This is a genomic window from Rhizobium sp. ZW T2_16, assembly GCF_044987325.1.
Taxonomy (GTDB): Bacteria; Pseudomonadota; Alphaproteobacteria; order Rhizobiales; family Rhizobiaceae; genus Neorhizobium; species Neorhizobium cellulosilyticum.
Genome location: NZ_JBJDRG010000024.1, coordinates 1 through 56455, shown reverse-complemented (window position 1 = coordinate 56455; position 56455 = coordinate 1). Strand labels below are relative to the sequence as shown.

Sequence of the window (56455 nt, the reverse complement as noted above, 5' to 3'; positions counted from 1 at the left end):
TTCTTTCCCCAGCGGCGGATCGTTTCATAGGAGACGGCGATGCCGCGCTCCAGCAGCAATTCCTCGACAAGGCGCAGGCTTAGCGGAAACCGAAAGTAGAGCCAGACCGCGTGGGCGATGACCTGGGGTGGGAAGCGATGGCGCTTGTAACTGACTGGCGAGATGGTCATGCACGTGCGTCTATCGCAACCGCTCCTCACAAGGCGTTACCGTGACTCGCCCCACAGGCGGCTATGTCGGCGGCGGGAAAACCGAAGGAGGACATGGACACCATGTCGAGCTTTTCTTCCAATGCGCCGACCAGTGCATAGATGGACTTTACAGGCTCCACCATCGTGCATTGCCAGGAGATGGGGATGAGATAATCGATCTGTCGGTAGGCCTTGGCGAAACGCTCTCCTCAACCTGTCAAGAAGTTCGGCCGCTCTTCGCCCCGTCACGGCCATATCGATATGCGGATAGGTCCGATAGCCGACAAGCATGTCGGCATCGGTCATCGACTGCTCGGTTATGTTTCCGTGCAGATCGAGGCATACGGAAATGGGAACATCGTAACCGATCGCCCGGCGAATACGGGAAAGCAGCTCCCTTCACCGTCATCGACATGCTCAGCCACCATGGCCCCATGCAGATCGAGAAAGATGCCGTCGAGCGGCAGGCTTGCAACGAGACAACACTGGGCCGGACTCTTGCGCCTTGCGGCCTCCATCACCACGCGTACCGTCGGACCGTCGGCTAGGATCTCAAGACCAAGTAGCATCCTAGATGCACCGGGTCCTCAAGTTGTTGCCTGCGGCTTGCTGCCTCTCGTCTTATGCGCACCAGCCGCCCTTCCCAGAAGCCAACCGCCAGCATGACGAGCGTGGTGAGCCAACCCATGGTCAGCAGATCGACGAATGGCGCGACGGGAATGAACGCCAGAAGCGCCACTACACCGGTTGTCCGTCATCAAATGATTTGAGACTTTTGGGGCTCTGGAAGAATGGAGTTTCCGGCTCGGTCTGCATGGGCGTGGCAAGCGTCGCGGCAACGTTTTTGGAGAGATCCTCTACTCAAAACGATCCGGGTTCAATTTCTGTGAGAGACAATTTGGCGGGCTCAACGAACTACCGTGCCCTCGAGCGGATACAGGCCTGCCACCCTACAATTCGCCTGATTTTTGGTCCGTCCGCCATGACCGTTCAGCGCCGACGTATGGCGGCCTGCGCTCCAAGGGCGTGGCCGCCACCACTTTACTTGTTGAGCGTATCTTTCAATGCCTTTGCCGGCGAGAAGGTCAATTTCTTTGCGGCCGCGACTTTGATCATTGCTCCTGTGGCTGGATTTCGGGCCTCGCGCTCCGGAGTATCTTTAACCTTGAACTTTCCAAATCCCGGGATCGACGTCTCGGCACCGGACGTTGCTGCTGATGTGATAGCAGCGAATACTGCCTCGACTACCGCTTTGCCCTGAGCTTTTGTCAGGCTATGCTCAGAAGCAATCTTGTCGGCGATTTCATTTGTTGTCGTCATAACAGTCCTCGTTCAATTGAAAGATCAAAGCTTTCTCCAGTTGGGATCAACTGTCAGCAGGAACTGCGATAGATGAGCCTAGAGGGCGACGATTTCCACAGCTTAGGTGCCAAACCGGCCGAAGACTTCGCCCGTAACCGATCCAAGCAAATAAGTCCAACTGCGTGGTCGGCCGGAACGATTTCCGTGGCTCGAACTTGAGTCGCGTCACATGGAAGGGAGTTCCGTAATGCGTCAGTCCCGGAAGCGTCGCACCAGCCCACTGTTGCAGAGCGACCAGATTGCCCAGTCGCAGCCGCGTCGTCGACGAGACCCCGCCCAACCCAACCTCCCGTTCGACCCGATGCCTAACCGGATCGAGCCCTGTCTGGCGCTCCTCAAATCCTCCCCTCCTACCGGACCCGACTGGATATATGAGGTTAAGTGGGACGGTTACCGGCTCGCAGTCCATGTAGAGCCGGACGGCGTCAGGATCATCACGAGAGGCGGTCACGATTGGACGAGCAGATTTCCGGCAATCGCTGACGCGGCAAAGCGACTTGGCGTTCGCAGCGCGATCCTTGACGGCGAGGCCGTTGTCCTTGATGGAAACGGCCGGTCGGATTTCGGGGCGCTGCAGAAATCGCTCGGAGGACGTGGCGGAAAGAGGGCGTCGACTGAAGCGATCCTATATGCCTTCGATCTGATGTATTTCGATGGGCATGACCTGACAGGAACGGAACTCTCGGTGCGCCGGCACCTGCTCGGTGACCTTCTTGATGGCTTCGATAGCGCCATCCAGTTTTCCGAAGACGTTTCCGGTGATCCGGACGAGGCTCTTGCGAATGCCTGCAGCCTGGGTCTTGAAGGCGTGATCGCCAAGCATCGTGACAGACCCTACCACTCCGGCCGAACTGGGGACTGGCTGAAAATCAAATGCATCCAAAGCGAAAGTTTCATGGTCGTCGGTTACGAACAGTCGAGCGTCGCGCGCGGCGGAATTGGAAGCCTGCTTATCGCCGCTCGGCGCGGCTCAGGCTGGATCTCGGTCGGATCAGTTGGAACCGGGTTCAAGGAACGAGATGCGGTCTATCTCAAGACAACGCTCGACAAGCTGAAGACGAAACAGCCGGTCGTGCCGATGAAGGGAAAGAACCTCGTGTTTGCACAGCCGACCTTGATTGCCGAGATCGAGTTTCGCGGCTGGACCGATGACGGCAACCTTCGCCACGCGTCTTACAAGGGTTTGCGCGAGGTTCAGGACAATGCCGCAGTGTTCGACATCGAGGACAAGCCCTGAAACGAAAAAGCCTGCCGCGGGAGGAGGTGCGGCAGGCTTTTCGAAAGATGTGAACGACGACGATGCATAGCTGACCGTGATGGCTATTGAAGCATCGGAACCAACAATCAAAACGTTTCGGGTTGACTTCCAAAACGTTTTGGACAACTCTTCGGCGGTCTGGGAGGACAATTTGGCCAATCTCAAGCAACTTGCCCAATCGCTGGGGCTTTCGATCACCACCGTCTCGAGGGCGCTCGACGGTTATTCCGACGTATCGGCCGCCACCCGAAAGCGAGTGCAGGAAGCCGCCGACAGGGCCGGTTACCGCCCCAATGCTTCGGCCCGTCGTCTGCGCAAGCAGCGCGCCGAACTCGTGGCAGTAACGCTTCCAAGCGAACCCGGCCACATCGGCCCGCTGCATTTCCTCGACATGCTGTCGGGCTGTGCGGAACATCTGGCCGGTGCCGGCCTCAACCTAGTGATCGCGCCCGTTCCTCACGGAGAGAGCGAACTCGACATGTGCCGCCGTTTCGTCGATGGCCACAGGGTCGATGCCATGCTGCTGGTGCGTACCAAGCGCCATGACGAACGAGTCGAATTTCTGCAGTCACGCGGTTTTCCCTTCGTCACCAACGGGCGGACGGAATCGGCGATCCAGCATCCTTATATCGATGGCGACGGATTTTCCGGCTTTCACGCCGCGACGATGCGTTTCCATCGCGCCGGCCATCGCCGCATTGGACATGTCGGCGGCCCGCAGGACTATTTTTTCGCCCATGTCCGCCGTCAGGGCTGGGAGGCCGCGATGACCGAATGCGGGCTTGCCACCGATCTCTATGTCGAACGGATGCCGACCGAACAGGGCGGTTACGAAGCCGCACTTTCCCTGCTCGGACAGCCGGATCGACCGACGGCAATGGTCTGCGCCACGGATGAAATGGCGATCGGGGTGCTCAGGGCGCTGCGTGAGGTCGATGGTGGACAGTCCATCAGCGTCGTCGGACATGACGACCTGCCGATCGGCGCCTTCACCAGCCCGGCACTTTCCACCATGCGCATGACCGGCGGCAATCTCGGCCGCAGCTTCGCCTCGCTGCTTCTGCGCACAATCGCCGGAGAACCCGCCGAAGCGCTGCAGGAATTGCATGCGATCGAATTTGTCGATCGCGACAGCCACCGCCTGCCGCCGATTGCGGCCTGACATTCATTTAACAGAGAACACCTGGAGGAAAAGTAATGAAAGGACTCTTGTCCATCGCCATCCTGGCATCGACCGCCATCGGCTTCGCCGGCCAGGCCCAATCGCAAACGGTTTTCCTGTCCACCCAGCTCCGCCCGATCGAGGAGGCGACGGCGGTGCGCGAGGAGCTGTTGAGCGGTCTCGACAAGCCGGTCGACTACGTGGTCGAGGAGCCGCCACAGTTTGCCGTCCGCATGGAGGCAGAACGTCAGGCAGGCAAGCACACGATCAGCCTCGTTGGCGCATTGCACGGTGAACTATCGCCGCTTGCCGACAAGCAGATGCTCGAGCCCCTCGACGATCTGGCCAAGAAGCTAGCAGATGCCGGCATGCCGCTGTCGCTGATCGATCTCGGCAAGCTCGGCAAGACCGAACAGCAATATATCCCGTGGATGCAGGCAACCTATGTCATGGCCGCCACCAAGGACGCGCTGCAATACCTGCCTGAAGGCGCCGACATCAACAAGCTCACCTATGATCAGCTGATCGAGTGGGGCAACAAGATGAAGGACGAAACCGGCGCGCCGCAGATCGGCTTCCCGGCAGGACCGAAAGGCCTGATGCCGCGTTTTTTCCAGGGCTATTTCTACCCGTCCTTTACCGGCGGCGTGGTGCGCAGCTTCAGAAACGCCGATGCCGTAGCCGGCTGGGAAAAGCTGAAGGAACTATGGACCGTCGTCAGCCCCAACTCGACCAATTACGATTTCATGCAGGAGCCGCTGGCTTCCGGTGAAGTCATGGTTGCCTGGGATCACGTTGCCCGCCTCAAGAACGCCATATCCGGCTCGCCGGACAATTACGTCGTCTTCCCGGCACCGGCTGGTCCGAAGGGCCGCGGTTACATGCCGGTCGTCGCCGGCCTCGCTATCCCCAAGGGCGCACCGGACGCGGCGAACGCCACCGCCGTTATCGAACACCTCGCCACCCAGGATGTGCAGCTGCAGACGGCCTCGCTCGTCGGCTTTTTCCCGACCCTGAATGTGCAATTGCCGGAAGATCTTGACCCGGGTGTTGCCCTGCTTGCCGGTGCCGTCACCGCCACCCAGAGCGCACCGGATGCCGTGATTTCGCTGCTGCCGGTCGGCCTCGGCGATAAGGGTGGCGAGTTCAACAAGGTCTATATGGACGCCTTCCAGCGGATCATCCTGCAGAACCAGCCGGTTGCCGACGTCCTGAAGATACAGGGTGATACCATGACCAAGCTGATGGCCGACACCAAGGCCCCCTGCTGGGCCCCCGACGCCAAAAGTGACGGCGCCTGCCCGGTCGAGTGATGGTTTCGGCCTGCCTGGGCTTCGGCCCGTCGATAGCATGGCAGCCCCTTATCCGCCTGCCGGCACCTTCTCCCCGCTCGCGGGGAGAGGGCTAAGGTGAGGGCCTTTGGCCGCTCATCGCAAAATTCAAAAAAACAAAGGGTAACCGATGACCCAAAGCCGAAGCTGGATCCCCTACGCGCTGATCCTTCCCTCCGTCGTATTTCTAGGTCTGTTGTTCGTCGTACCGCTAGTGCAGACGCTGTGGCTGGCGGTATCCGACAACGGCACGCCGTCGCTTGCCAACATGACGGCGATGGTGACCGACCTCAATTTCGGTCGTTCTGTGCTGAACACGTTTGTGCTGACGCTCGCCGTTGTGCCGATCCAGATCATCATGGCGCTGACTATGGGCTCGATGGTCGCCAAGATGAACGGCGGCCGCGAGACGATCCTGTGGATCTGGACCATCCCGCTCGGCATTTCCGATCTCGCCGCCGGCATGGTCTGGCTGTCGATCCTGCAGAATACCGGTTATCTCAACTCGATCCTCTTCGGTATGGGCCTGATCGAGCGGCAGACAGCTTGGCTTACCTACCAGACACCAGTCGCCCTCTTTATCGGCATCGCCATTGCCGAGATCTGGCGCGGCACCGCGATCGTCATGATCATTATCGTCGCCGGCCTCAACCAGGTGCCGAAGGAGTTCAAGGAGGCGGCCGAAATCTTCGGCGCCAGCCCCTGGACCCGCTTTACCCGCATCACCCTGCCACTGATCCGCCCTGCCCTGCAGTCGGCACTGATCCTGCGCACCGTCCTTGCCTTCGAAGTTTTTGCCGTCGTCTACGCGCTCGGCGGCCGCAATTTCCCGGTCCTCGTCGGCGAGGCCTATAACTGGCAGAACCAGAACCAGAATTATGGTGTTGCCGCCGCCTATGCGGTGCTGATCATGGTCATCTCGCTCGCCGCTACCCTCGTTTATTTGAAGGCCGTCAAGGTCGATCCGGAGCGTCTGCCATGAGCAACACCATGAACACTTCCAGCACTGCCGGTTTCATCTCGGCCCGACGACTGCTATTCTGGAGCGGCATCGTTGCGCTCTGCGCCTGGGTTCTCGTCCCGATCTATCTGGTGGCGCTCGGCGCGCTGGGCGGCCGCACCGGCGCCTATCAGTGGCCGAAGAATTTTCTGCCCACCGATATTTCGCTACAGCCCTTCCTGCTGTTCCTGAGGACGGAAGGCGTCTTCCAGTCTTTTCTCAATTCGCTGGGAGCTGCCGGCATCACTGTAGCGCTGTCGATCGCGCTCGGCGCACCGGCCGGTTATGCTCTGGCGCGCTACAATTTCCGCGGCAAGGACAGCTACCGGCTTCTGGTTCTGCTCACCCGAGCCTTCCCGCTCGCCATTCTGGCCCTGCCGCTGACGGTTTCCTATATCCGGCTCGGCCTCTACGACACCGTCCTCGGTGTCGGCCTCATCCACACCGTTCTGGCACTACCCTTCGCGGCACTGGTCACGCAAGGGATCTTTCTCGGCGTCCCACGCGAGCTGGAAGAGGCTGCCTGGGTGTTCGGCTGCACCCGCATCCAGGCCTTCTTCAAGGTCGTTGCACCGCTTGCCCTGCCCGGTCTGGTGGCAACAGCTGTCTTTGCCTTCGTCATCTCATGGAATGAGGTTTTTGCAGCCTCGGTACTTACCGTGCGGCATCGCACTTTAACGGCCTATCTGCTCACCGTGCTATCGGAAAGCCCGATGCACTACCGCTTTGCCGGCGGCCTCATGCTCATCCTCCCCTCGGTTGTCTTCATCTTCGCGGTCAGGCGTTACCTGTTTGCGATCTGGGGCGTCTCTTCAAAATAGCAGGTAAACTCATGGCCATCATTGTCATCGAAAACATCAAGAAGAGTTTTGGTGCCTTCCAGGCGCTCAAAGGCGTCTCGCTAACGATCAATGACGGCGAGTTCGTCTCGCTGCTCGGACCGTCCGGATGTGGCAAGACCACGCTTTTGCGCATTATCGCAGGTCTGGAAACATCCACCTCGGGCGACGTCCTTATCGGCGAAAAATCCGTCATCGGCTTGCCACCGAAGGATCGCGGCCTTGCCATGGTGTTTCAGAACTATGCCGTCTTTCCGCACATGACCGTTTACGAAAACGTCGCCTTCGGCCTGCGCATGCAGAAGGCGGATGATGCTCGTGTTAAAAAGCAGGTCGAAAAGGCGGCCGGCCTTTTGCATATCGAACCCTATCTCGACCGTTATCCCAACAAGCTCTCCGGCGGCCAGCGCCAGCGTGTCGCGGTTGCCCGCGCGCTTGCCGTTGAACCCGGCGTGCTTCTGATGGACGAGCCGCTCTCCAATCTCGATGCACTCCTGCGTCTGGAAATGCGCACCGAACTGAAGACCGTGCTGCAGGAGGCCGGTACCACGACCATCTACGTCACCCATGACCAGACGGAGGCAATGGGCCTGTCGGACCGTATCGCCGTCGTCCATGACGGGCGTATCGAACAGGTCGGAACACCGGTCGAGGTCTATAACCACCCCGCCACCCGCTTCGTCGGCGGCTTCATCGGCAATCCGCCAATGAACTTCATCACCATGCCGGTAACCAACGGGCAGGTCGCTGCCGGTTCGCAGCAATTTGCGGTTCCTGCCCAGGGCGGCGAGATCGTGCTTGGCCTGCGTGGCGAAACCGTCGAGCGGGCACAGAGCGGGCAGGGACTGGACATGCAGGTTCGCGTCGCCGAACCAATGGGCTCGCACCTGCTCCTCACCGGCACCATTTTCGGCCAGCCGGCCCGCGTCATCCTGCCCGCCACCGAAACCGTGAAGAACGGCGAGACTGTCGGCCTGACCCTTGACCCCAAACGTCTGACATGGCTGTCGCCCGAGAGCGGCGTCTCTTATCCGGCAGCAGCTTAAAATTCTGGAGTTCCAAAATGACCAAGCACTTTGACGAGGCTTACCGTATCCTCGCGGCCAATGATCGCGGCGGCTACACCGTGCCAACCGATCGTCTGTATCCCTTTCAGTGGAACTGGGATTCCGCTTTCGTTGCAATGGGTTTCGCCACCTATGACATCGACCGCGCCTATCGTGAACTGGAAAGACTGGTTGAGGGCCAGTGGGAAGACGGCATGATCCCGCATATCGTCTTCCACCAGCCGAGCGACACCTATTTCCCCGGCCCCGGCGTCTGGCGCACCGGGCATACGATCCCGACATCCGGCATTACCCAGCCCCCGGTCTTTGGCATCGCGCTGCGGGCCGTCCATGAAGCCGCGGAAAAGGCCGGTACCGCAAACGCCAGGGCACGCACGCTCGCCCTTTTCCATGCCGGCCTTAAATGGCATCGCTGGTGGTATTCCGCGCGCGATCCCGAGGGCACCGGCCTCGTCGCCCTGCTTCATCCGTGGGAAAGCGGCAGCGACAATTCTCCCGCCTGGGATATCGCCCTTGCTCGCGTACCGACCACGACCGACACCGCCGTCGTGCGCAAGGATACCGGCCATGTCGATGCCGCCATGCGCCCGCGTGACGAAGATTACCGCCGTTTCATCCATCTGGTCGATACCTATGCCGCCTGCGGCTGGGAGCCGGCAAAACAGTGGGAAAAGGCCCCGTTCAAGGTTGCCGAAGTCCAGACCACCGCGATCCTGCTCAAGGCTGGAGAGGACTTGGTACATCTTGCCGGCATCCTCGGTTTGGATGAGGCGGCTGAGGAACTGGCCGTCTATAACACGCTTACCCGCGAAGCCCTGTTGGCACAGTGGCGGCCGAAGCTTTCCCGTTTCGTATCGCGCGATCTAATCTCAAACGAGGATATCGAAGCGCCGACCCATGCCGGTTTCATTCCGCTCCTTGCGCTCGATCTGGACAAGGGCATGGCCGATGCGGCGGCAGCCGAAATGAAACTCTGGTCGGATGGCATGAAGGTAGCGTTTCCGACCACCAAGCCATTCGTCGGAAGTTTCGAAGCAAAGCGTTACTGGCGCGGTCCATCCTGGGCGATCATCAACTGGCTGCTGATCGACGGACTGACGCGCAACGGTCTGGCCGACATGGCTGTATCTCTACGCTCAAGCACAGTCAGCGCCATCGAGACCGAGGGTTTTGCCGAATATTTCGATCCAATCACCGGTGAGGGATGTGGCGGTCTCGGCTTCTCCTGGACGGGCGCGGCCTATCTCTGCCTGGCGGCGTAACTTCGGCGTGCCTGCTGTCGCATCAAGCAATGTTGGCGATCTAGTCCGTACAATGAACGGTGGGGCGAAGACCGCCCCACCGTTCAGGCCCAATAGCCACCGATGCTGCAAGTTATAAGGCAGAATTGATTATGTCGTGGAATGATCAAACGGTTCGAACTCTGTGCGCCGGATGTTTGACGCTGCAGTCGAAAGCGCCTCACCGTCTGCGGCGGTGTTGCGTAACCTGCCCCCGAAACCGTCAGGCAGATGCATTGTCATTGGGGCCGGCAAAGCATCGGCTGCAATGGCAGCAGCACTTAATGCAGCCTGGCCGGACGTGGCTAGCAAGCCTACATCCTTCCCTGCCTTTCGCGCCTGGAAATGGATAGGCAGGCGAGTGGATCTCAGACAGTCACGACGGAAGACAGTTTCTCTCATATTTTGGCTTCAATCGGAAAGCGGACACCGGCGTCGCCGCACCTCAAGAGCGAGCTGGCGATCGTTGCCGGCATCGCCAAGGCCACGCTTTCCGATAACCCGAAGTTGAAATGGGATGAATGGACCGCCGATTACGGACTGGTTCGCGACCTGATTGAGGCAAGCTATCCCAAGGACTTCAAAGACTACAATCAACGCATGTTTCAGCCGGGGGGGGCTTTTTTCGGGGTAATGATGCACATGATCGCGTTTGGAATACGGATGAGAAAAAGGCTGTGTTCACTACTCCGGAACGGCTGAATGCTCTGTCCTTCGAAGAACGTGCTGGCCGATACCGCCTCGTCACCATGCGCTCCAACGATCAGTTCAATACAACGATCTACGGCTATTCGGACCGTTTCCGTGGCATTGAAGGGACACGCGACGGGGTCATGATGTGCGAGGAGGACATCGAGGCGGCGGGCCTTTCTGCCGGACAAAGTATCCGACTGGTCAGTGATTTTGACGATGGAAAACGGCGGGAACTCGGGGGACTGATCATTACCCCCCATAATCTGCCCCGTGGTACGATTGGCGCCTATTATCCGGAAAGCAATGTCCTTAACGCGATCGATCATCACGATCGACTTTCCAAAACGCCTGCCTCGAAGGCTATCCCTGTCCGGATCGAGACGTAGCGACCTCGGCTGTCTTTATGTGACATGAACAGAGCGGAGCACTGGGACAAATGGAAACCACACGGACATTCAACGCCGTCGACGGCGATGTAACAGCGCGACGATTATCGAGGTAACTACGATGTCTGATATTGACAAGACACACCAGGGTACAGAGGGCCCATTGGGACGGCCCTTCAGCGTGGAAGCTGGAGAAAGCCTAGATCCGCAAGACGACGGCTCGTTCGTTGGAACCGAGACGAGAAAGGTTTACACCACGTCGTAATCGGTAGTCCTGGGATCCAGAGGTATTGACTGGTTATGATTGCCTAAAACTCTGAAATTAAGACAAGCTCTCGAACGGAATCGAACCACCCGACATCGGCGATATCTGATTGGACGGCCACTAAACCGCTTCGGCGATCAAATTCTGACTATTCTTCGTAACAAACGATCGGCAAGTGCGTTCTCCCGTGGCACTGGAGAACGAACTATGCAATCTGCAAGGTCTACCGATCACTTCAAGACAGCGTCGACAACGGAAGTCGAGCTCGAACGGGCATTCTCGCCGAAAACTCTGATCACACCACCAGTTGCACCTACAGCGCTGTGGACCATCGAACGGGGCATGTCGCCTGTAATCGCAACTGCGGTCCATGAGGGACACTCTACACGACTGAACCTACAGCCTTTATTCGGCTTGGATCATCAGGAGCGGTTACGGGAGGAGGATCCCTACACCGAGTTCACCATTCGCGATGTTCCCAATCGCATCGTCTTTCATCGCTCGCGTTTCGAAGTGGACATCAACCGCAATCGGGAGGGCGCCATATATCTGACGCCGGAACAGGCATGGGGTTTAAATGTGTGGGCAGGAGCACTTGCGGACGACGAGATAGAAGCCTCCCTACAAACCCATGACGCCTATTACGATATGCTGCTGGCTTTCCTGAAGGGTATCGAGCGCCAATTCGGCCGATTTGTCGTTCTCGACATCCACAGCTACAATCATCGCCGTGATGGGCCAGCCGCTCGACCTACGCCGCCGGAGCGGGCACCGGACATCAATATAGGCACATTCTCGATGGACAGCGAGCGCTGGGCGCCGGTAGTCGATGCACTCATCGGCCATCTCCGATCGCATACGATCGATGGCAGCCCTCTGGACGTGCGCGAAAACGTAGCATTCCAGGGCAAGGGAGAACAGACCCGGTTCATCCACGAGCATTTTCCCAAAACGGGCTGCGCAATCGCGGTCGAATTTAAAAAGTTTTTCATGGATGAATGGACGGGTGAACCAAATACTGGTGTCCTCGACCAGCTTCGCCAGGTCGTTGCAACAGCCGTCCCGATACTCGAGAAGACGCTCGCGAGCCAGCCATGACCAACGCCTCGTCGCAAACTCGCAGCAGTGACGACAACTGGCTCGACGAGATCGTATTCTGCCTTGCCCACGGCAAGTCGATCCGGCGCGACCTGCCCGGCGGAGGACGGCTGCATATCGACCGGCCTCTTCCCTTCCTTTGCGTCCATATCGCCGAGGACGGAGCAGAGCCGGCCGCCCGCGACATCGCACAAGCAAACGCGTCCTATCTCATAACTCCGCATGCGGCATCCGCGATCATGGTGATCGAGGCCATAGAGGCTCCGCTGCGCAAACAGTTCGGCGCATTCATCCTGTTCGACATCGGCGAGTTGAAGCAGGATCGGTTCCTGACCGACGATGCGCCTTTCCTGCCTCCATTCGAGATTGCTATATGGGCGAGCGCGGACATGGCGGAGGCGGCTGAAACATTTTCCGCCGCGATAAGCGACAGCGAGACAAGGTTTCGAACGCCGCGAGTCGAACGCGCGGAAGCGCCTCCGGCGCGCGAAGATAAGGCGTTGGGGCATGACCTCGGCTGTTCGACACTTGCCGTCAGGTTTGCCCCCGTCTACCGGCAACCCGGCAGCGACCAGATTTATCCGGAACTTCACGACCAATTGGTGTCGGTCCTGTTCGACGCGGGTCTGCGAGCCATCGCGTGTGTCGTCGAAGCCGGAAAAATCCTCCAGCCGAAGACGCATCGGGCACTCGGACGCAGGGCCTTCGTGGATGCGGTCTGGCGTGTCGACCGAAGCATTGACGAGGTGGCCTCGACATTCGATTTCCTGCTGGCGGTCACGCCGATCAATGCCGAGTCGGCTTTCGAAGCGTTCAAGCAAGAGGGCCATCGACCCGTCTTTCTGTACCGTCCTCTTGCCCTGCAGGTCGAGGCGGCAAAACGGAAGCTCTTTTCGATTTCCTTCGACCATCTCGAAGACCCGGTCCTGTACCAGCTTTATCGCGAAAAACAACAGGAACTCGATCTTCAGCTCTCGCTCCTTTCCTCCCGCCAGAAACCGCAGTTCGTCGAATTCGGTCGCGCGCTATACGGTCCGGTGGAACCCTCGCTGCTGCGCGAGGCGCAGATCATTCTGTCGCAGCTTACCAATACGGAACCGAGCGGTGACGACGACGGGGCGGCACAGGGCCGGATGGCCGACTGCTTTCAGGTGGAACGACGTGCCCGCACGATGATTGCCGCCTATCATCGCCGGCTGAAGGAGTTCGACGTCTCCGTCGAGCTTCGCGACGACCTGCCGTCCGGCCTCATGGTATCTGGCCATCGCTTGTTGATCGCACGCAGCACCGTGATGGACATGGCTCGGGTCGAGCCGCTGCTGTCGCATGAGATCGGTGTCCACCTGCTAACCTATTTCAACGGATCGGCCCAGGGCCTGCGGCTGTTTCGCTCCGGCCTTGCGGGATATGAGGGCATGCAAGAAGGTCTGGCCGTTTTCGCCGAATACCTGTCGGGCGGCATGACGCCGGCGCGCTTGAGGCTGATTGCCGGACGGGTGGTCGGATGTGCGTCGATGCTGGACGGAGCAACCTTTACCGAAACCTACTCTCTTCTTGTCGAGCAGCATAATTTTACGCCGCCGGCCGCGTTCAATATCGTTCTGCGGCTTTATCGCGGCGGCGGCCTGGCCAAGGACGCGATCTATCTGCGCGGTCTGCTTGCCCTGCTCGATCATCTGCGCACCGGTGGCGCACTCGAACCCTTCTGGATGGGTAAGATAGCCGCCTCGCATTTCGGTGTGATGCAGGAGTTGGCAGAGCGCGGCCTGCTGCGCCTGCCGGCGGTTCGTCCCCTCTTTCTCGAAACCGAAGACGGCCGCACCCGACTGGCACGCGCCAGAGACGGCATGCGTCCTCTCGACATGATTCAACGACAGGAGGCGTGATGCGGATTGCATTTTTTGTGAACTCGATTGCCGATGAGGCCGCATTCTATACGACTACGGCGCTAGCGCTTGCCGCAATCGCCCGCGGCCATGAGGTTTGCTACCTGACACCCGGCGATTTCGTGTTGCGCCCCGATGACAGCCTGATGGTGCGCGCGACCACTGTCAAAAAAGGCAAGACCAGGAAGCCAGATACATTCATAGCGGCGTTGCAGGGCGAGCAGGCTGAGATCCATACGATCCCAATCGAGGAGATTGACGTCCTGTTGCTGCGGAATGACCCCTCTCAGGACGCTGATGAGCGGCCTTGGGCAGCCCATGCCGGCATCATTTTCGGTCGTCTAGCGGCCGAACGCGGCGTGCTTACGCTCAACGACCCTGACGGCCTGGCCCGCGCGCAAAATAAGCTTTATTTCCAGGGTTTTCCTGAGGCCGTTCGCCCAACAACCCTTATCTCTAAAAGCATCGAGGAGATCCGCGCCTTTATCGACGAGCAGAAACAGGGCGCCATCCTCAAGCCGCTGCAAGGTTCCGGCGGGAAAAACGTTTTCAAGATCGCCTCCAGCAAGGAAGCCAATCTCAACCAGATATTCGAGGCCGTCAGCGGCGAAGGTTACCTGATCGCGCAAGGCTATCTTCCCGACGCGACGGCCGGCGACATTCGTCTTTTCCTGATGAACGGTCGCCCGTTGCAGCGGGACGGCGCCTACGCCGCGCTGCGTCGTGTTCCGGCGAAGGGCGAGGTGCGCTCCAACATGCATGCTGCTGGTACTGCGGCAAGCGCCGAGATCACATCCGAAATTCTTGCGGTGGCGGAAATGGTTCGCCCTAAACTGATAGAAGACGGCATGTTTCTGGTCGGCCTAGACATCGTCGGCGACAAGATCCTCGAGATCAATGTCTTCACTCCAGGCGGCCTTCCGGATATTACCGGGCTTCACGGAGTGGATCTGTCGGTCGACGTCATCATTGCGTTGGAACAGAAGGTCGAAATCCGGAACAATTACGCAGGTCAGATCAACAACCGTGCTCTCGCCACGCTGTAAAGTGGCTGATATCTTTCATAGATCGAGCACTGCGGTCTAGAAGGGATCAGACGTATGACCCGTCATTCCGACCAAGCGACGCTTCTAAAGCTCAGCAATCGCTTAGCCGCGGTATCAACCGCATTTTGAATTGGCATCACCAATTGTCAAAAGGATCGGCCGTGTCACGGCCAATCCGGCCAAATTACACCACCGGTGTTGTGGCGTCATTGTGGACAAGTCCGTGCGACTTCAGCTCCTGCCAGAATTTGTTCGGGATCTTGGTTTGCATCGCATTCCAGTCCTCACGGATCTGGCGATCGCTACCGGCGCCGATGACAAGCGCAACGGCGACATCTGGAGCCGCGGAAAACTGGATAGCGGCAGTGCGAAGGTCAACGCCATTGCGTTCCGCGACGTCGCGGAGTTTCGCCCGCTTTTCGATGACCTCGGGTGGGATCTTGTAGTTCTCCGCGCCGTAATTGTAGCGCGGGCTACCGCCAAGGAAACCGGCATTCAGGCTGGAGCCGATGACGAGCGAGACGCCTTTTTCGCGCACGGCCGGAAAAAGATGGTCGATGGTCTCAGCGTGGTCGATCAGCGAATACTGTCGTGCGCAGAGGCACACGTCCGGATCGGCATCGTCCATCACCTTGTGGATCGCCATCGGTGTGTTCACGCCGACGCCCCAGCCCTTAATCATCCCTTCGTCGCGCATTTTCGACAGCTCCGGAAACGCTCCCTTGCGGGCGATCTCGTACTGCTCTTCCCAAGGCGTCGGGAAAAACGCGAAATCCGGCGACAGGTCGTGGACGAAAGCAATGTCGAGGCTGTCGACACCAAGCCTCTGAAAACTGTCCTCGATCGAGCGGCGGACGCCATCCGCGGTGTAATCGATGACAAGATCGTTCGGAGAATCCGACAGAGGATACATCTTCTCGTGGCTGTTGGATTTTGACGCCTTGAGAAGCTTGCCGACCTTGAACGACAGAAGATAGTCGGAGCGCTTCTGATTGTGCAGGAAGTGGCCAAACCGACGCTCAGCCAAACCGAGGCCGTACCAGGGAGCGACGTCGAAATACCGGACGCCCACGTTCCATGCCGTTTCAAGCGCGGCTTGCGCCTCCTTGTCGGTGATCTTGTTGAACTCGTTTCCGAGCGAAACGCCGCCCATCCCGAAGCGGAATTCCGGCTTGAAGATATCTTTGGCACGTCCGATCTTTGTCATTGCTGGCTCCGTCGCTGTTTGGATAGGGCACTGGCAACTCTTCGATCATCATCGTGAGGTAGTTGTCTTCACGTCGCTCAACACGAACCTCGAGGCGACGCACCTTTTTGACGTGATAATCCCAATATTCTGCCTGACCGTCGGAAATCGGCCGATCAAGCAACTGATACAATGCGAATTCCGTCATCCCTTTGCGCAGGCTGAAGTTGCTAAACCAGCCCGGGTTCGCTGGGACCATCGCCGATTCCCAAAGCTTTTGAGGCGGCTTTTCCGCGATATACCGATCCGCATTCAGCCGAATGAACGTGGGCGCATCCGGCCATTCATTACGAGCCCAGTTTACAATTTCGGGAGACAAATAGGAGCAGAGCTCTGTGTAACCCTTGCCGGCGCGATAGACTTCCCCGCCGTCTACGGACGCAGTGGCGATCACGTTAATCAGTTCCTGATCTCGCGTCCCGCCCTGCCGCTGACGAATGTTCCTGTAAAGGTCAGGAGCATTTTCAAATAGGAGCTGGCTTTCAGTGTACGGTTCGCAAAGCGCTCGGACGGCAGTCTTTTTTCACTCGCGCTGCGCTTCGAAGGGCAACGCAAATGCCGCAAGGCGCTCGTGACGGGTCCAACCGGCGAAAAAACCGATGGTCAGATACCCATTGAGCCAGCTTTCGTCCTCCGAGGTTAAAACACTCTCACGGAAGGCGAGAAGTGGAACCAGCAATTCCGGATCGCGCTGCTCCACCAGTTCCTGCATGGCAGACCGACACTCTTAGCGTGATGCACCAATGCGACCAGTTTCTCGAAATATTCATCAATATCCATGCGACGCCCCAATATTCGTATCTCAAATGGCTGTACCCACTGCGCGCTAGATCCGCACTGTATCGCAATCAATCAAATTACATTACTCGAACGATCGCGCATGATTATGGTCACAATTCTTCTACACCTCGTATCAGTGGAAGTTCCGGCTTTTCACCTTCAGCGTATCGATATGGAGATCCGGAATGTAAATTTCGCGAGCCTGGGGCATCGGCCGTTCGCGTGGATCTGGACCGGCACCATGCTTGACCTGGTCGCCGCGTCCGTGCGGAACCGGAAAATCATTGTCCCGCTCGCCCAGGCTTGAGAGATCGGCCGAGAAGTCGAACAGCCGCTGAGCCACCAGATGCACCACCTCGCCTTCGCGCTGGATCTTTCCGTGGATCCCCATCATCGATGCGGTCATCAGCACCCGGCGCTGGCGCTCAAACAGTGACGGCCAGACGACGGCGTTGACGATCCCGGTTTCGTCTTCGAGGGTCAGGAACATCACGCCCTTGGCCGATCCCGGCCTTTGCCTCACCAGAACAAGCCCGGCGGTCCAGAGCCAGCGACCGTCGCGCTCAGCCATTGCCTCGGTGCAGGTGACAATACGCTTCTTCCTCAGGTCTTGGCGCAGGAAGCTTACGGGATGCTGGCGAAGCGTCAGACCGGTATGGGAGTAGTCTTCCACAACCTCCCTGCCCTCGGTCATCGATTTCAGCACGACGTCGGGCTCGATCAGTTCGGACGACGTCCTTGCCTCGCGTTCATCAGCCGCCGCCCAAAGCTCCAGCGGCTGGTCGCGCAGCGGCTTGATATCCCACAGCGCCTGACGGCGTTCGAGGCGAAGCGATGGCAGAAACGCATCTGCCTCCGCGAGAAGGACAAGCGTTACGGTCGGCACGGCCGAGCGCCGCCACATGTCGTCGACCGATGTGAACGGGGCCTCTCCGCGGGCGAGCACGATCCGCGCCGCGTTTATCTCCGACATGCCCTTGACCACACGCATCCCGAGCCGAACTGCCAGGCGCCCTTCCCGGCCTGTCGGCTCCATGGTGCAGTCCCAGCGGGATCTGTTCACACAGACTGGCCGGACTTCGACGCCATTCTTTTGCGCATCCTGAACGATCTGGGCGACACTGTAGAAGCCCATCGGCTGGCTGTTAATCAGCGCCGCGCAAAAGACATCCGGGTGATGGCATTTGATCCAGCAGGATGCGTAAGCGATCAGGGCAAAGCTTGCGGCATGGGATTCGGGAAACCCATAGGAGCCGAAGCCTTCCAGCTGGCCAAATGTCTGCTCGGCGAATTCCCGGGTATAGCCGTTCGTCAGCATACCGGCGATCAGCTTGTCCTTGAACTTGCTGACGCCGCCGGTGAACTTGAAGGTCGCCATGGATTTGCGCAGCTGGTCGGCCTCGCCGGCGGTAAAGCCGGCACAGACCATAGCCACCTTCATCGCCGATTCCTGAAAGAGCGGCACGCCAAGGGTCTTTGACAGAACCGCCTCAAGCTCAGGCGTCGGATAAAATGGCTCTTCCTTGCCCTCGCGCCGGCGCAGATACGGGTGAACCATGTCGCCTTGGATCGGACCGGGACGGACGATCGCCACCTGGATGACGAGATCATAGAAGGTGCGGGGTTTCAGGCGGGGCAGCATCGCCATCTGCGCCCGGCTTTCTACCTGGAACGTGCCGAGCGTTTCGGCTTTGCGGATCATCGCGTAGGTGGCCGGGTCCTCCTGCTCGACATCGGCAAGGCCCATGGGCAGATCCTTGTGGACGGCCAGAAGATCGAAGGCGCGGGCCATGCAGGACAGCATTCCGAGGCCGAGCACGTCCATTTTCATGAACTTCAAGACTTCGATATCGTCCTTGTCCCATTCCACGACTTGTCGGTCATCCATCGCCGCCGGCTCGATCGGCACGAGATCGTCGAGCCGATCCTGGGTCAGGACGAATCCACCCGGATGCTGGCCGAGATGGCGAGGCGTGCCGATCAGCTGCGCGGAGATCTCGAGCGCCAGGCGCAGTCGATAATCGGTGGCGTTGAGATTGTTGTCCTTCAGCTGCTTTTCGCCGATCGCTTCGCGGCTAAAGCCCCAGACGCCCGAGAGAAGCTGGGCGATCAGATCTTCTGGCAGGCCGAGCGCCTTGCCGACATCCTTCATGGCTCCTTTGGTCTGGTACCTGAGTACGGTGCAGCAAAGCGCCGAGCGCGACCGGCCATAGGTCTCGTAGATCCACTGGATGACTTCTTCTCGACGATTATGCTCGAAGTCGACGTCGATATCCGGTGGTTCGTCGCGTTCTCGGCTGACGAAGCGTTCGAAGAGCAGATCGGAGGTCTCTGGATTGATGGACGTGATGCCGAGACAATAACAGACGGCGGAATTGGCGGCCGACCCTCGCCCTTGGCAGAGGATGTTCTTCGATCGGGCGAAACGAACGATCGAGTAGACCGTGAGGAAATAGGGTGCATACTGCATCTCGCGGATGAGCTCTAGTTCATGCAGGATGGCCTTGCGCACCTTTTCCGGAACGCCTTCCGGATAGCGGTCGGCCGCGCCTTCCCAGGTAAACTTCGTCAGCGACTGCTGCGCATCGAGGCCCGGTACGATCGCCTCCTCCGGGTACTGGTACTGCAGCTGAGACATGTCGAAGCGGCAGCGCTCGACAATCTCGCTGGAGCGGGCCAGCGCCTCCGGATATTCAGGAAAAAGCCGGTGCATTTCCTCCGGCGCCTTCAGGAAGCGGTCGGCATGGCGCTCGCGGTCGAAGCCGACATCGTCGATCGTCGTGTGATTGCGGATACAGGTGACGATGTCCTGCATCTGCCGGCGACCCGGCTCATGGAAGAGCACGTCATTGGTGACCACAGTCTTCACTTTGTACCTTACGGCGAGGTTCGACAGATTATGGAGACGCAGCCGATCGTTCGGGCGTCGGCGCAGGCACAGGCTCACGTAGGCGCGATCGCCGAAGATCTCCGCGATCTTCCGCAGTTGGCCGGCATAGACTTCATCCGCCTCGTCGGGGACGAGAACGGCGATCAGCCCTTCGCTATAGGCTTCGACATCGGTGAGATCGAGGATGCACTTGCCTTTTCCGCCCCTGCCCTTTCCCAGTGACAGAAGCCGGGTGAGGCGCGAATAGGCCGGCCGATCTGTCGGATAAACGAGAAGCGACATGCCGTCGGCGAGATCGAGCCGGCAGCCGACGACAAGCCGGATCCCGGTTGTCCGCGCTGCCTCCCAGGCGCGCACGATGCCGGCGAGACTGTTGCGGTCAACGATCCCGATCGCCTCGATGCCCAACGCTGCCGCCGTCTCGAACAGTTCCGGCGCCGAGCTTGCGCCGCGCAGGAAGGAAAAATGGCTGGTCACCTGCAGCTCGGCATATCTCATCCGAAGCCCCCCCTTATCCGAAGACGCCTTGGAGAAACCAGCGATGGGCACCGGTCTCCATATGGACGCCGTCACCGGTGCGAAACACCCAGTAGCGCTCGCCCTGCTCGTCCTCGACCACAAAATAGTCCCGCACCGCCTGCATTTCGGTCGGCCGAACCCACCATTCGCCGAAAATGCGTTCCGGCCCATCAGCGCGCTTCACCCGCCGGCGCTTGCCGCGCCAGGTGAAGACGGCCGGCGGATGGTCGGGCAGGACGTTCATCACTTCGATTGGATCGGGAAAGGCGAGCAGCCGCGACGGCCTCGGCCATTTCGCGGCCCAGTCGGCGCCAGTCTCGGCCGCCGTCGGCGCAATCCTGCGAACCGAGCGTTCGGGGACGTCGGAGGCAATGGGCGTGACCCGGTAGAGGCGCTGGCCGCGATTGCCGAGAATATCGACGAGCGGGGTGACATCGATGACCTCTTCCTCGATCAGCGACGAGGCGACCTGCTTTTCTTCGAGCGGCTCGGCCATGATGGCAACAAGCACCATACGCTCGATCCCGAAACCCGGATCGATCGCCTCGATCCGGTCGCAGAGAAGCTTCGACAGGCGGGCGGGATCGCGCACCGGCCTTGCGAGGCCCGCACGGATCGACTGGCGGGTATTGTCGACCCGATGGATGATCAAATCCGACCGGCGCACCCCGAGCCCCCGCGTTTCCAGCTTCTCGGTCAGCTGATCCACGAGCCGGCGGACATATTTAGCGATTGTCTCGGCCGCGCCGATCGGCTCCTGGAAACTCCTGAAGACCTCGACAAGCTCGGGGGTGCGCAAGGGCTCGATCGGCTCGGCGAGCCGGCCGAACATCTGGTCAAGCCGCCGACCGAGCTCCGGCCCGAAGCGCAAGGTGAGCGGCGCGCGCGGCATGGCCGACAGCTCGCCGACGGTCTCAACGCCGAGCACGCGCAGCGCCTTGATCGTATCAGCGGGCAGCCGCAGGCAATGGATCGGCAGGCCGGTCACCGCCTTGGCGGTCTCACCGATCGGGACGACACTGGTTTCGGCCCCTGTCATGCGGGCAACCGAATATGCGGCGCCCCATGTGTCGGCAACCGCAGCGCGCGCGGTCAGCCCCCTCGCCCGCAACGAGTTGACGAAGCTGGAGATAAGCGACAGCTCGCCACCGCGAAGGTGATCGGCGCCCTCGGTATCGAGGATCAGCCCGTCGGTCCCGTCGACAGCGACGACCGGGCTGTATTGCCGAAGCGCCCAGAGCGCGAGGCGTTCGAGCGCCGCGGCATCCGCCTGAGGATCAGCATCGATCATCGTCAGATCGGAGACCAGCGCCTGCGCCTTGCTCGCCGGCATGCCGACGCGCAGACCAAGCTTCAACGCCTGCGGCTCGACCGCCGAGAGAAAGCGTTTAGCGCCGGATTTTGCGACGACGACCAGCGGCTGGTCAGCCGGTACGTTGTATCCACTGGTGCGTCGGATGCGCTCCGTCGCGAGATAGGGGAAGAAGACAGATACGGCCCTGGGCATCACAGGCTCCAATTTCGAACTCGGCACACTCGCCCGCTTTGACGCGCATCAGTTCGGCCAGCCAGCGTGCGCGTCCGACGCCGGCGACGGGTAAGGGTTCGGAGGGCAGGACGCTGACTCGCCACCTGGTCGTCGAAGCCGTCGGCTGGCCGTAATCGGAGGCTTCCGCCTGCCGACGCCAGCGCCTGAGTGCGATCCCCATTGTTCCGGTCTTCTCCGCGGCCAGCTGGAGGCGCCTGGAGGCCGTCATCGGAAGCCGGACCAGTTCGCCGACAACGGTGCCAAGACCGCCGAAGGCAAGCCCCTCTTCCATCGAGGCCAGCACGTCCTCCTCCTTATCGGCTTCACAGAAGATGACGCGGTCAGGATGCAGCCCTGCCTGAGAGATTGCCGGAAAGAACAGATCAGGTCGGGTCAAGCACCAGAGGACCTTGCCCTTCGAGCGCGCGGCGATGCCCGCGACGAAAAGAACGGCCGCGGCTCCGTCGACTGTCCCTGCCCCTCCTCCGGCAACCTCATGCAGCGCGCCGAAAGCAAGCCCGCCCCCGGGCAGGTGCTCGTCGATCTCGGCCACACCGAAGGGCAGGACCACGGCTTTTCGGCTCGCTGATCCCTCAAGGTGAGCAATTCTCTCTCTCAGGTCCTTGAGAACGCGAGGACTGTTGGCGCGCGACATCGTTCACGGACCTCCTCAGGCTCGCGTTTCAGGTTTTAATGTCCGAAAGGACGGCGATGTTCCTTTTTTGTTCTCGAAACTAATAAGAGTCAAGCGGGCGGATTCTCCCGCTTACGGTCGTGAATTGGACTTCTGCACACGATTCACAAAGAGAATCATGGGTATATCCTGGTCATTCGGGGAAGAAGACGAATGAAAATTTTCCTATTCAGACTTCCCTCAGATAGGAAAAGGCAGGCAACCACCACATTGCAAACTGTCAGAAAACTGCATATATTTCTGACAGGAGAATTGCCATGCAACGACTGACAGCACAGATCATGGCCTATGCCGAACAGCTGCCCGAGGGAACGGCGCTGTCCGCGAAGGCCTTCCTGCATTTGGGAAACCGAGCGGCGGTAGACCAGGCGTTATCGCGTCTTTATGAACGCGGCGAGCTCGTTCGGGCCGGTCGGGGGATCTATCTCAAGGCAATCAAGAGCCGCTTTGGAAGCCGGCCACCGACGGTCGAGCAGGCCGTCGAAGCCGTTGCGCACCAGCGTGGCGAGGTGATCGTTTCGAATGGTGCCGCGGCTGCAAACGCGTTGGGGCTGTCCACTCAGGTACCGATCCGGTCCGTCTATTTCACATCCGGCCGCAGCCGAACCATGACTGTCGGTAGTCAGACGGTCGAGTTGAAGCACGTGCCGCGCTGGCAGCTCGCCTTGGCGAATAAGCCTGCCGGCTTGGCTGTGCGCGCGCTGGCATGGCTTGGTCCGGAAAAGGCAGAAGAGGCACTTCCGAGCATCAAGCGGAAGCTTTCCGCCGAAGCGTTCGGCGAACTCGTTACAGCCGCCCCTCAGTTTCCCAGCTGGCTTGCCCGCAGTGTAGGAAAGGCCGCTTATGGCTGAACAGTTTTTGCAGCTGTCTCGGGACGATCGAAGGGAAGTTCTCGCAATCGCCGCGGAGAAAGCCGGGCGGCCGATTCATCTTCTGAAAAAGGACACGTGGGTCGTCTGGGCACTGCAGACCCTTTATGGAACGACGCTCGGTGACCATCTCGTCTTCAAAGGCGGCACGTCCCTCTCTAAAGCCTACAATGCTATCCGCAGATTTTCGGAAGATGTCGACCTGACCTACGATATCCGTGAACTTGCTCACAAAGACCCGCCCTGCGAGAACCCATCATGCGGCGACAGCATGTCGACCGCGGAGACAACCGTGCCCACGGCGCCGGACGAATTTGTGGGAATAGTGATGCGACCCCTTAAACGTGAAAAAATACTGTGATGCATAGCTTGCAGCACGGCAACGAAATATATCGTCTAAAATCTGCTTGACCTCATACAGGCGATTAGACAACGGATATGAACCACAGACCCGCGAACTGTTCCGCCATGGGCCTGATTATATTCGAATTTACGGCCTATCATTGCCAAGGCATCTTCCACTAGACCCCTTTCGCTCGCTACCGGATTAACTCCCAAAAGCTCTGGTGACGCTCAGAGCCTTGATTAAAAACGCGATCTGGTCGCGAAGACCTGCTTCAGTGTCGTTGCCTTCCCGGACCTCCTGTTCAACGAGCACAGGGTGATAGAATGGCGTGAAGGCAGTCATCACATTTCTTGCTTCACGCCCGGGATCCTGGACTTCGAATTCCCCGGAGACTATCCCGTCCATCACAATGGTCCGGAGGATTGTAACAACTTCATCATTATGCGCTTTGTAGATCGCCCAATTTTCACCTGCCGCCGCCGCCATCAACTCATGAACGCGCTTCTCTTCGACAAACGTTGTCTTTCGCATCTGGTGTAGTAGCGTCAGAGTTTTTTCGAGCTTCGTTTGAGCCGATCCACAAACGCACGCGGTCGACTTTACGGCTTGGATGAATTCCATGAAGAACCACCGACCACAAACTGACGCATCTATCGCCATCCTGGAAGGAAAAAAGCGATAGATATTTCCAGTGCTCATGCCCAAGCAACCTGCAATATCAGCGACTGTAGTTTTCCGGAAGCCGATGCGGCGAAAGTGATTTTCCGCCACATCCAGGATACGTTCGCGCGTCGTCGCGACTTCAAGTTCCACAAGTTCAGGACGGCTCCTGAGTAGTCGAGCAGATCTCTTATCCATCCAGCGTTCCAACTGAGATCCTTATTCGGCAGCCATCGCCCGCGTATGTTCCGGCTCGACATCCTGGACCGGATGGCTATGGACTGCCACCTTCGGGGGCGTAATCCGGAACCACACAGCATAGAGGGCCGGAAGAAAAAGTAGGATCATCACGGTGCCTGCGGCCGTTCCGCCAATCAGGGTATAGGCCATCGACCCCCAGAAAACAGAATGCGTCAACGGTATGAATGCGAGGATCGCCGCAAGGGCAGTGAGGATGACAGGACGTGTCCGCTGCACGGTCGCCTCAACGACAGCATGGTAGTCGTCGAGACCCGCGGCCTGATTATCCTTGATCTGCTCCGTCAGGATCAACGTGTTTCGCATCAAGATACCCGCTAGCCCTATAAGGCCAAGAATGGCGTTGAAGCCGAACGGCTGATTGAACAGGAGCAAGGTCGGAACCACACCTGCAAGACCAAGCGGTGCTGTCAGCATCACCATTGTCATCGTCGACAAGCTACGAACCTGAAGGATGATGACGATCAGCATAGCCGCAATCATCAGCGGGAAAACTTGAGCGAGTGCCGTGTTTGCCTTGAGAGACTCCTCGATGTTGCCGCCCATCTCGATATGGTATCCAACAGGGAGCGACGCGATGAGCGGCTGTAGTGCCTTCCTGACCTGTTGCGAAACCTCCGGTGGCTGCGTCGCCTCGTTGATGTCGGACCTGATCGTGATGACCGGGGTCCGGTCACGACGTTTCAGGATCGGCTCTTCAAACCGGATCTCGGAGTGCCCGAGTTGATCCAACGGCACCTGACGGCCATCGCGGCTCATCAGCGAGAAGTCGGCAAGCTGCGATGGGTCGAGACGGATTTCGCCGGCACTGCGTGCGACGACGGGCACATTTCGAATATTGTCGCGCACCTGCGTGACGGGGATGCCGGTGAGCAGCATCTGCATCTGTTGGGACGCCTCCGACGGAGAAAGACCAATCAGATTAAGTCGCTCCTGATCAGGGATAAACCGCAAGACCGGTGTCCGGTTGCCCCAGTCACGGTTGGCCTGCCGAACATCGGGAACGGTCTTCATGAGCGCCAGAGCCTGCTCTGAGATCTTGTAGAGTTCGTCCTGATCGGGTCCCATAATCCGGAATTCGACCGGGAACGGCGTGTACGGACCAAACACGAGCTGCGTCACCCGGACAGACGCTTCAGGAACAAGACCCTCCGAAATAGCTGCACGAAGACGGTGCTTCAGTCCTTCGCGTGCATGGGCGTCTGGCGTGAGTACGACGACCTTGGCGAAGGCGGGGTCGGGCAGTTCCGGTGCCATGGCAAAGAAGAACCGGGGCGCGCCCTGCCCTATATAGGACGTGACGATATTGCTCTCGGGCTGGGTCTGCAGCCAGTCTTCGACCTTCTTGACTGCGGATGTCGTCGCTTCAATGCTTGTGCCTTCGGGCATGCGCACCTCGACCAGGACCTCTGGACGGTCCGATGTGGGGAAAAACTGCTGCTTTACGGCGCCCATTCCGCCAACCGAAGCGGCCATGGAAATGCCGACCACGGCGCAGACCATGAACTTATGGCGGACGGCGAACTCGATGACGGAACGCAGACGACGATAGTTCGGCGTGTCATAGATGGCGTGATGACCGCCCTCGACCGGCTTGATGTTGGGCAACATCTTCACACCGAGATAGGGCGTGAAGGTGACGGCGACGATCCAGGATACGATGAGCGCAAAGCCCACGACCCAGAAGATGTTTCCGGCATATTCGCCTGCGGTCGACTTGGCAAAACCCACGGGCATCAGTCCGATGATCGTGACCAGCGTTCCGGACAGCATCGGCGCTGCCGTATGACTCCAAGCATAGGCGGCCGCCTTGATGCGGTCCATGCCCTCTTCCATCTTCACCACCATCACTTCGATAGCGATGATGGCATCGTCAACCAGAAGTCCGAGCGCGAGGATCAAAGCGCCCAGCGTAATGCGGTCGAAGAACCGTCCGGTTTCCAGCATGATCAAGAAGACGACGGCCAGCGTCACCGGCACGGCCAGTGCGACAACGATGCCGACGCGCCAGCCGAGTGCGACCAGGCTGACGAACAGAACCACACCCAGCGCCATGGCAAATTTGAGCATAAACTCGCCGACGGCTTCATCGATGTTGACGGCCTGATCGCTGACCTTGGTCAGCGTCATGCCCAGCGGCAGTGTCTGCGCGATTGCTTCGGACCGAGCCTCGAGCGCCTTGCCGAGATCAAGACCGTTCCATCCCGCCTGCATCACCGCACCCAGCATGATCGTCGGTTCGCCCTCGTGGCGGATGAGGTAGGTTGCAGGATCCTGATAACCGCGACGCACCTCAGCGAGGTCGGAGAGCTTCAGGGTTCGTCCAGCAGCAACGATCGGCGTGTCGGCAATCGCCTGGACGCTGTTATAAGCTCCGTCGAAGCGGATAAAGACCTGTGGACCCCGTGTGTCGATAGAACCCGCCGGCGTCACCGTGTTCTGTCGCTGCAGCGCAGAAGCGATATCCTGCCCGGATATGCCGAGTGTCGCGAGCTTCGCATAGGAGAACTCGACAAACATCTGCTCGGGACGCTCGCCGACGATGTTGATTTTCTTGACGCCAGGCACGTGCAGGAGGTCCTGGCGGATGACTTCCGCCTGGCGCACGAGATCGCGCATCGGCATTCCCTTGGCCTTCAGGGCATAAAGGCCGAAACTCACGTCGGAATACTCATCGTTGACGAACGGTCCGATGACGCCAGGAGGGAGATTGCGGGCTTCATCCCCGAGCTTCTTGCGCGCCTGATAGAATTCTTCTGCGACGGCGCTCGCCGGCGTGTTGTCCTTCAGCGTGACTGTGAGGAAAGCGTAGCCGGGCCGCGTCGTCGTTTCGACACGGTCGTACCAGGTGAGTTCCTGGAGGCGCTTTTCGAGGGGTTCGGCAACAAGGTCCTGCATTTCTCGCGCGGTCGCGCCCGGCCAGACGGACGTGACCGTCAGTGTCTTGATCGTGAACGACGGATCTTCGGCGCGTCCCAGCTTGACGAAGGCGTAGGCGCCAGCGGCGGCCAGCAGCACGATAAAGAAAAGAGTGATGGCACGCTCGCGAACGGCGATGGCGGAAAGATTGAAGTTCATTAGTTTTCCACCTCTTGTTGCGAGGCAATCCTGACGGTTGCGCCATCGTTGAGAAGATGAGCGCCCAAGGCAACGACCTGCTCTCCAGTCTCAATCCCGGTAATAAATGCCGTCTCCACGCCAATCTGGCGGACCTTGACTGGTGTGAACTTCACAGTCGAAGTGGTGCCGTTGACAACCCAGACGCCTGTACGATTGCCGTCGTCCAGAATAGCGCCGACGGGTACTGCAACTTCCGACTGGCGGTCGGCGTCAGGGATTTTGATTGTCACGGTCGAGCCAAGCGGGGCTGAAGCCGCATCGCCATCGAGAATGTAACGAGCCTCGTAAGTCCGGGTTTGGGGATCGGCAGAATCGGAGATCTGCCGCAGCCTGGCCTTGCCGCTGAGACTGCCGCCTCCGTAGACATCGGCCTGCGCCTCGGAGCCGAGAGCAGGCCGCAGGGTCTCAGGAAGCCAGACGACGGCTTCCCGTGGTCCGGACTGTGCCAGTTGCACGACCGTCTGGCCTGCTGCTACGACCTGCCCGGGATCTCCAAGCGTTTGGACGATGGTTCCGTCAGAGTCTGCGACGAGAAGCGTGTAGAGGGTTTTGTTTTCAGCCACTTTGGCGTCGGCTTCTGCTGCCGCGAGTTGAGCCGTCGCGGTATCCAGCGCCGCTTTTGCCTGTTCATATCGCTGTGGAGTGGCTGCCAAACCATTTTTTACCAGCGCTGCATAGCGTTTCTCGTCCGCCTCCGCCTGGACCAGAACGGCGCGTGCTGCCGTAACGGTGTTGCGCCTGGATGTCAGCGCCAGTTGAAGATCGGTTTCATCAATGCGCATGAGTGCCTGGCCTTTGCTGACCTGCTGCCCCACATCGACCATCCGCTCGACGATCTTGCCCGGAACACGGAAACCAAGGTTGCTCTGGACACGGGACGCGACCGTTCCTGTGAAAGAGCGCTCAGTCATTCCGGTATTAGTGGTCTCTGCGACCCGAACCAAGGGGGAGGCTGTCCTCGGATCAACAGCCACCGCTTCCTGCCTCGTCGGTTCGTAGAACATGAAAAAGGCTCCGCCAGCGCCAGCGGCTGCCACGAGGCCGACGACAGACAGGACGTGTTTGCGTTTCATTTTTGCGTTCTCTTCTTGACCAGCGACCCAAACGAATTAGATTGCGATCTAACTCTATTTATGATATAGATGTCAATTGAAATCTAATTGGAGATCGATATGAGAGTGAGCCGCGCGCAAGCTGAAGAGAATCGGGACAGGGTCATTGATGTCGCGAGCCGTATGTTTCGTCAGCATGGTTTCGATGGCATCGGGCTCAAGGATTTGATGAAAGGGGCCGGTCTCACGCAAGGAGCGTTTTACAAGCAGTTTGCGTCGAAAGACGATCTGGCCGCTATCGCGTCAAGGCGCGCCATGGAAAGCGCCACACGCAGATGGTCAGCGGCCGCCAATGACAGTGCCGACCCCCTTGAGGCTGTTATGGCCTTCTACCTATCCTCGGATCATAGAGGAGAAAAAGCGGAAGGTTGTCCGCTGGTAGCGTTGGGATCTGATGCGGCCCGACAAAGCGCTGAGGTCAGGCAACCTTTCGAAGACGGTATTCGTGCTCACTTCGAGGTGCTGAATGAATTGACAGGTGACAGCAAGAGTTCCGAACCAGGTAGCAAGGCCATGGCAATCCTTTCTCTTATGGTGGGCGCCGTGACGCTATCGCGAATCATGGAAGACGCGACCATGTCACAAGGCATTCTTGATGCAGCGGCTGACGAAGTCAGACGCATTGCCCGCCGCGATGATGTCGCCTGAAGGTCAAGCCGGGTCCAACGCCCTGGCATGATAAGGGCCAAAGTTTAGCGCCCCGACAGGGTGAGGCCTCTTTCGGCACTTGCTTAAACTGCATGTATTTACAAAAGGCCCTGACCGCATTGTCGGACGGGATGCTGAAGGCATGCCTATTTCTAATGAGACAAAAGGTGGAAAACAGATGCGTCGTATCGTTGTTACGGGAATGGGAGCCGTCAGCCCTCTGGGTGCGAATGTCGGGATCTCATGGTCGCGCCTGATTGCGGGACAAAGCGGTTTGCGGCGACTGTCGGACGAGATCGTCGCAGACCTGCCTTCGAAGATCGGAGGCGTCGTCCCCTCAATCATTGAGGATCCGGAAGGCGGCTTCGATCCGGATACGGTCCTCGCTCAGAAGGACCAACGCAAGGTCGACCGGTTCATCATCTTTGCACTGGCGGCCGCCGAAGAAGCCCTCGCGCAGGCGAACTGGAAACCGACGTCGAACGAGGACCGGCTGAGAACCGCGACGATCATCGCATCCGGCATTGGCGGCTTTCCTGCCATCACCGAAGCCGTCCGCACCGTCGATCAACGCGGTGTGCGCCGTCTTTCGCCCTTCACCATCCCGTCGTTTCTCGTCAACCTCGCAGCGGGACAGGTCTCGATCCGCCATGGCTTCAAAGGTCCTCTGGGGGCACCAGTCACGGCGTGTGCTGCTGGTGTCCAGGCAATCGGCGATGCTGCCCGGCTCATTCGATCTCATGAAGCAGACATCGCAATTTGCGGCGGGACAGAAGCCTGCATGAACATCGTGAGTTTGGGCGGTTTTGCCGCCGCCAGATCGCTGTCGAGCGGTTTCAACGAATCGCCCCGCCGCGCATCGCGCCCCTTCGACACATCACGCGACGGCTTCGTCATGGGCGAAGGAGCCGGCATGCTTGTCATCGAAGCTTTGAGCCATGCGCTCGCGCGCGGTGCAACGCCACTTGCCGAACTGGTCGGATATGGCACGACCGCTGACGCCCATCACATCACCTCTGGACCGGAAGACGGCAACGGCGCACGCAGGGCGATGGAGATCGCCATTGCGCAGGCCGGAATTTCTTCGCGCGAGATCGGCCATTTGAACGCTCATGCGACGTCTACTCCGGTCGGGGATCTTGGTGAAATAAGGGCCATCAAGAGCGTATTCGGGTCCGATAAGACGGTCGCCGTTAGCGGGACCAAATCGGCAACAGGGCATTTGCTCGGTGCGGCCGGCGGTCTCGAAGCTATCTTCACAATTCTGGCGCTTCAGAACCAGATCGCGCCGCCGACGCTCAACCTGAACAGTCCCGATCCTGAAGCCGACGGCATCGATTTCGTTGCGAACCAAGCGCGTCGTTTGGACGCTGAGTACGCCATATCGAACGGCTTCGGCTTCGGCGGCGTTAATGCCAGCGCACTCTTCCGGCGTTGGCCAAAGGTAAACGGCACTTCGACATCTGCCATCGCCTGACAGTTAGCGTCGAGCGACGATCTCCTGAACAGCCTGATTGATCGAAGAACAACAGCTTCATCCGGTCACGCCGGCAATTGCTAGAAGGCAAACACCGCAGGGGCAAACGGGTCCAGCGCCATCGTCTCCTGGACCAGGACCGCAAGGCTGTTGATGCCGGCCCGGAAGTCGATCGGCTCCCGATGCAGGTAGACCTTCAGATCAGCGCCCAGTCTGAACATGACCCAACGCTCCTATGATTGCCGCCAGCCCATTCTCATCGTCATACTCAAGGGTCAGGCTGATCCCGTTCGGCAGGAGCGCACTCACCTTGGACGTCTGATACGGCTTGCCCAACGGCACGCTCTTTGTCAGTAAATCGCCGCCAGAAGTCGGAGGCATATCTGGAGCAATCTGAACCGGAACGAATGCCGAGACCAAAGGCAAAGGACGCTTCTCCATGGCCTTCTTTTTCCACTTGCGAACGAGATTAGCATTCACGCCATGTTCCCGAGCAAGTCGAGAGACCGGAACGCCGGGCTCCAAACACGCTGCGACGAGCTGATCACGCGAAGCAGGGTCATATCGACGGCGGAGTCGCGACCAACAAGCCGCACCTGCAATTTAAGAGCATCTTCATCCATGATTTGGTGTCCACCTATTTTGGTGTACACCTCATGCCTTAGAGCGCTGCGCTTCAGAAGGTGCGCAGAAATTCGCGCTTACCTTCAATCATGCGCGATCGTATGTGAAGGATGTGAGTAGCGTGGTGACGAAATTGCTTGCCCGTTCCTTGACCAGCGTCTCCGTCCACTCGCTGGTGCCGCGGAGCCTCAAGTCTGTCTGGATGCTGTCGACGGCAGCTTCCTCAATTCGCTTGACGTGGGCGTTGAACGTAGCCTCTCCGCCGCCGTGGTACATGTCACGAATGACCATGCGCAGAATTTCCTGGATCGCAATCTGCCAGGCCGTATTGATCGCCTGCAGGTCTTTGGTGTTAGTTTCCATAGTTGCGGTCCTTGGGAGTTATGACTGAATGACGGGCGCGCCTCGAGTGAGGGCGCATCGCTGGATCGGCAGAAGCGTAGATCCGCCATCCTACAGGCCTAAGCCTGGCGGGACTTGCGGGCGGCGTAGCGTCGGTCGCGCTCAGCCTTGCGAGCGGCCTCGTCCTGAACCACCCGCGAGATTCGGGCATTTTCGGCCGAATTTCGCGCCTCGATCTCGGCCACGGCGGCCGCCTCGATGGCTGCCTGTTCTTGAGCGGCAAGGGTGACGATCCGGGTCTGTTCCTCGTGCTTTAGTCGTTCCCGCTCTGCACGGCGCGCCTCACGAGCTTCAACGAGGGAGATCCGCTCGGCCTGTCTGGCGGATCGTGAAGGCTCGGCCGCCTTCTTTGCTGAGCGGTAGGCGATGAGAAGGGCAGCTTTGGCGTCTGCAGCAGCCGAGCGTCGATCGGTGAGTTCGTTGTTTCTGGCGTGTCTCAAATCTTTATCCTGAGTTATCGTGGGATGTTCAGCTGAACTTCGATCGTTTGGCAAGCAGTGCGGATGTTGCAGATGCTCTGTCGGCGCGTTCCTTGGCGAGGCGCGCTTCGCGCAGCCTCATTGTCTTGGCGTCGCGAGCCTGAGCCATCGATGCGAGCTCTTCCGCCGCATTGTTCTTGGCGAAGAACTCCGTCTGAATATTGCCAAAGGCAGCCTCAGCCTGTTGTCGAGATTTACTGTATGTCTCTGTCATTTGTCGTCGATCTGGCTATGAGCCGAGATGAAAAAGGCCAGGCGAACCGCCTGGCCTCAAAATGATAACTGCTTCCGGCAGTGCCAGTACATCCGTGGTCAAAGGGAAGCAGATATCGATCAAGCGGACTGCAGATTGCAGGCTGACATCTTGCCCGACTTCATGTCGCGCTCGAGTTCGAAGCCGATCTTCTGGCCTTCGACGAGTTCGCGCATTCCTGCGCGCTCGACAGCCGAGATATGAACGAAGGCGTCAGCGCCGCCGTTGTCAGGCTGGATGAAGCCGAAGCCCTTGGTGGAATTGAACCATTTTACTGTGCCAGTGGTCATGATGAACCCTTTCAAAGCATAGAGTGAGGGACCGCGAAGCAAGCACCACGCAGCGGAAAACCGACTATTTTTGAGAGAGAAGTTCGCTTAAAGCGCGGTGCCAATCGCGCGGTAGACAAAGCTCGGCAAGCAAAAGATCGATGAAGCAGAATTACCGAATAAAGAGTGCTACGTCAACGTTTAGTTTTCAAAATGACACATTTACACCCTCGGGTTGCGTTATCTTTAAAAACGGTGCGGCGCTTCGGCTGGATTAATTCCGGCGCACAGTATCAGGGCATGGTCGGGCAACGAACCTATCCCGCAGTCTCTGTGGACGGGAAAACGGCGGCAGCGCTCACCTGATCATTCATGAGCTTGCGACGAACTCAGCGAAATATGGCGCTCTGTCTACGGTTAATGGTTACATCAATTTAGAGTGCCATCACGACGACGACACCCTAAATATCGTCTGGCGTGAGACAGGGCGGACCGCCTTCGCCCGGCGAGCCTACGAAAAGAGGCTTTGGCACGAAAAAGGTCAACAGGACGGTGGAGGCCCAACTTATTGGCAAGATCGCACGACAATTTAAAGGACTCGGCTTGGTGATCACACTTGCCGTGCCGCCAGCTGTCATTAGACGCTAGCGGTGGCTCGGAACAGCGGTCCCAACAGCTAAGGCAGGCATTCGCTTTCCATACCCCTGCCGCGCCGGAAGACAACCCTCTAATGATCCAGCTTGATCGCTCTGGACTTGCTTGACGAGTGACCTAAGTCGCCCCTGCGATATTCGATGGGATTGCTATGACCTCACACGTTTCCGACCGGTACAACGACATATTCGTTGGCGATGGCGAGATGGCGCAGATGATGCGTCTGCACAATTGGGCGGAAAGCTCGGTTGGACCGCCCGAGACATGGCCCGAAGCACTCAAGGTGGCCATCCGTCTTCTGCTGACCTCCAAGTTCGAGATGTGGCTCGGTTGGGGGCCGGACATAGCCTTCTTCTATAACGACGCTTACCGGCCAACTTTGGGCGGCAAGCATCCCAATGCGCTGGCTGTCCCAACAAAGACGCTTTGGGCGGAAATCTGGGATGATATCAAAGACCGGCTGGAAACCGTGTACGGCACAGGACAGGCGACCTGGGACAGGGCACTGCTTCTTCTTCTGGAAAGGAATGGCTATTCAGAGGAGACCTATCACACCTTTTCCTATAGCCCACTGATAGGGGATAGCGGCAAGGTTGAAGGGGTATTCTGCGCCGTAAGCGAGGAAACAGAACGGGTTATAAGCGAACGGCGTCTGGGGACTATGCGGACCCTCGCATCAGGCCTGGCTGCAGCCAATACCGCAACTGAGGTTTTCCAGGCGTCACGCGACGCCCTTGGGGCAAATCTTCAAGACCTCCCATTCAGCGCTCTATACGTTTTCGACGCGCTAGGAGATGCCACGCGGGAGTGGGTCTGCGGTGCTGCAGCTAACCATTCTTTGTTTCCGACAGAAATTAGCCTTGGCGATGTATGGGACGTCCAAAGCGCCTGGTCAAAACAAGCCGTCGCACTGATAGATCTTTCAGGGACGGACGGCGTTCCATCGGGACCTTGGCCTAAAAGTCCGACGCAAGCGGTGGTGATCCCTCTCACTGGTCAGGGAGTTGAAAAACCGAGAAGCGTCTTAATCTGCGGCATGAATCCGCACCGGCCGGTCGGCGATGAGTACCTGGATTTCCTCAAGCTGATTTCGGGCCAGATCGCTTCGCGTCTTGCCAGCGCTCACGCATTCGAAACTGAACGGCGACGCGCGACAGCATTGGCTGAGGCTGCCGACATGCGGGATCAGGCAGCGGCCGCACTTGAGCAACTCAACCGGCAGCTCTCCTCGGAAGTCCAACTGCGCACTGCAGAACGAGATCGCATGCGAGCTCTGTTTCAACAGGCGCCGAGCTTCATGTGTATCCTCCGCGGTCCCGATCACGTGTTTGAGCTTGTCAATGATGCATACCTCAAGCTCGTAGGTAATCGACAGCTGGTTGGTCTTAGCGTCCGGGACGCTCTCCCAGAAGTCGCCGGTCAAGGCTTTTTCGAACTATTGGACGGCGTATATCGGTCGGGTGAACCGTATCTCGGCCGGTACTTGCCAGTCTCATTACAGCCCGATGATGAGAAGGAAGCTGATCAGCGGTTTATCAATCTTATTTATCAGCCGATATTCGATCACGCAGGGAACGTAACCGGAATTTTTGTCGACGGGTTCGATGTCACAGATCTGAAGCGCGCCGAAGATCAGCTCCAGAGCCTTAATCACACGCTTGAACAGAAGGTAGAGCAGCGGACCCAAGAGCTAAGGGCCGCGCTCGTCAAGCTTGAGAACGAGACGGTCGAGAGAGAAACTGCGCAGATTGCGCTGAGACAGGCGCAAAAAATGGAGGCCCTCGGTAATCTTACTGGCGGCGTAGCGCACGACTTCAATAATTTGCTGCAGGTTGTCAGCGGCAATTTGCAGCTCTTGTCCAAGGATGTTAAGGGCAATTCCCGCGCAGAGCAGCGCCTTCAGAACGCCTTGGCGGGCGTTGCTCGTGGCGCGAAACTGGCCTCTCAGCTCCTGGCATTCGGCCGTCGGCAGCCGCTTGAGCCAAAAGTCGTCAATGTGCGCAAACTAATTCAGAACATGGATGACATGCTTCGGCGGGCCTTGGGTGAGGAGATCGAGCTTGAAACCGTCGTCTCGGGCGGCCTGTGGAATACCTTGATCGATCCCAGTCAGCTTGAAAATGCGATCCTCAACCTGGCGATCAATGCGAGGGACGCAATGGACGGCCGTGGACGGTTGACGATAGAAACCGCAAACTCGTTCCTTGATGACGAATATGCCCGCACCCATGAGGACGTACGCCCGGGACAGTACGTTCTTGTTGCCGTGACAGATAATGGTTCAGGCATACCGCCCGATATCATAGAGCATGTCCTCGAGCCTTTTTTCAGCACCAAGAAGGAAGGAAAAGGAACCGGCCTTGGCCTGTCCATGGTTTACGGATTTCTGAAGCAATCTGGAGGTCACCTCAAGATTTATAGCGAAGTCGGGCACGGAACGACGATGAAGCTGTATATGCCTCGCACTGTGCAAAACGAGGATAACCTGTCAGACGTAAACGCCATTGCACCGCGTGGCGGTACTGAAACCGTGCTGGTCGTGGAAGACGATGACGGTGTTCGAGAAACATCAGTGGCGTTGTTGACTGACCTCGGATATCGCGTTCTCAAAGCAAACGACGCGCAATCCGCATTTGCTATCGTGACCAGCGGGGTTGGGATAGACTTACTATTCACCGACGTCGTGATGCCTGGGCCGATGCGCAGCACAGAGCTTGCAAGAAAAGCCAAGGCGCTATTCCCGGGAATGGCGGTGCTTTACACTTCTGGCTATACGGAAAATTCAATCGTGCATGGCGGGAGATTGGATGCGGGCGTCGAGCTTTTATCCAAGCCCTACACGCGAGAGGCCTTGGCCCGCAAGGTACGTCATGTTTTGACGAATGCGCAGCAGCAGCAAATTGCGTTGGAACGCCTTGACCAAACCCCACACGCTCAACCGGACAAACAGATAGCATCCCCGACTGTGCCAGCCCATGTGCTTGTCGTTGAGGATGAACCTCTGATCCTGATGGCGACAGCCGATATGTTGGATGAGCTCGGCTACGTCGTGCACGAAGTGGGTTCGGCCGAAGATGCACTCGATATCTTGGAACGCGAAAGGATCGACGTTCTACTGACTGACGTGGGCCTGCCACAAATGTCTGGCACTGATCTGGCACGGATGGTCCGCGACCGGTGGCCAACCGTGCGCATCGTGTTCGCAAGCGGGGATGAAAGTGCCAAGTCGGCTTCGGGGATTTTAGATGCTCTTCAACTATCGAAGCCATTTACGTTAGACAGTCTGCAGAGTGTCCTGAGTGATGGATAACTAGAGGTTCTTCAACCAAGAAGGGCTTCGGCTTCATAACTCCCGGCAATGGCGGTTCTGATGTATTCGTCCATATCTCGGCCGTGACTAGGGGCGGGCCGTTACAGGACGGGCAGAAGGTGGAGTTATGAGATTGGCCAGGACCGCAAAACCGGAAAGTCGAAGGCCGAGAATGTAACCCCTCAGTAATCATTGATACGCAGATAAGCGAACAACGCTGAATCAATCTGGCCACGCGACCAACATGGCCGCTGCCTGCGTGAGATTGCTAAATCAGCCAGTTAATCCGCGGTGAGGCGACCGGCGCAGACATTAGCCCCACCGGAATGCTACCTCAAAAACTCGCCGCCTTTTCCTAAACCCTTCGATTAAGTGGGCCTCCATGACTGTTATCGCATCTTTTATCTACCGCGGCGGCGAACGTGCCGAGGAGCTGCCCCTCAGCGACAAACCGTTTCAGCAGGTCGATGGTGAATTCGCCTGGATCGGGGTTGCTGAGCCGACGGTTGAGGAGATGACGAACCTGAAAGCGATGTTCGGCCTGCATCCACTCGCGGTGGAGGATGCCTTGAACGGCAAGCAGGTGCCGAAGGTCGAGGTTTACGGCGATCAGCTCTTCGTCATCATCAAGACAGCCCACCTCGAGGGCGACAAGATCGCCTATGGCGAAACCTGCATCGTCGTCGGCCGGCATTACATCGTCTCGGTGCGCCAAGGTTCGGCAAAGTCTCACAGGAACTGCGCGAGCAACTCGAGCACTCGCCAAAACTGCTGGACCATGGGCCTGATTACGTCTTGCACGGGATCATCGACTTCGTTGTCGACGGTTACCTTCCAATGGTCGAGACGTTGGAAGACAAGGTGCTTGAGATGGAAAAGCACATGCTAATCTCCTTCCTGGAACGCGAGCAAATCAGGCGGCTGTTCCGGATGCGGCGGCAGGTCATCAAATTCCAGCGTATTCTGGGGCCCATGGGTGAGGTAGTCGGCAAGCTGGCAAACCTGGAGCTACCCTGTATCGACGACAATGCCAAAGCCTATTTCCGTGACATCCTCGATCACGTGCGCCGCGTGGAATTCATGATGTCCGGCCTGAGGGAAGTTATCACCTCCGCATTTAAGGCGTCGAACCTGCTGGAGCAGCAACGGCAAGGCACGATCACCCGTCAGCTCGCCGCATCGGCTGCGATCCTCGCCGTACCGACAGCGATCGCCGGCATCTATGGAATGAACTTTGAGCATATGCCGGAGCTGAAGACAGAATACGGCTATTATGTCGTGCTCGTGGTAATCCTGTCGCTCTGCGCGATCCTTTATTTTCGCTTCAAAAGGACGGGATGGCTGTAGCCGCCTGAACTATCCCTTCCCACTGCAGCGATGGGCGCTATGTAGGCTGCCTCTACTTGAAGACGAATAGGAGAGACATTGGCGACCGGTTTGATCGCATTGCTTGATGATGTTGCAGCAATTGCAAAGGCTGCCGCTGCGTCGGTCGATGACGTCGCAGCGCAGACCGCCAAAGCCAGCATCAAGGCGGCGGGTGTCGTTATCGATGACACAGCTGTCACCCCGACATATGTCGTCGGCTTGTCCCCTGCCCGCGAACTGCCGATCATCGGCAAAATTGCGCTTGGTTCCCTGAAGAACAAGCTGGTCTTTCTCCTGCCGATCTGCCTCATCCTGGGATATTTCGCGCCGTGGCTGATCACGCCACTGCTGATGATCGGCGGGATCTATCTCTGCTTTGAAGGTGCGGAGAAGCTTCACGAGGCCCTTGTTCCGCCTGCCTCAGGTCATTCTTCAGATTCAGAGGCGTCGCTCGACCCGGCCAAGCTGGAGAACGACAAAGTCGCGGGAGCGATCCGCACCGACTTCATCCTCTCGGCTGAGATCATGGCGCTAACACTCGCCGGCGTTTCGACGTCGACCGTCTACTCTCAAGCTGCAGTTCTGGCGGCTGTCGGGGTTCTGATCACTGGAGCAGTCTACGGTGTCGTCGCCTTGATCGTCAAAGCTGATGATATCGGCTTTTACCTGACGCGAAGTGGAGGTGTGGTCGGAAGAGTCATCGGAACGGGCCTCGTCAAAGGCGTGCCGGTGCTCCTGACAATTCTTACGATGGTGGGCACGGCGGCGATGTTGTGGGTGGGCGGCAGCATTATCGTCCACAGCCTCGCGGAGATGGGGCTCCATCAGCCGGAACATTTGATCGAGGCTTTTGCACACTTCGCCGAACATACGCTTGTTGTTCTTCCGCGGATGACAAGCTGGTTCGCCACGTCTTTCTTGCAGGCCATTCTCGGCATTCTCATCGGTGCCGCCGCAATCATCTTGCATGGGATCTGGAAGCGCGCTTTCGTCAGGGAAAGAGGCTCTTCGGGCAGCCACTAGCAGCTCGCCGCAGTCTGCCCTGAGACGACCAATATCACTCGATAAGAGACGTTTCTTCGTCCGTCTCGCTGTCGCCGCCTTCCTACAATTCGGGCTGATCTCGACCTGAGTGCAACAGCAGCCGGCTGGATCGGCTGCTTAGCTTTAGCATTATATTGCCTCGGCATTGTTCTAGCATTCACTCTGGTTGACCGGTTGAGCGAACGCAGCGTCTCCATATTTGCTGGACTGTCAGCATCAGGCGCAATGACAATACCCTACTGCTGTGGGGTATCTTGATTTATCCCAGACGCCCGGCGCTGGGGTTGGGCGTGCCCTTTCTTGTTATTGCCGTCGGCCAGACCGCTGGAGCTCCATTCTTTGGAATGGTGTGAGAAACTGGAGGCGTTGTCTCGGCGATCATGGTCTTCGCCGCCATCATTGCGAGCGGCGCAAAATATTCTGTGACAACGCCGGAACTGGGAAACTAACCTTCCCGATATCGATTACATTGCGCTCGAAGCAGAAGGACGCTTTTTAAGCCACTGTAGGACGCGAATTTCCTCTTCGTCCAGCCACTGTTGAAGCCGTTCGCTCTTGGTCTTCAACTTCAGCACATCATGAAGCATCCCGGCTTGAAAATCCTCAAACACCGCTGGATGGATATACGAGGAGCGACAAACGGAACGGGTGTTGACGAGTTTCGCAGCTACCGCGCCGACTGCCTCGTTGAGTTGACGAGCGAGATCGCGCTTGGTTGCTGCGGCCTCAAGTGACGCAAGGCGTTCGACCGCCATGCAGGTTGCGCCCCATGTGCGGAACTGTTTTGAGCTGAAGTCTTCGCCGGTGATTTCGCGGATATATGAATTTACGTCGTGCGACGTAATTGGTCTGCATCCGCCTTCGTCGCAGATGTATTGAAACAGGTGCTGGCCGGGGAGCTCCTGCAGTTTGCGCACGACATTGGCAATTCTACGGTTGCTGTGAGCGAGGTTCCATTCCTTGCCTGACTTGCCCTTGAAGCGGAACTTCAGGCTCCCACCCTCGACCTTTACGTGGCGACTGCGCAACGTCGTCTGTCCATACGACTTGTTCGCTTCGGCATAAGCGGCGTTACCGACGCGGATGTAAAGGTTGTCGAGCATCCATACGACTGTAGCCAGCACTTCCTCCATTGTTAGGCCGCGGGATCGCAGATCGATTTCCACCCGCTCGCGAAGATCCGGTAGTCGATCGGCAAAGTCGACAAGCCGCTCGAACTTGGCTCTTCCACGCTCCGCATGCCAATCGGAGTGGTAGCGATACTGGCGCCGGCCGCGTGCATCCATCCGTATCGCCTGGAGATGAGAAAACGGATTGGTCGAAATAATGACATCGGTATAGGCCGGCGGAATTGCCAGGGCGTTCAGTCGCGAGATCTCGGCAGCCTCCGTGATGCGTCTTCCATCTGGACGATAGTATAGGAACCCTTTAGCGCCCAATTTGCGCGTGATCCCGGTCTCAAGTCCGGGAACATAGACCAAGCCAGACGACAGCTTGGCTTCTGCGGCGATCGTGTCGATTTCTGTGATGACCTGGTTCATCTCGCCATCACTCACAGCGCAATAAGCTGTTCCTTCGCATCAGGCTCATGGCTGCGATCACCGGCATCGCAAAGCCTGAGTCTTTGCCTTCTTCTAGCCAAACCATCCATACTCCTGCGACTGACTGCTATCGCTTCTGGTTCGAACCGAGCATCGTCAGCGCATTTTCCATTGCGGCTCCGGAGGCTGTGTTATCGAAGACGCACCAGCTGTCCGATGCCACCAGTTTAGTGAATGACCTGATCTCATCCTCGCTGTAGCTCGAATAGTAGATCTTCGGCCTGCCGTGCAGACGCACATATCGTGGCGGATCAGCAAAAGCCTCTGCTGGCCATACCCGCGACGGATCGGCAAGAACCCGATCGATGGCATAGTTCTTCAGCAGGTCCCGCGCCTCTGCCGACGCCCAGCTCTTGTGCCGCGCCTCGATGACGACTGGTCCGTCGTCGATGTCCCGTATAGCCTTAAACGCGGTATCGAGTACGGCGGCATCGAACGCTAGTGATGGGGGTAGCTGGCAAAGCAGCGGGCCTCGTTTATCTACGAGCGGCGCAATATCAGAGCAGAAAGTGGCGAACGGCTGGGCTATATCCTTCATCGCTCTGGTGTGAGTTATCTCCTTGGGTACTTTTACCGAGAACCGAAAGCTGTCCGGTACCGACTCCACCCACCGGGCGAACGTTGACGTCTTGTGTCTACGGTAAAAAGTCGAGTTGATTTCGACGCCGTCGAAGACCGATGCGTATCGCGTCAGGCCACTTCCCTCCTTTGCAAACTGGTCGGCCGCCTTTATCGGAATGGACCAGGCGGCAGTGGCAATAGTTGGCAATTGCAGGTCCTCCAGCTTGCTAGCCCCTGAGCGAAACGAAAGGATCGATCGCCGAGTTCCATAGACCGATTGAGCGAGGTTCGGAACAAGCAGGCAACTAAGAACATTAGGAGAACAACTTCAGGAGATTTTCATGAGTGACAACCCAAAGACCCATACTTCGTCCAACACACAGAAAGACCCCGATGATTGGGTCAGCGGCGATGAGCCGATGACCGGAGCGCAACGCTCCTACCTCAAAACGTTGTCTGAGCAGGCGCACCAGCCTGATGTTTACGCTGAAGACCTAACCAAGGCGGACGCTTCGAAGCGCATCGATGAACTCAAGCAGGCACTCGATTTTGAGTGACGCCTAAGGTCGATATACCCAGCGACACTGAGCACCCCTCGACATAACTTTGAGAAACATGTGTTTCATCGAAAGCGATATGGTCGCGAAGTCAATGACATCACGAACAGGGTTTCAGTTATTGCAGTTACAGGCCATTCGAGTTATATAGGCGGCCAAGGAGATTTTCATGGCTAGCCAAGTCGTCCATTTCGCCGGATTGTCGGATCGTGATCGCAACGGAGTTTCGCCTTTGCCGAAGCTCGCTGCGGGCGACAGACTGGAACTTCACGTGCGTCACGAAGGCCGCGAAGGACAGACACTAACAATTCCGCCAACCGCCGCCGCGGCGGTTGAGACGCTTCTGGCGCATTTGCTTCGTGGCGAACGCGTCGCTGTGCTGGCCGAAGACCAGGAATTAAGCCCGACCGAGGCATCGGCTGTTCTCGGTATTTCGCGTCCACTTGTTGTTTTACGCATGGACCGGGGCGATCTGCCGTTTCGCTATGTCGGTAAACACCGCCGCGCCTTGCTCAAGGATGTGCTCGCGCTAAAATCCAGGTTGGATGTTCGGCAGGCTGCGATAGATTTGCTTGCCGAAGATACCGAGGATCTCGTTCAGACCCATGGCCTCTAAACCGCCCGTCGCGGTTTATGATGCCTGCGTCCTCTATCCATTCCACCTTCGCAACGTCCTCGTTCAGTGTGCTTTCGACGGCCTCGTCGAAGCGCGCTGGAGCGATGATCCATGACTAGTGGATCCGAAATCTTGCCGCCAACACGCCGTCCTTGTCTATCGAGCGCCTGATAGCTACGCGGGACAGGATGAAGGCCGTGCTGCCGGAAGCGGACGTGACAACCTACCGTCCTTTGGTAAATGACCTTAAGTTACCCGACCCCGGCGACCGGCATGTTCTTGCGGCCGCCATCGCCGGGAGAGCTCCCGTTATCGTCACCTGGAACCTCAAGGATTTTCCACCACAAGATCTTCAGCCTTACGGCGTGACCAGCCAGTCACCGGATGACTTCTTGTCCGATCTTCATGTCGCATTTTCTGAAGCACTGATCGCCAGCGTCAAAAATGCGCGGCACAATCTTCGCAAAACGGTGCCATCGGTCGATGCGTTTGTGGAAGCTCTCGAGCTAAACGGATTAAAGCGATTTTCGGCCATCCTACGGCGCAACAGCAGCAAGCTGAAGTAGTCGGGCCAGGCCGGTACATCGGCGACTGAACATCTTCCTCGCAGTAGCAAGCTTAATCCTCCTCGCTCGCTACTTCCCTCGATAGCAGCTCCTCTTGAAAAGCATGCCGACTGAGCAATCCGGCATCTTCGAGTGCTTCAATGTCCGGCAGATCGCGCAGCGTCTCCATTTCGAACGCCGACAAGAAATGCTGTGTGGTTACGTAGGTGTAAGGCGCACCCGGCGTCGGGCTGCGCGGCCCGGAGCCAATAAAACCTGCGCCACGCAGATGGAAATTCACCTGCTGGCCAGGTTCGAGCGTCGTCGCGCCCGCATGTGCATCCGTTCTGACGGAGACCCGCCCATGCGCAAGCGTCACCGATCCGCCATCTGCGACAAGGCGGACGTCGAAGCCCGTTCCCAGAACCTCCACACGGCCACCCGCCGCCACCACGACGAAGGGGATCGTGGAAGGGACAACTTCGAAGAATACGCCGCCGCGGAGCAGCCTGACCCGACGTTCTCCGGCCGCGGAAACATCAACCAGAGCACTATCGGCATCGAGCAGAACCGAGGAGCCGTCCGCGAGCATCACGGTCCGCCTTTCGCCGCGCGCCGTCACGTAGTCTGCTCGCAGGTCTTGAATGAGGCCGGGACGTTCCAGCCATATAGCGCCCGCTACCAGGGCTGCCATGACAGTGCCCAGGGTTCCGAGCCGCCTGCCTGTCTTACGATGACGCTTGGCCCGGTCCATGGCATCAAGACAGACCGATAATTCGTCCGCCTCCTTGTCTGCCAGCCGCTTGCCGGGATTTTCCATGGCGTACCAGGTCGCCTCGATCGCCTGATAGGCCTCCAGGTGAGCCGGATCGGCATTCACCCATTTCTCGAACTCGGCCCAACGTGCTGCTGTCGGATCGGCGAGCAGGGACACGAACTATTGCCTGGCCGTCTCTCGCAGTTCGGTAAACTCGTGGGCCTCGGGCGATGTCATGGGGGTCCGGAAAACTTGGCGGTCGTCAGTGATCAGACGACCTTTTCGCATGCGGCGACCGCGCGCGCCATATGCTTTGCCACGGCCCGTTGCGAGATGCCGAAGACGCCGGCAATTTCGGAAAAGCTTCGACCATGAATCCGGTTGAGCAGAAAGATATGCCGGGTCTGCTTCGGCAGCGCGGACAGTGCATCATCGATACTGCCGAGCGATTGACGTGCCGACATCACGTCATGTGGGGATGCAGTTTCGCAGGCATATTGCCAAGCATACTGCTCCGGCAGAATCCGCGCGAAATATTCACCGCGCCGTCGCTCGGAGCGGACATGGTCGATCGTTGCGTTGCGCGCGCATCTGGTCAGATAGGCTGCATCGCTGCCGCTCCGTTGCGTCGCCTTTTCCCACAGCCGAGGAAGATGTCATGAACGAGATCCCCCGCAGTTGCCCTGCAGCCGATGCGCCTGAAAATCTGGCGCTCAAGCCTTTCATGTTCGGCAGCATATAGTTCGGCAATTTTTTCGGATGTTAAATTCATTGGAAAAGGCTGGCTCGCTCGCCCAGGAGACATCCTTGCTACGAAAGTCGTAGAAGCCTTTCAACCTCAATAGTTTAGATCAATTCTACGACCACAAGCGCATCGCGCAAAAACCTTCATGCAACTGTCATGTTTTTGCAGCCGAATTTCGCTGTCGTCGTCATGTCGTACGTTTCTCGCCCCAGTTTACAGGATTCGCGGGAGAACATGCTTTTGTCGAACCGTTGCGAAGATGCGACACGTCCTAAAGCAGCTGGCCAAGACCGAATGCCAGAAGCGAGGCGCCTGACACCAGCGTCACGACATCCATCATTGTCCTGAAATGATGATCGCCAAGGCGCGCCAAGAGGGGGCGAATCAGAAACGTCCTTGCCATCAGCGCACCACCGATGACGACGCCCCGCAGCATGTTTGTCACCGTCATGGCGCCGAATTCCCGGAAGCTGACGATCTTGGCGGCCTGGACGAGAAGCGACGCGGCCGCTTCCGTTGCGATGAAGGCGCCGCGCACAAGGCCGAAGGCCAGGAATGCCGGGACGCTCAGCGGACCCGTCGAAAGGAATATCCCCGTCAGGAAGCCGACCACGGCGCCGGTCAATGCCAGATGGCCGATCTTGGCCGTTGAAAATCTGGCCGTGGCCATGCGGCGGATCGGCACCAGCGCCATGATGAACAGGCCGAGCATCGCTTCCGGCCATCCCGCCGGAAGGTGGATGAGCGTATAGGCGCCGAGCGCTGCGGCCGGCATGCCCGGCAGTGCTTAGGCGAGCACCGCTTTCCAGGCGATCGACCGCCACCAAGCCAGTGCCCGCGACAGATTGGCGAGAAAACCCGCCACCGCCATGATCGGGATCGCTTCGACCGCGCCGAACATTGGCACAAGAACCGGCAGAAGCAGAAGGCTGGCTCCGGTGCCAACCAGTCCGCTCAGCGCACCTGCGGCTAGAGCGACGCTCAGAAGGACGAGCCATTGATCCAAACGAATATCCTTTTCCGGTCCGCTTCAGCTTGGAAAAGCGTCGTTCAATTTGGTGGTCGCCTCGTAGGTCAGCAGCGAGACGGGGCGATTGCCACCAGGAAGAAGAGCTTCGCCGCAGTCGCCGGAATGCCGGGTGTCATGAAAACGGCAGAGATCATCCACTTGGAGCTGCAGCGAAACATGGCGCTGCTGGGTGTCGCGAGTATTGACGCGATATCGGTCGATCATCTGCGCCGGAAAAACTGATAACATCCGCAATTCGTAACGCAAATGGGAAAAGTCTGTTTCGGCGCCTCTTACTGGTAAACGCCGTCGATGATTTCGCAGCCCTTGGCCGACAGTTCCTTGTCGATCCAGTCCGTGTTGAGCGTGCCGGCCTTGATCGAAGCCATCTTCTCTTCTTCGGCTGCGTGTTTTTTGCGCGCCTTGGCAGCGATATCGGCAGCATCGGCCGGACGCACCACAACGATCCCATCATCATCTCCGACGATGATGTCACCGGGATGGACGACAACGCTGCCGATGGAAACGGGCACGTTGATTTCACCCGGACCATCCTTGTAGGGACCTGCCGGCGTAACGCCCGCTGCAAAGATCGGGAGATCCATTTCGCGCAGCGTCGCCAGATCGCGGATCGCACCATCGATGATCACGCCGCCGAGCTTCTTGCGCACCGCAGTCTGCATCATCAGCTCGCCGGTAATGGCATTGGTGAGATCGCCATGCGCATCGAACACGATGACATCGCCCGGCTGCGCCATGTCCAGCGCCTTGTGCAAAAGCAGGTTGTCGCCGGCGCGGCTTTTTACCGTGAATGCAGGTCCGAGCACATTGCCCTTTGAAATTTTCGAAATGCGGGCATCAAGCTGCGAGGAGCGATTGAGGCAATCGCCGATATTGGCCGCCGGCACACCACGAAAACCTTCGATCAGCGACGGTTCCGGACGGTTGATTTGGGTGAAGATACGAAATCCGACATTGGACATCTTTTGATCCTTTCTGGAGCGCTTAACGGGGGAGAACGGCGAAAATGTCGTGGTAATCGGCCGGTGGCTGCGCATTGAAATGTTCACGGAAACCCTGGCTTACGCACCATGCGAGCTTGTTCTTGGTGGCAACCGACATGGTGGCATCGACATCGAGGCTGTTGAGTGTGGCGATGACCTCGTCCATTTCGTGCTCGCGCCGCTCGGCATGGATGACGCCACGGGCAATCAGATCATTGACCTGCTTCAGGAAATCGCCACCGGTGATGGTGTCGCGGATCGAAACGAGCACGTCGTCTTCGAGGCCGAACTTGCGTCCTGCGACCACCGCCTCCAGAAGCAGCATCACATAGCCCTTCATGAAAATGCTGCGGAACATTTTTGAAGCCGATGCCTTGCCGGCCGGACCTTCGAGCGCGGTCACCTTGGCCCCAAAACCGTTGAGATACTCAGCGATTTCCTGGGCGCCTTTGCCGGCGGCCAGCATCGGCACTTTGTGGCGGTTGCCGGGCACGGTGCCCATAACGGCCACATCAACAAAAGTGGCATGATGAGCGATGATCTTTTCGACCTCGACCTTGGTATCCGGCCCGGCCGAATTGAGATCGACATAGATCTGGTCCGGGCGCAGCGAAGATGCCACCTGCTGAGCGACCGGCACGGCCATGTTGGCACTGATCGAGCAGACGACGATATCGACTTTGCCGATCAGGTCTTCGGCGGAGTTTTCCAGCACCACGCCTGCGCGCTCGGCACGTTCTCGCACCACTGCGCCATAAGGCTCGCGCTGCCAGCCGGCATCGAATGCGCGGATACCGCTCAAACCCTCGTCGCGCAGACCTTCGGAGATATTGAATGAGGCTTCGCCGAAGCCGAGAAAGCCAATGGTTTTCATACTATGTTTTGTCCTTTTGTGATTTGAACGCCCCCGATCAGATCGGGAGCACGCCGGTCAAAATGGCGACGACAAGGAAGATGAAGAACATCGGGATGGAGTATTTGAAGAATTCCTTCTGGTACTCGGCGAAAGACATCTCCGTGCGGTCCATCAGTAGGAACAGCCATGCGACGGTCGGAGAGCCGTAGCGGATCGCCTGCCCCATGAAGGAGGCCATGCCGATCTCGTGTGGTGTCAGGCCGTATTTCGCTCCGATCGGTGCGATCACCGGCAGGATCCCGAAATAATAGGCGTCGATAGGCAGCGCGTAGCAGGCGATCGCACCGACAAAGGCGAAGATCAGACCGATATGGCCGCCCAGCGATTCCGGGATGAGGTAGGTGAGCGTCTCGGCGATGGCAGTCGACATGCCGCTACCGTTGAGCACGCCGAGGAAGAAGCCCGCCGCGATGATGATCGAGGTGACGGCGATTGCATCACCACCATTTGCCGTGATGCGTTCGCGTTGTTCGGCAGCGGAATAGTTGGCCGCCAGCGCAATGGCCGTGGCGATCGTGAAGGCAAGCGCACCGCTGACCCAGCCCATCAGTACGGCAACCAGGGTTGCGACGGTCAGCGCCAGATTGAAGAGGAAAAGGCGCGGACGCTTCAGTTCCTTGTCATTGTCGAGAATGACATTGACCATCTCTTCGATCTGGGCCGGATCGAGCTGCTCGGACGACTTCGGATCGTAACCGAGACGTTTGCGCTCCTTCTTCCCCATGAAATAGGCAAGCACGAAAATATAGATCAGCGACACCGCCAGAATGGGCAGGATCTGGATGAAGAGCTCGTTGACCTCGACCTTCAGAACGGCCGCGGCGCGCACCAGCGGCCCCCCCCATGGCAGGCAGTTGCCAAGCCCGGTCGGCAGGATGATCAGCATCGCCAGATTGGAGAGCTTCATGTTCATGCGGCGATAGAGCGGCACGAAGGCGCTGGTGATGATGAGAATGGTCGTGGTGCCGTCGCCGTCCAGCGTGACGACCGAGGTGACGAAAACCGTAACCATCAGCACCTTGAGCGGATCGCCCTTGGCGCGTCGAATGAGGAAGGTGCAGAGCGGATCGAAAAGCCCGACATTCATCATGATCGAGAAATACATGATCGCGAACAGGATCATGATCGTCGGGTTGATCGTGCCGAGGCTGACCTTGCCTGCCTGGTTGACGGTATAGAACAGGCCATCACGGAACCAGCCAAAGATCGGCTCTATCGACCCGACGTTCCAAAGCGCTGCGGCACCGCCGAACACGATGGAAACGGCAACGAGGCCTGCGAATACAGAAATATGTTTCCTGATCACGAGAAGCAGGAATGACGCTATCATCAGATAGCCAAAACTGGCGATCAAAGTTTCCTCCCAGCGACTCTCCGTCGCCATCTTCCAGACTATGGATCAGCTGCGGTTCCTCCCGGTGATCCATAACTCCCGATTTTGAATCATTTTCCGGCAGGTGTTCTTCCTCCGGCGAAAGGAATATTGACGTTGCGTTTTGCTAAGTCTATTTGCAAATATTCAACATCTCATAACTGTGAGTTATCGATGGACATCCGCGACATCCGCTATTTCCTCAAGGTTTCGGAACACGGTCATCTGGGTAAGGCGGCGGAAGAACTGCATATTTCGCAGCCCGCCTTGTCGAAATGCATCCAGCGGCTGGAAGCGATTTACGATGTGCATCTATTCGAGCGCGCCGGACGCGGCATTGCCCTGACGGAGGCCGGGCACCTGTTGCGCGAACGGTATCAGTTGCTTGAACAGGATTTGCTCGACATACGTCGTGAGGTGTCGTCTTACAGCAGCGGGATTGCCGGCACCGTGCGCATAGGCTGCTCTGGCTCGATCGCTTCGTTTTTCCTGCCGTCGGTCTGTCGCGCAATGCAGGAACGGGCGCCGGACCTCAAGGTTCTGATCCGTGTCGGCATGGACGACGCATTGGAAGATGCTCTGCGGGCAGGCGCGATCGACGTCATCATCGTGCCGGACCGCAAGGAAATCTCCGACGGGCTGATCGTATCGGCGCCGCTTCTGTCGGACACGGTGGTTGTTGTTGCCCGCGAAGGGCATCCTCTGGCCGGACGAACATCGACACTTTCCGAACTGCTACAGTTCGGCTGGGTTTTGCCGACACCGACAGTTTCTATCCGCCAATGGCTCGAAAAGGTATTTGCCGATAAGGGTCTGCCAGCCCCTCAGCCAACGGTGACCGCTGCACCGCTGGTACCCGCCCCCTATATCCTTGCGGAAACAGACTTGCTGAGCTTCATGTCACGGCGAAACCTGACAGCCCGGCGCCCGCTCGTGGAACTGGTGAACGAGCAGACCACGATGCATCGACAGTTCGTCATCAGCCATCGCGCACGCAGCTTTGTATCGCCTGCGGTCCGATATTTCGTGACGTTGCTGCAGCAGGAAGCACGCGATCTATAGGATATTAAAGTATGTGCTTGCAGTGGGTTTAGGTGGTTTAGCGACCTATTCATCCCGGGTCTTGAATGGGTTCGAACCGGTGACCCATTATTGTGATGAATGGGCTTCAGGAAAATCGCCGATTCTCATATTCAGCGGCTTGATCGTCCTAAAGGGATCTGATCGGAGCACCGTCGAGCCACGCCAGTATGTTCTCGACAGTCTCTCGATAGAAAATCCGGAACGATCGCTCGGTGACAAAACCGATATGGGGTGTCGCAATCACATTGGGAAGCGATATCAGGCGGTGCCCACGTTGAACAGGTTCGTGGTCGAACACATCTATGGTGGCACCCGCAATCTTGTTGTCGGTGAGAGCTGCAACGAGTGCATCCTCATCGACGAGCGGGCCACGCGACGTGTTCACGAGCCAAGCCGTCCGCTTCATCAGAGCGAGTTCGTCACGACCGACCACACCTCGCGAGCGATCGGAGAGGACGAGATGGAGGGTGACCCAATCTGACCTCCGAAGCAGCTCCTCCTTGTTTACACGGGTGACACCTGCGGCTCGGGCCGTTTCTTCCGTCAGGTTCTGGCTCCATGCAATGACGTTCATGCCGAACGCCGTCCCGACGCGCGCAATCTGCGATCCGATCCGGCCAAGACCAATAATGCCAAGCGTGCTGCCATTGAGGTCACGACCGACTGTCGTCTGCCATCCTCCGGACTGAAGAGACTCCACCTCGGCAGGGATCTGCCTTGCGGCAGCCAGGATTAGCGCCCAGGTCAGCTCAGGCGCGCCGCTGCCATTGGCTCCGGTGCTCGACACCGTGATATTGAAATCGCGAGCGGCCTCAAGATCGATCGACGCATTCCGGGCGCCTGTGGATGCTATAAAGCGAAGGCTGGGCAAGCGCTCAAGCACTGATCGCGGCAGTGGGGTTCGCTCGCGCATCACGCAGATTGCGTCGAACGGCTCCAGCCGGGCGACAAGTGCCTCCGCATCCGCCACGTGATCATTAAAGACAATGACATCCGCTCGTGCCTGGACGGCAGACCAGTCCGCAGTCTGCAGAGCAACGTTATGGTAATCGTCCAAAATCGCGATCTTTGTCATTCAGTCCTCTCGGCTTTTCCGATCAGTTTACTCGGCGATCTTGACGATCAACTTGCCGAAATTCCCCCCGGACAGCATGCCGATGAAGGCTTCTGGCGCATTCTCGAGACCGTCGACAATGTCCTCCCGGTACCTGATTTTGCCTGAAGCCACCTGTGGGCCGACTTCATTCAAAAACTCGTCAAAATGATCAGCTGCGAACTCGGTCTGAATGAAGCCACGAACAAGGAGGCTCCGTCTAAGGATCGTCGACATGGTCGCCGGCAGCTGGTCGGTATCGGCGGAACCTGACCCATTGTAGTGCGCGACGAGACCGCAGACCGGAACGCGGGCAAACTGGTTGAGAAGCGGCAAGACGCCATTCCAGACGTGCCCGCCAACGTTTTCGAAATAAACGTCGATACCGTCGGGACAAGCAGCCTGCAGATCCGAAGCGAAGCTGTCCGAGCGGTGATCGACCACAGCATCGAAGCCAAGTTCGTCCTTCACGAAAGCGCATTTCTCAGGACCGCCGGCGATGCCGATGGCTCGGGCTCCCGCAAGTCTTGCAAGCTGACCGACCATCGATCCGACGGGTCCGGAAGCGGCTGCAACTGCAACCATCTCTCCCTGCCTGGGCTTTCCGATGAATTTCAATCCGCTCCAGGCCGTGAAGCCAGGCATGCCAAGCGAACCGAGCGACGTCGTAATCGGCGCACCATGGGTCTCGACGCGCCGAAGCTGATCGCCGTTGATCACGGCACCGCTGCTCCACCCGGTACGACCACGGACTAAATCGCCAGGCGCAAAGTCATTGTGTCGCGATTTGACCACTTCGGAAATCGCCTCCCCTTCCATCACGCCACCGACGGGAACCGGCGCTGCATACGACTTGGCATCGCTCATGCGGCCGCGCATGTAGGGATCGAGGGAGAGATAAAGTGATCTGACAGTGACGTCGCCTTCGTTAGCCTCTGGAAGATCGAACTCCTCCAGACGAAAGTTATCCTGTCCTGGCTGACCGGTCGGCCTGCTTGCTAGGACGATGTGGCGAGCTGACGTCATGAACTACTCCTTGATGTTTCATGCGAATGTCTGATCTAGGGAAAATCGAGTGATTTCCAAGGCGAACAGACAGATACTGACTGAGAGATGATGCGGATTGCGAACAGCAGAGCACTGCGACTGCGACGTTCGGTTTGATTAGAAAAGCCCGAGATCCGACATCAGACGCGATCGGATTGCGTCAGCGGCTATGCCCACTCGTGGCCTGGGCCGCGCAATTTCCACGGAGGTGACGGACTTGATTTCTCCAGGACGTGGGGACATCACGATGACGCGGTCGCAGAGATGGATCGCCTCGTCGATGTCGTGTGTGATCAGGACGATCGACATCTTCCGGCTTTGCCAGATCCGGATGACCTCATCCTGCAACTGCATCTTCGTCAGAGCGTCCAGGGCAGCAAAGGGTTCATCAAGCAGAAGTAGTGATGGTCGTGAGGTCAAAGCGCGGGCCAGAGCCGCACGTTGGGCCATGCCACCAGAGATCTGGTGGGGAAACTTCGTCTCGAACCCAGCCAGTCCAACCAAGGCAAGATTGCTCGCGACGAGTTCCTGCTTTTCACCTGAGGGCATTCGGGTTTCATGGATGGAGATCGCAACGTTTTGTTCGACCGTCAGCCAAGGGAAAAGGCGCGGTTCCTGAAATACCACCCCTCGTTCGAGTCCCGGGCCAATAACCTCCCGGCCATCCAGCGTGATGCGTCCGTCGAAATCACGATCCAGTCCAGCGATCAGCTTGAGCAATGTGGACTTGCCGCACCCGCTCCTGCCAACGATGCCAAGGATTTCCCCCTCACCCACATTGAACGAGATATCCCGCAGAACTTCCGTAGTGTCTCCTTTGGCCTCATAGGACTTGGAGACGCCCTCCACGGTCAGACCGCCGTCCTTCAGATCAATAGGAGGAATTATTGCACGGTTAGTGATCTGATCCATCGCAAGCGCTCCTTAAACCGTCGCCACCCGCCGCCAGCGGGTCACATATCGTTCGATGCCTCCGATCACCCCGTATTCGAGTAGTGCCATGACCCCTGCGAAACCGATCGTCCATGCAAGGACACCGGCCACATTCATGGCGCTGTATTCGGTATTCAAGCGGTAGCCGACACCGCTCGACAGACCGAAAATCTCGACAAGTACGATAACCTTCCAGCCCATGGACAGGCCGATGCGAATTCCGTTCAAAAGGAATGGCGTGAGCGTGGGAAGGAAAAGGAACCGTAGCCGGGACCAGATGGAAAGGCGGTAGACCGCGGTTATCTCCTGGAGATCGGCATTCACTGTCTTTATGCCCTGCGCGATGCTCAATGTCAGGGGCGGAGAAAGGCTCAGCGCCACTGCGAGAGTGGATGTCGTCAGCGAAATGCCAAACCAGATGACGCAGAGAAGCGCCCATACCAGGCCGGGCACGGTAAGCCCGATCAGGATCGCTGGCTCGAAGAACTGTCGGGCGTATCGATTGCGCCCCATGCAGATGCCAAGGATAAGCGACACGACAAACGCAACCAGAAATCCGAGCGCCACCCTTCCAAGCGTGATCGCCATGTGGCTGAAAAAAATGCCGCTGGCGAAGATGGCGACCAGTTCCGTCGCCACCTCTGCCACATCCGGGACCAATGGATTGGCCAGGCGCCGCGCCATCACTTCCCAGCCCAGCGTCAGCAGAGCAAGGAAAGTGATGGGCAGCCCCAACGCCCCAAGGACGGAATGGCTAGAGAACCCGAGTGTAGCTGTAGTTCGGCCGGCTCTCGACGATCTTGAGATCGATCGCGACTTCGAGCTGTCGATTGAAGTCATTGATAACAGCCTCATTCCATTCCGTTGCATAGACCCTCGGAAGACGCTCTTCGAGAAGCGTGAGAAGCTCCTCGGATGAGTTCTTCAGACCCATCCCAGCCTGTATTGCAGGATCTCGGATGAGCGACGGTTCTGAAACAAACCGCTTGTTTACCCCGAGCGTCATCTGCGCAACGCGCCGAGCTGTCTCTTGGTTTTCGTCGACCCACCTGGCGGACGCGGATACACCGACAAGCGAAAGCGTGGCGCTGTCGCCGGTCGCATCTCGCCACTGATCCGCTACCTGCGCGATCTCGCGATGCCCCTGCGCAATCAACTGCGTCGAGACAGGCTCGATCGAAATCACGGCATCCACGTCACCTCTGTTGAACAGGGCGACATTCGATACCGACGGCCCGAATGAAACCTGAAAATCCTTCTCCAGGTCCAGCTTGTGGAGGGCCGCGGCCATTCGAGCATGCCGATAGGTGTCGCTCGTCGGCAATTGCGTCGCGATGCGTTTGCCCTTGAGGTCCGACGGATGCTGGTACGGACTGTCGCCCTTCACGATCCATGACCCGTGATTGTTCAGGCGTGATCCGAAAATCACGAGTTCCGCGCCCTTCTGTGCAGCTTCTGCCAGGCCGAGCGCGCCGAACGGACCGCAATCGAGCGCTCCGCTGATGAGCAACATCTGGAACTGTCCTGGGGAGCCATCAATCCAGTCGATATCGAGTCCGGGATCGAGTTCGGGGAATTTCGCAACGAGGTCGTCCTGGATCGTGCCTGCGGTTCCCGGTCCGGCCTTGCTCATGCGGACTGGCAAACGGTCTGCCGCTCTGGCGATCGCCGGCGAAAACAGGCCCGATGTGACGGCAGTTGCTGCCAGACCCATCATCACCTGCCGACGGCCCAATGCAAGGCCGCCGATGTTTCCGATTTTCAGGAACGACGTCATCAGGCAACGAGCCTTTTGTATTCGCTCGTTCCCTTTGTCAGGTTCCAGGTCTTCATCCATTCGTAGGTGTAATCGAAGCGCTTTTCATCGAGCGGCCGCGAGTGTGCGTAATGGACGAAATGAGAGGCGAGTTCCTCTGGAGCAAGCCGTCCATTAAGTTCTGCGACGACGTGATGCTTGTATCTGTTGAAATCGGCCCGAATTAGATCCGCTGCCGCGTTGACGGACGCGACATACGTCTCGCGCTTGTCGGCCGGCACGTCCGGAGATAGCACCTCGGCCCCGCGGTAGAAATTGACCGCAACGATATGAGCGCCTTCCTTCAGCGCCAGGCTGATGAATGGTTCCATGATCGCGATTGCCTTGAACTTGCCGTCCTTGAGAGACTGGTAGCGCTCATGGGGCGGGCCAGCGTGCTCGACGATGATCGTGTCGCGCGGGATGGCACCTTCCAGAAGCTGGAGGGTCGTGTAGTGGGATCCGGTCAGTTCGTTGATACCGACGGCGACGTTCTCGAGATCACGCGGCTCCTGGATATCCTCGTCGAATGTGATGATCGCCTGCGCCGCGACCGCCGGCCGCAATCCGAAGACCTGGCTGCCACGGCTGCTCTTTTCCGAACGGTCGAGGCCAGCCCATTCGCAGAGATTGTAGGCCGATGCCACACCCGCTTCATAGAGCGCCTCTTTCTGACGCTTGAACGGATCCTGGGATGAACTCGCCGGATCGTACTTGTCGACGAACTCGACTTTCAAGCCGTTCTTCTCGAAGATACCCTCCTCAAGGGCGACATAGATCGGGAGATCGAAAACGGGGCCGTTGGGTGATATTGTGAAGCGGTAAAGCGTGTCGGACATCGTAGGCTCCTCTGATTTGACCGCGAAACCGTATCCCTTAGGCTACTACCTCTATAGGCATAGTCGTCTAAATTTCCGTCATTGGCGAGGTTTGTTTTTTGTTAAATCAGGAGGTGGTTGCGCAATGCACCCTTGGACACCTTGATCCACGATGATGAATGTTTAGTCGCGGCTGCCACTACCGTCGTGCGAGTTTGATCCGCTCCTAGCCTGACCCGGGCTCATTCGTCTCGGCGATCGGCACCATCTCGCGGTCGGCCTCCGCGGCAAAGAGCGGTAACGTGGGAGTTGTCACGTTATCGAGCGGTGATCGTACTACGCCTGCGGCTCTCCGAGATCAGGCAATCGCGCCCGTCACGGCTTTCCTATGCGCTATTGCGCGGGTGCGGTGAATATGCGTGGCCAGGGCGGATCGTTTGTGATGCGGGGTGACGAAGAGATTTCGGAGCGCCGAGAAGATCGACATGAACCGCTGCAAGCTGCCGGCTGATCGGAAACCCTGCATCGTGCGTTCCCGTTTCCGGAGCGGCAGATGAGAATTTTCCGCTCGATTGTTGAGACCCTTGTG

52 protein-coding genes and 7 pseudogenes are annotated in these 56455 nt (G+C 58.3%); 25 read left to right on the top strand and 34 right to left on the bottom strand.

The window, feature by feature from the left end:
• The 3 genes and pseudogenes from ACI3K0_RS27495 to ACI3K0_RS27485 form a co-directional block, all read right to left on the bottom strand.
• Positions 1–170: pseudogene (locus ACI3K0_RS27495) on the bottom strand (IS6 family transposase); the annotation flags it as partial.
• A gap of 26 nt (positions 171–196) precedes the next feature.
• A pseudogene (locus ACI3K0_RS27490) lies at positions 197–619 on the bottom strand (M81 family metallopeptidase).
• A 613-nt stretch (positions 620–1232) separates the two neighbouring features.
• Positions 1233–1511, bottom strand: a complete 279-nt coding sequence (locus tag ACI3K0_RS27485; protein ID WP_148147172.1) for an HU family DNA-binding protein — start codon at positions 1509–1511, stop codon at positions 1233–1235.
• Between the two features lie 229 nt (positions 1512–1740).
• Between ACI3K0_RS27485 and ligD the strand changes: the two genes are divergently transcribed.
• The 12 genes and pseudogenes from ligD (at position 1741) to ACI3K0_RS27425 (ending at position 14864) form a co-directional block, all read left to right on the top strand.
• Positions 1741–2790: a non-homologous end-joining DNA ligase gene (gene ligD / locus ACI3K0_RS27480; RefSeq protein WP_404946687.1), complete on the top strand. Its 1050-nt coding sequence runs from the start codon at positions 1741–1743 to the stop codon at positions 2788–2790.
• A gap of 172 nt (positions 2791–2962) precedes the next feature.
• Positions 2963–3973 carry a LacI family DNA-binding transcriptional regulator gene (locus ACI3K0_RS27475; protein ID WP_183687445.1) on the top strand — a complete coding sequence of 337 codons (1011 nt, stop codon included), beginning with the start codon at positions 2963–2965 and terminating at the stop codon, positions 3971–3973.
• Between the two features lie 35 nt (positions 3974–4008).
• Complete coding sequence (locus ACI3K0_RS27470) at positions 4009–5286, top strand: ABC transporter substrate-binding protein (protein WP_404946686.1); 1278 nt, start codon at positions 4009–4011, stop codon at positions 5284–5286.
• A gap of 148 nt (positions 5287–5434) precedes the next feature.
• On the top strand, positions 5435–6286 hold the full coding sequence (locus tag ACI3K0_RS27465) for a carbohydrate ABC transporter permease (RefSeq protein WP_404946685.1): 852 nt from the start codon (positions 5435–5437) through the stop codon (positions 6284–6286).
• A gap of 8 nt (positions 6287–6294) precedes the next feature.
• A complete protein-coding gene (locus ACI3K0_RS27460) occupies positions 6295–7125 on the top strand; it encodes a carbohydrate ABC transporter permease (protein ID WP_148147177.1) in 831 nt (276 codons plus the stop codon).
• A gap of 11 nt (positions 7126–7136) precedes the next feature.
• On the top strand, positions 7137–8189 hold the full coding sequence (locus ACI3K0_RS27455; protein WP_404946684.1) for an ABC transporter ATP-binding protein: 1053 nt from the start codon (positions 7137–7139) through the stop codon (positions 8187–8189).
• A 17-nt stretch (positions 8190–8206) separates the two neighbouring features.
• Positions 8207–9472: an MGH1-like glycoside hydrolase domain-containing protein gene (locus ACI3K0_RS27450; RefSeq protein WP_148147166.1), complete on the top strand. Its 1266-nt coding sequence runs from the start codon at positions 8207–8209 to the stop codon at positions 9470–9472.
• Positions 9473–9603: 131 nt separating this feature from the next.
• Positions 9604–9794, top strand: a pseudogene (locus ACI3K0_RS27445) (DUF4147 domain-containing protein); the annotation flags it as partial.
• 8 nt (positions 9795–9802) lie between these two features.
• Positions 9803–10569: pseudogene (locus ACI3K0_RS27440) on the top strand (molybdopterin dinucleotide binding domain-containing protein); the annotation flags it as partial.
• 472 nt (positions 10570–11041) lie between these two features.
• On the top strand, positions 11042–11932 hold the full coding sequence (locus tag ACI3K0_RS27435; protein ID WP_404946683.1) for an N-formylglutamate amidohydrolase: 891 nt from the start codon (positions 11042–11044) through the stop codon (positions 11930–11932).
• The gene (locus tag ACI3K0_RS27430) at positions 11929–13818 is read left to right on the top strand and encodes a flavohemoglobin expression-modulating QEGLA motif protein (RefSeq protein ID WP_404946682.1); all 1890 of its coding nucleotides are present in this window, start codon (positions 11929–11931) and stop codon (positions 13816–13818) included. Before ACI3K0_RS27435 ends, ACI3K0_RS27430 begins: the two co-directional genes overlap by 4 nt.
• On the top strand, positions 13818–14864 hold the full coding sequence (locus ACI3K0_RS27425) for a glutathione synthase (protein ID WP_183687460.1): 1047 nt from the start codon (positions 13818–13820) through the stop codon (positions 14862–14864). The genes ACI3K0_RS27430 and ACI3K0_RS27425 overlap by 1 nt, the downstream gene beginning before the upstream one ends.
• Positions 14865–15048: 184 nt before the next feature.
• Here ACI3K0_RS27425 and ACI3K0_RS27420 read toward each other — a convergent pair whose 3' ends face one another.
• From ACI3K0_RS27420 to ACI3K0_RS27395, 6 genes are all read right to left on the bottom strand, one after another.
• On the bottom strand, positions 15049–16062 hold the full coding sequence (locus tag ACI3K0_RS27420; protein ID WP_404946690.1) for an aldo/keto reductase: 1014 nt from the start codon (positions 16060–16062) through the stop codon (positions 15049–15051).
• Positions 15950–16504: a hypothetical protein gene (locus ACI3K0_RS27415; RefSeq protein ID WP_404946681.1), complete on the bottom strand. Its 555-nt coding sequence runs from the start codon at positions 16502–16504 to the stop codon at positions 15950–15952. The genes ACI3K0_RS27420 and ACI3K0_RS27415 overlap by 113 nt, the downstream gene beginning before the upstream one ends.
• Positions 16505–16633: 129 nt before the next feature.
• Positions 16634–16822, bottom strand: a complete 189-nt coding sequence (locus tag ACI3K0_RS27410; protein WP_404946680.1) for a hypothetical protein — start codon at positions 16820–16822, stop codon at positions 16634–16636.
• Between the two features lie 201 nt (positions 16823–17023).
• On the bottom strand, positions 17024–20278 hold the full coding sequence (locus tag ACI3K0_RS27405) for an error-prone DNA polymerase (protein WP_404946679.1): 3255 nt from the start codon (positions 20276–20278) through the stop codon (positions 17024–17026).
• Between the two features lie 13 nt (positions 20279–20291).
• Positions 20292–21806, bottom strand: a complete 1515-nt coding sequence (locus ACI3K0_RS27400; RefSeq protein ID WP_404946678.1) for a Y-family DNA polymerase — start codon at positions 21804–21806, stop codon at positions 20292–20294.
• A complete protein-coding gene (locus tag ACI3K0_RS27395) occupies positions 21724–22482 on the bottom strand; it encodes an ImuA family protein (protein WP_206828861.1) in 759 nt (252 codons plus the stop codon). Before ACI3K0_RS27395 ends, ACI3K0_RS27400 begins: the two co-directional genes overlap by 83 nt.
• 296 nt (positions 22483–22778) lie before the next feature.
• On the opposite strand from ACI3K0_RS27395, the gene ACI3K0_RS27390 reads away from it, so the two are divergent.
• Positions 22779–23372: a DUF6088 family protein gene (locus tag ACI3K0_RS27390; RefSeq protein ID WP_404946677.1), complete on the top strand. Its 594-nt coding sequence runs from the start codon at positions 22779–22781 to the stop codon at positions 23370–23372.
• Entirely contained in the window at positions 23365–23751 is a 387-nt protein-coding gene (locus ACI3K0_RS27385; protein ID WP_404946676.1) for a nucleotidyl transferase AbiEii/AbiGii toxin family protein, read from the top strand. The genes ACI3K0_RS27390 and ACI3K0_RS27385 overlap by 8 nt, the downstream gene beginning before the upstream one ends.
• A gap of 186 nt (positions 23752–23937) precedes the next feature.
• On the opposite strand, the gene ACI3K0_RS27380 is transcribed toward ACI3K0_RS27385, so the two are convergent.
• The 3 genes from ACI3K0_RS27380 to ACI3K0_RS27370 all read right to left on the bottom strand — a co-directional run bounded on the left by ACI3K0_RS27380 (position 23938) and on the right by ACI3K0_RS27370 (position 28847).
• On the bottom strand, positions 23938–24549 hold the full coding sequence (locus ACI3K0_RS27380) for a TetR/AcrR family transcriptional regulator (RefSeq protein ID WP_404946675.1): 612 nt from the start codon (positions 24547–24549) through the stop codon (positions 23938–23940).
• Positions 24550–24615: 66 nt separating this feature from the next.
• Complete coding sequence (locus ACI3K0_RS27375) at positions 24616–27732, bottom strand: efflux RND transporter permease subunit (protein WP_404946674.1); 3117 nt, start codon at positions 27730–27732, stop codon at positions 24616–24618.
• On the bottom strand, positions 27732–28847 hold the full coding sequence (locus ACI3K0_RS27370; RefSeq protein ID WP_404946673.1) for an efflux RND transporter periplasmic adaptor subunit: 1116 nt from the start codon (positions 28845–28847) through the stop codon (positions 27732–27734). The genes ACI3K0_RS27375 and ACI3K0_RS27370 overlap by 1 nt, the downstream gene beginning before the upstream one ends.
• Before the next feature lie 99 nt (positions 28848–28946).
• Between ACI3K0_RS27370 and ACI3K0_RS27365 the strand changes: the two genes are divergently transcribed.
• Together ACI3K0_RS27365 and fabF are read left to right on the top strand one after the other, a co-directional pair.
• Positions 28947–29534 carry a TetR/AcrR family transcriptional regulator gene (locus ACI3K0_RS27365; protein ID WP_148147152.1) on the top strand — a complete coding sequence of 196 codons (588 nt, stop codon included), beginning with the start codon at positions 28947–28949 and terminating at the stop codon, positions 29532–29534.
• A 178-nt stretch (positions 29535–29712) separates the two neighbouring features.
• A complete protein-coding gene (gene fabF / locus ACI3K0_RS27360; protein WP_404946672.1) occupies positions 29713–31011 on the top strand; it encodes a beta-ketoacyl-ACP synthase II in 1299 nt (432 codons plus the stop codon).
• Between the two features lie 80 nt (positions 31012–31091).
• Here fabF and tnpB read toward each other — a convergent pair whose 3' ends face one another.
• The 7 genes from tnpB to ACI3K0_RS27325 form a co-directional block, all read right to left on the bottom strand.
• Positions 31092–31232, bottom strand: a complete 141-nt coding sequence (gene tnpB, locus ACI3K0_RS27355; RefSeq protein WP_404946671.1) for an IS66 family insertion sequence element accessory protein TnpB — start codon at positions 31230–31232, stop codon at positions 31092–31094.
• Positions 31213–31536 (bottom strand): transposase, encoded by a 324-nt coding sequence (locus ACI3K0_RS27350; RefSeq protein WP_404946670.1) that lies wholly within the window; start codon positions 31534–31536, stop codon positions 31213–31215. The genes tnpB and ACI3K0_RS27350 overlap by 20 nt, the downstream gene beginning before the upstream one ends.
• Positions 31488–31634 (bottom strand): hypothetical protein, encoded by a 147-nt coding sequence (locus ACI3K0_RS27345; RefSeq protein ID WP_404946691.1) that lies wholly within the window; start codon positions 31632–31634, stop codon positions 31488–31490. Before ACI3K0_RS27345 ends, ACI3K0_RS27350 begins: the two co-directional genes overlap by 49 nt.
• Before the next feature lie 88 nt (positions 31635–31722).
• A complete protein-coding gene (locus tag ACI3K0_RS27340; protein WP_148147148.1) occupies positions 31723–31998 on the bottom strand; it encodes a hypothetical protein in 276 nt (91 codons plus the stop codon).
• A 98-nt stretch (positions 31999–32096) separates the two neighbouring features.
• Positions 32097–32477 (bottom strand): DUF6481 family protein, encoded by a 381-nt coding sequence (locus ACI3K0_RS27335; protein WP_148147147.1) that lies wholly within the window; start codon positions 32475–32477, stop codon positions 32097–32099.
• A 28-nt stretch (positions 32478–32505) separates the two neighbouring features.
• Complete coding sequence (locus ACI3K0_RS27330) at positions 32506–32730, bottom strand: hypothetical protein (RefSeq protein ID WP_148147146.1); 225 nt, start codon at positions 32728–32730, stop codon at positions 32506–32508.
• 119 nt (positions 32731–32849) lie between these two features.
• Positions 32850–33059 (bottom strand): cold-shock protein, encoded by a 210-nt coding sequence (locus ACI3K0_RS27325; protein ID WP_018902430.1) that lies wholly within the window; start codon positions 33057–33059, stop codon positions 32850–32852.
• A gap of 838 nt (positions 33060–33897) precedes the next feature.
• On the opposite strand from ACI3K0_RS27325, the gene ACI3K0_RS27320 reads away from it, so the two are divergent.
• The 4 genes and pseudogenes from ACI3K0_RS27320 (at position 33898) to ACI3K0_RS27305 (ending at position 39393) form a co-directional block, all read left to right on the top strand.
• Positions 33898–37002 carry a response regulator gene (locus ACI3K0_RS27320; protein ID WP_404946689.1) on the top strand — a complete coding sequence of 1035 codons (3105 nt, stop codon included), beginning with the start codon at positions 33898–33900 and terminating at the stop codon, positions 37000–37002.
• Positions 37003–37022: 20 nt separating this feature from the next.
• Positions 37023–37191: pseudogene (locus ACI3K0_RS27315) on the top strand (cold-shock protein); the annotation flags it as partial.
• Between the two features lie 193 nt (positions 37192–37384).
• Positions 37385–38349: pseudogene (locus ACI3K0_RS27310) on the top strand (magnesium and cobalt transport protein CorA).
• A 78-nt stretch (positions 38350–38427) separates the two neighbouring features.
• Positions 38428–39393, top strand: a complete 966-nt coding sequence (locus ACI3K0_RS27305) for a DUF808 domain-containing protein (protein WP_404946669.1) — start codon at positions 38428–38430, stop codon at positions 39391–39393.
• 485 nt (positions 39394–39878) lie between these two features.
• Here ACI3K0_RS27305 and ACI3K0_RS27300 read toward each other — a convergent pair whose 3' ends face one another.
• On the bottom strand, positions 39879–40955 hold the full coding sequence (locus ACI3K0_RS27300) for a DNA topoisomerase IB (RefSeq protein WP_404946668.1): 1077 nt from the start codon (positions 40953–40955) through the stop codon (positions 39879–39881).
• A 127-nt stretch (positions 40956–41082) separates the two neighbouring features.
• Positions 41083–41784 carry a DUF72 domain-containing protein gene (locus ACI3K0_RS27295; protein ID WP_404946667.1) on the bottom strand — a complete coding sequence of 234 codons (702 nt, stop codon included), beginning with the start codon at positions 41782–41784 and terminating at the stop codon, positions 41083–41085.
• 133 nt (positions 41785–41917) lie between these two features.
• Between ACI3K0_RS27295 and ACI3K0_RS27290 the strand changes: the two genes are divergently transcribed.
• The 3 genes from ACI3K0_RS27290 to ACI3K0_RS27280 all read left to right on the top strand — a co-directional run bounded on the left by ACI3K0_RS27290 (position 41918) and on the right by ACI3K0_RS27280 (position 43315).
• Positions 41918–42133, top strand: a complete 216-nt coding sequence (locus ACI3K0_RS27290; RefSeq protein WP_404946666.1) for a DUF3072 domain-containing protein — start codon at positions 41918–41920, stop codon at positions 42131–42133.
• A 169-nt stretch (positions 42134–42302) separates the two neighbouring features.
• Positions 42303–42749, top strand: a complete 447-nt coding sequence (locus ACI3K0_RS27285; RefSeq protein WP_404946665.1) for a DNA-binding protein — start codon at positions 42303–42305, stop codon at positions 42747–42749.
• 188 nt (positions 42750–42937) lie between these two features.
• Positions 42938–43315, top strand: a complete 378-nt coding sequence (locus ACI3K0_RS27280) for a hypothetical protein (protein WP_404946664.1) — start codon at positions 42938–42940, stop codon at positions 43313–43315.
• Positions 43316–43367: 52 nt separating this feature from the next.
• Here ACI3K0_RS27280 and ACI3K0_RS27275 read toward each other — a convergent pair whose 3' ends face one another.
• The 3 genes and pseudogenes from ACI3K0_RS27275 to ACI3K0_RS27265 form a co-directional block, all read right to left on the bottom strand.
• A complete protein-coding gene (locus tag ACI3K0_RS27275; RefSeq protein ID WP_404946663.1) occupies positions 43368–44228 on the bottom strand; it encodes a FecR domain-containing protein in 861 nt (286 codons plus the stop codon).
• Positions 44229–44320: 92 nt separating this feature from the next.
• Complete coding sequence (locus ACI3K0_RS27270; protein WP_404946688.1) at positions 44321–44623, bottom strand: RNA polymerase sigma factor; 303 nt, start codon at positions 44621–44623, stop codon at positions 44321–44323.
• Positions 44624–45067: 444 nt separating this feature from the next.
• Positions 45068–45802: pseudogene (locus ACI3K0_RS27265) on the bottom strand (TSUP family transporter).
• Between the two features lie 126 nt (positions 45803–45928).
• Between ACI3K0_RS27265 and ACI3K0_RS27260 the strand changes: the two are divergent.
• A complete protein-coding gene (locus ACI3K0_RS27260) occupies positions 45929–46048 on the top strand; it encodes a hypothetical protein (RefSeq protein WP_183687632.1) in 120 nt (39 codons plus the stop codon).
• A 50-nt stretch (positions 46049–46098) separates the two neighbouring features.
• Here the strand turns inward: ACI3K0_RS27260 and ACI3K0_RS27255 are convergent, their stop codons facing one another.
• Genes ACI3K0_RS27255 through ACI3K0_RS27245 form a run of 3 tightly spaced genes read right to left on the bottom strand, consistent with a single transcriptional unit; the run spans position 46099 to position 49079 of the window.
• Positions 46099–46788: an RraA family protein gene (locus ACI3K0_RS27255; RefSeq protein ID WP_206828877.1), complete on the bottom strand. Its 690-nt coding sequence runs from the start codon at positions 46786–46788 to the stop codon at positions 46099–46101.
• A gap of 22 nt (positions 46789–46810) precedes the next feature.
• A complete protein-coding gene (locus ACI3K0_RS27250; protein ID WP_404946662.1) occupies positions 46811–47683 on the bottom strand; it encodes a DUF1932 domain-containing protein in 873 nt (290 codons plus the stop codon).
• A gap of 37 nt (positions 47684–47720) precedes the next feature.
• The gene (locus ACI3K0_RS27245; protein ID WP_183687508.1) at positions 47721–49079 is read right to left on the bottom strand and encodes a citrate:proton symporter; all 1359 of its coding nucleotides are present in this window, start codon (positions 49077–49079) and stop codon (positions 47721–47723) included.
• 192 nt (positions 49080–49271) lie between these two features.
• Between ACI3K0_RS27245 and ACI3K0_RS27240 the strand changes: the two genes are divergently transcribed.
• Entirely contained in the window at positions 49272–50159 is an 888-nt protein-coding gene (locus tag ACI3K0_RS27240; RefSeq protein ID WP_183687510.1) for a LysR family transcriptional regulator, read from the top strand.
• Between the two features lie 148 nt (positions 50160–50307).
• On the opposite strand, the gene ACI3K0_RS27235 is transcribed toward ACI3K0_RS27240, so the two are convergent.
• From ACI3K0_RS27235 to ACI3K0_RS27205, 7 genes are all read right to left on the bottom strand, one after another.
• Positions 50308–51255: a D-2-hydroxyacid dehydrogenase family protein gene (locus tag ACI3K0_RS27235; RefSeq protein WP_206828880.1), complete on the bottom strand. Its 948-nt coding sequence runs from the start codon at positions 51253–51255 to the stop codon at positions 50308–50310.
• 27 nt (positions 51256–51282) lie between these two features.
• Positions 51283–52299: an NADP-dependent oxidoreductase gene (locus tag ACI3K0_RS27230; RefSeq protein ID WP_183687514.1), complete on the bottom strand. Its 1017-nt coding sequence runs from the start codon at positions 52297–52299 to the stop codon at positions 51283–51285.
• A 138-nt stretch (positions 52300–52437) separates the two neighbouring features.
• Positions 52438–53232: an ABC transporter ATP-binding protein gene (locus ACI3K0_RS27225; RefSeq protein ID WP_206828882.1), complete on the bottom strand. Its 795-nt coding sequence runs from the start codon at positions 53230–53232 to the stop codon at positions 52438–52440.
• Between the two features lie 12 nt (positions 53233–53244).
• Positions 53245–53937 (bottom strand): ABC transporter permease, encoded by a 693-nt coding sequence (locus ACI3K0_RS27220; RefSeq protein ID WP_404946661.1) that lies wholly within the window; start codon positions 53935–53937, stop codon positions 53245–53247.
• Positions 53938–54007: 70 nt separating this feature from the next.
• Positions 54008–55030: an ABC transporter substrate-binding protein gene (locus ACI3K0_RS27215; protein WP_404946660.1), complete on the bottom strand. Its 1023-nt coding sequence runs from the start codon at positions 55028–55030 to the stop codon at positions 54008–54010.
• Complete coding sequence (locus ACI3K0_RS27210) at positions 55030–55887, bottom strand: ABC transporter substrate-binding protein (RefSeq protein WP_404946659.1); 858 nt, start codon at positions 55885–55887, stop codon at positions 55030–55032. The genes ACI3K0_RS27215 and ACI3K0_RS27210 overlap by 1 nt, the downstream gene beginning before the upstream one ends.
• Positions 55888–56224: 337 nt before the next feature.
• On the bottom strand, positions 56225–56455 hold a 231-nt coding region (locus tag ACI3K0_RS27205; RefSeq protein WP_404946658.1), incomplete at its 5' end, for a DDE-type integrase/transposase/recombinase.

Bases quoted from the DNA above. Each gene is read 5' to 3' on its own strand.
- ACI3K0_RS27485 (WP_148147172.1), bottom strand. From the start codon at position 1,511: ATGACGACAACAAATGAAATCGCCGACAAGATTGCTTCTGAGCATAGC.
- ligD (WP_404946687.1), top strand. From the start codon at position 1,741: ATGCGTCAGTCCCGGAAGCGTCGCACCAGCCCACTGTTGCAGAGCGAC.
- ACI3K0_RS27470 (WP_404946686.1), top strand. From the start codon at position 4,009: ATGAAAGGACTCTTGTCCATCGCCATCCTGGCATCGACCGCCATCGGC.
- ACI3K0_RS27465 (WP_404946685.1), top strand. From the start codon at position 5,435: ATGACCCAAAGCCGAAGCTGGATCCCCTACGCGCTGATCCTTCCCTCC.
- ACI3K0_RS27460 (WP_148147177.1), top strand. From the start codon at position 6,295: ATGAACACTTCCAGCACTGCCGGTTTCATCTCGGCCCGACGACTGCTA.
- ACI3K0_RS27455 (WP_404946684.1), top strand. From the start codon at position 7,137: ATGGCCATCATTGTCATCGAAAACATCAAGAAGAGTTTTGGTGCCTTC.
- ACI3K0_RS27450 (WP_148147166.1), top strand. From the start codon at position 8,207: ATGACCAAGCACTTTGACGAGGCTTACCGTATCCTCGCGGCCAATGAT.
- ACI3K0_RS27435 (WP_404946683.1), top strand. From the start codon at position 11,042: ATGCAATCTGCAAGGTCTACCGATCACTTCAAGACAGCGTCGACAACG.
- ACI3K0_RS27430 (WP_404946682.1), top strand. From the start codon at position 11,929: ATGACCAACGCCTCGTCGCAAACTCGCAGCAGTGACGACAACTGGCTC.
- ACI3K0_RS27425 (WP_183687460.1), top strand. From the start codon at position 13,818: ATGCGGATTGCATTTTTTGTGAACTCGATTGCCGATGAGGCCGCATTC.
- ACI3K0_RS27410 (WP_404946680.1), bottom strand. From the start codon at position 16,822: ATGCAGGAACTGGTGGAGCAGCGCGATCCGGAATTGCTGGTTCCACTT.
- ACI3K0_RS27405 (WP_404946679.1), bottom strand. From the start codon at position 20,278: ATGAGATATGCCGAGCTGCAGGTGACCAGCCATTTTTCCTTCCTGCGC.
- ACI3K0_RS27400 (WP_404946678.1), bottom strand. From the start codon at position 21,806: ATGCCCAGGGCCGTATCTGTCTTCTTCCCCTATCTCGCGACGGAGCGC.
- ACI3K0_RS27395 (WP_206828861.1), bottom strand. From the start codon at position 22,482: ATGTCGCGCGCCAACAGTCCTCGCGTTCTCAAGGACCTGAGAGAGAGA.
- ACI3K0_RS27390 (WP_404946677.1), top strand. From the start codon at position 22,779: ATGCAACGACTGACAGCACAGATCATGGCCTATGCCGAACAGCTGCCC.
- ACI3K0_RS27385 (WP_404946676.1), top strand. From the start codon at position 23,365: ATGGCTGAACAGTTTTTGCAGCTGTCTCGGGACGATCGAAGGGAAGTT.
- ACI3K0_RS27375 (WP_404946674.1), bottom strand. From the start codon at position 27,732: ATGAACTTCAATCTTTCCGCCATCGCCGTTCGCGAGCGTGCCATCACT.
- ACI3K0_RS27370 (WP_404946673.1), bottom strand. From the start codon at position 28,847: ATGAAACGCAAACACGTCCTGTCTGTCGTCGGCCTCGTGGCAGCCGCT.
- ACI3K0_RS27365 (WP_148147152.1), top strand. From the start codon at position 28,947: ATGAGAGTGAGCCGCGCGCAAGCTGAAGAGAATCGGGACAGGGTCATT.
- fabF (WP_404946672.1), top strand. From the start codon at position 29,713: ATGCGTCGTATCGTTGTTACGGGAATGGGAGCCGTCAGCCCTCTGGGT.
- tnpB (WP_404946671.1), bottom strand. From the start codon at position 31,232: ATGTTCAGACTGGGCGCTGATCTGAAGGTCTACCTGCATCGGGAGCCG.
- ACI3K0_RS27345 (WP_404946691.1), bottom strand. From the start codon at position 31,634: ATGGATGAAGATGCTCTTAAATTGCAGGTGCGGCTTGTTGGTCGCGAC.
- ACI3K0_RS27340 (WP_148147148.1), bottom strand. From the start codon at position 31,998: ATGGAAACTAACACCAAAGACCTGCAGGCGATCAATACGGCCTGGCAG.
- ACI3K0_RS27330 (WP_148147146.1), bottom strand. From the start codon at position 32,730: ATGACAGAGACATACAGTAAATCTCGACAACAGGCTGAGGCTGCCTTT.
- ACI3K0_RS27325 (WP_018902430.1), bottom strand. From the start codon at position 33,059: ATGACCACTGGCACAGTAAAATGGTTCAATTCCACCAAGGGCTTCGGC.
- ACI3K0_RS27320 (WP_404946689.1), top strand. From the start codon at position 33,898: ATGGCGCAGATGATGCGTCTGCACAATTGGGCGGAAAGCTCGGTTGGA.
- ACI3K0_RS27300 (WP_404946668.1), bottom strand. From the start codon at position 40,955: ATGAACCAGGTCATCACAGAAATCGACACGATCGCCGCAGAAGCCAAG.
- ACI3K0_RS27290 (WP_404946666.1), top strand. From the start codon at position 41,918: ATGAGTGACAACCCAAAGACCCATACTTCGTCCAACACACAGAAAGAC.
- ACI3K0_RS27285 (WP_404946665.1), top strand. From the start codon at position 42,303: ATGGCTAGCCAAGTCGTCCATTTCGCCGGATTGTCGGATCGTGATCGC.
- ACI3K0_RS27280 (WP_404946664.1), top strand. From the start codon at position 42,938: ATGAAGGCCGTGCTGCCGGAAGCGGACGTGACAACCTACCGTCCTTTG.
- ACI3K0_RS27260 (WP_183687632.1), top strand. From the start codon at position 45,929: ATGCCGGGTGTCATGAAAACGGCAGAGATCATCCACTTGGAGCTGCAG.
- ACI3K0_RS27255 (WP_206828877.1), bottom strand. From the start codon at position 46,788: ATGTCCAATGTCGGATTTCGTATCTTCACCCAAATCAACCGTCCGGAA.
- ACI3K0_RS27250 (WP_404946662.1), bottom strand. From the start codon at position 47,683: ATGAAAACCATTGGCTTTCTCGGCTTCGGCGAAGCCTCATTCAATATC.
- ACI3K0_RS27240 (WP_183687510.1), top strand. From the start codon at position 49,272: ATGGACATCCGCGACATCCGCTATTTCCTCAAGGTTTCGGAACACGGT.
- ACI3K0_RS27235 (WP_206828880.1), bottom strand. From the start codon at position 51,255: ATGACAAAGATCGCGATTTTGGACGATTACCATAACGTTGCTCTGCAG.
- ACI3K0_RS27230 (WP_183687514.1), bottom strand. From the start codon at position 52,299: ATGACGTCAGCTCGCCACATCGTCCTAGCAAGCAGGCCGACCGGTCAG.
- ACI3K0_RS27225 (WP_206828882.1), bottom strand. From the start codon at position 53,232: ATGGATCAGATCACTAACCGTGCAATAATTCCTCCTATTGATCTGAAG.
- ACI3K0_RS27220 (WP_404946661.1), bottom strand. From the start codon at position 53,937: ATGGCGCGGCGCCTGGCCAATCCATTGGTCCCGGATGTGGCAGAGGTG.
- ACI3K0_RS27215 (WP_404946660.1), bottom strand. From the start codon at position 55,030: ATGACGTCGTTCCTGAAAATCGGAAACATCGGCGGCCTTGCATTGGGC.
- ACI3K0_RS27210 (WP_404946659.1), bottom strand. From the start codon at position 55,887: ATGTCCGACACGCTTTACCGCTTCACAATATCACCCAACGGCCCCGTT.